Origin of the sequence: Pseudomonas brassicacearum subsp. neoaurantiaca, from assembly GCF_013608025.1 — a bacterium.
Classification (GTDB): domain Bacteria; phylum Pseudomonadota; class Gammaproteobacteria; order Pseudomonadales; family Pseudomonadaceae; genus Aquipseudomonas.
In genome coordinates this window covers 170328-226420 of the sequence record NZ_VDLV01000012.1, presented here as the reverse complement: position 1 = coordinate 226420, position 56093 = coordinate 170328, and the positions used below count along the sequence as shown (strand labels likewise).

Sequence of the window (56093 nt, the reverse complement as noted above, 5' to 3'; positions counted from 1 at the left end):
ATCCAGGCCTTGGGGTTGACCCATTGGAACGCCGCCGCGCCCCAATAACTGATCGGTTTGTTGTTGCCCGCTGCGCTGTCCGAGACAGGACCGGAATGCGCAATTTTCCATGCCAGGTACATCAGGTATGCCGCGCCGACATAACGCAACAGGGTGTAAAGCAGCGGATAAGCCTGGAACACCGCGCCCAGGCCTAGGCCCACCGCCAGCACCAGGGAAAAGAAGCCGCAAGTGATACCCAGCATATGAGGGATGGTACGGTTGAAACCGAAATTGACACCCGAGGCCAGCAACATCGTGTTGTTGGGGCCTGGCGTGATCGAGGTTACAAGGGCAAACAGGGCGAAGCCCAGCAGCAGGTCAAGCGAGAGGGTCATGGCAGGTCAATCCGTCGGGGCAGTCAGGTCATGACCCTACCCCACGTCCCGGCGCAAACCCATGGACAGTTAGGCAAAACTTCGAGCGGTACAGTCCCTCAGCTGGGTCGGCCAGGCAATTGAACGGTCCGTTCGGCATTCATTTCGCCACGCTCGTCATAGCCGACATTTTTCTGCGAAGGCCCGAGTAGTTCGGCTTTCTTGGCGTGATATTCCTCGAACGAAAGCCCCCGGCGATTCAACGCTTCGAGAGCCAGCTCACGGGTTTCCTCGGCTGTATACGGGCGCAGCTCCGGGGACGACGAGGCGCAACCGCTCAATACGGTGGCAGTCAACAGCAGCAAGACAGTAAGGATACGGTTCATGGCGGGTGTCCGATGTTCTGAAGTTGGGCGATGAACAAAGGCTACCCGCCGACGTGAAACCGCAGAAATCAACGCTTTTGATAGTGGGTATCGCCCTCTGGGATTGCCCGTTGCGCTGGGTTGGCCCACGGGCAATGCAGCGCACCGTCCAGGCTGCGCTCGATGTTGCGCAGCACCTGAAAAGAGCCGAACGTCTCGCCCAGCGCCTGGGCATTCCCTTGGCGGAGACTGGCGAAGCGCTAAAAAATCTGCCGCAGAATCGCGCCCCGACAGCGGCGGACTGGAAGACCTTGTCAGCGCAATGGAGCCGGAGTCTGGATGAGCGCATCAATCAACTGATCGCCCTGCGCGACCGGCTGAACGGCTGTATCGGCTGCGGTTGCCTGTCGATGGAACATTGCCCGTTGCGCAATCAAGGTGACGTGCTTGGCAAGCGAGGACCGGGGGCGCATTTGTTGGACGAGCCGTGAGACGTTCGTCGGGGCGTGAGCCCTCCCATGGGCGGCGTTCTATAGTGGTTGGGCGAAAATCGACGAAAGTCGTCCTCCCATAACAACAAGGAGAAACGTCATGGGCGTCAAAGCCATTCCTGATGGTTATCACAGCATTACGCCTTATCTGGGCATCCAGAAAGCCGCCGAAGCCATCGATTTCTACAAGAAAGCCTTCAACGCAACCGAGGTCATGAGCCTGAGCATGCCCGACGGCGGCATCGGCCATGCCGAACTGCGTATCGGCGATTGCCCGATCATGCTTGGTACGCCTTGCGACCAAGGCCCGCTGAGCAATCCGGATCGATCGCCGTCGGTAGGTCTGCATTTATATGTCAACGACGTGGACAGCGCATTCGCCCAGGCGATCGAGGCCGGAGGCACCGTGATTTCCGAGGTCAAGGATCAGTTTTACGGGGATCGCTCCGGCACCCTGAAAGATCCATACGGCCATCTGTGGTTCCTGGCAACGCGCAAGGAGGACCTGACTCAGGAACAGATCGAGCAGCGGGCCAGGGAAATGTTCCAACAAGGCTGATGCATTTTAGAAGACAGCGTTAACCCTGGCGAGGGGCCTTGCTCCCTCGCCGCAAAAAAAGCCCCTCATCGCAAACGCGAAACATTTTCTTTCATCTTCCCCTTCAGGATTTGAGCCGCTCGTTCGTCTTAATTAGATGCAGCAGGCCGCGTCGGCAAAAGCTACGGCCTGCTTTTCAGGGTTCTGGGTGTTACGAAGCCCGTGACACGGAACCTTTCATCGAATCAAGACGTTCAATCATGTCGAAGAAGTCTCGCTCCAAACTCTGGTTCCTGGTCCATAGCTGGCTGGCATTGCCCATTTGGTTTTTTGTACTCATCGTTTGTGTCACCGGTACCCTGGCCGTGGTCAGCCAGGAGATTGTCTGGCTAGTGAACCCTGAAATGCGCGCCAGCGAACCCTCGGACGATGCCCCGCTGCTCAGCTACGACCAGGTGATCGCCGCCATCAAGCAGGCCCAACCGCTGACCCAAGTGCAAAGCATCGTGCGTCCGGACGAATCGCATTTCGCCCTAGAGGCCAAGGTCACCTACCCCGACGGCCGCCCTGACACCGTCTACGTAAACCCCTATAGCGGCGTCATCCAGGGATCGGCCCCGGCGTTCAACTTCAGGGCGTTTACACGTGCACTGCATGGATGGTGGCTCGTGCCATTCACCAACGGTTACAGCTGGGGCTGGTACCTGGTGTCTTTCCTCGGTCTGCCGCTGCTCGCGTCCCTGGTGACCGGGCTGGTGGTCTACAAGCGTTTTTGGAAGGGTTTCCTGCGTCCGACCCTGCGCATCCGCCACGGCGCGCGTATTTTCTGGGGCGACTTTCATCGGCTCAGCGGCATCTGGTCGATCTGGTTCATTGCGGTCATTTCCATCACTGGCGTCTGGTTCCTGATCGAGGCCTCGCTCGCCGACAACGGGATTTCCATCTCCAGTGCACCGGTCGTCCCGGTAGTGGCCCGCGAAAGCGTTCCGCTCTCGACCGATGGCGTACCGCCGCCACAGCTGAGCCTGGATCGCGCCATCGAAATCGCCCAGCAGCGCATCCCAGGACTGGAGGCGAGCTTCGTCAGCCTGCCCTTCAACGCCTACAGCCATTTGGAAATCGGCGGTCGCGGCTGGTATCCGCTGATGTTCCAGACCGCGACTATCAATCCCTACAACGGTGACGTGGACGCCTCGCGCTTGTTGTCGGACCGTACGGCGCTGGAGTTCGTCACCGAATCGATGCGGCCCTTGCACACCGGGGATTTCGGCGGACTGTGGATCAAGCTCATCTGGTGCTTCTTTGGTCTGGTCCTGAGCCTGATGGTCCTCAGCGGCCTATTGATCTGGACCAAACGCACGGCCCTGGCGACCGCCAACGCCTTCAAGCGCAGCCAGAAACCCGCACGACAGGCCTTGGCCGCGCCTTTATTGCAGCCGTCCCCGTACCGTGACTCGCCGGAGGGCAACCTGTGACCCCGACCACCACGACGACATCACCCTCACGCCTGGGCCAGTTCTGGCACAAATGGCGTTTCCACCTCAACGTCTTGTTACTGTTGATTCCCCTGGGTTTCATGCCTAAGTATTTTTCAGAAGCAGCTCTGTTCCGAGGAGACGGGGGGCTTGGCGAGCGTGAAGTCGGCGAGGTCCAGGTCGGGCCGTGGAGCCTGCGCCTGGCGGAGTTTCGCAATGAAGCGCCTCGCACCCAGGGGCCCGCCGGTCCGATGAAACACTTCAACGCCGCCCTCTGCCAGCGCTGCATCAGCCAGGTCAAAGCCACCTACTTGCGAATCGGCAAGCCCCGCAGCCTGCGTGCCGCCGGGGTGATTTTCTTCGGCTCGCCGTATCGCATGGGCGCCTTTCTGCCAGTGCCGAAAAAGACCCAGCCAGACGCCGAGCTGTGGATCACCCTCGAAGGCTGGGACGGCTCGATGCATCAAGCCTCCATTCCCCTGAACCAGGCCTCCCCGGCCACCGTCGCCTGGCTGAAAACCCAAGGAGCCCAACCATGACCGTCCGCGCCTCCCTCAACCGCCTGGCGCTGCTGCTGTGTGCAGGCTTGAGCACCAGCGCTCTGGCCCACAACCCTATGTGCGAGTGCAAGGCCATCGACGCCGAACAGATCCAATGCACCGGCGGTTTTTCCGATGGCAGCGGCGCTCCCGGAGTGACGCTGGATGTAATTGGCTACGACGAAACCATCCTGGTTCCCGGCAAGCTCGGCGCCGACTCGAAGCTGACTTTCAAAAAGCCGAACGCTGAATTCTACGTACTCTTCGACGCCGGCCCCGGCCACGTGGTGGAAATCGACCAAGCCGACATCGAGGCCCCATGAGCGCTCCCATCACTCAGATCGTCCGCCCTGCCGGCGCGGGCCATGAAACCCTTTATGTCTTGCTGTTGTGTCTGATCATCGTGTTGGGGGCCGGGTCGGTGGTGGCCTGGCATGGCGAAACCCAGGAAGTCGCCCATCTGGAAAGCAACCAGTTGGACGCCCGCCGCGACCTCACCGCCGCCGAGCAAGGCATCTACGCTGACCTGCGGGTCACGCTGGACGAAATCCGCATCCTGCGCGAAAACGAGCAAGCCCTTCCCGCGCCGAAAGCGTTGGCGGATGAAGGCTTTGCCCCGTTCGCCCAGGACGCCAGTTCGGTCAGCCGCGGCGGGCACGCCTGGCAACTGCTGAGTGAACGAGCCTACTTCGGGGCGAGCGCCAACCTGCCCGTCTCGGGCTCCTTTCTGATGCGCATCAGCGAAACATCCGACGCGCCGCCGGACATTTGGCTCAACCGCAGCAATCCTCCAAGCGCCCCGACGGCATTGGACGACACCGCCTTGTCCGCCACAGGTTGGCAACAGATCGTCGCGCAGTTCGATGCCGGCGTAACCCGCCAGCATCGGCATTGACCCTACGCCCTCATCCGAGAGAAGACCGCTTGCCCATGCCTATCGCATCCCAACGCCGACCCCTGCTGCGCCTGCTGTTAATCGGCCTGCTGACCTGTCTGTTCACATCACAGGTGAGCGCCGATACAGCCAAGCGCCTGCGCATCGGCATTACCTTGCACCCCTATTACAGCTACGTAGCCAATATCGTCGGCGACAAGGCAGAAGTGGTGCCGCTGATCCCGGCCGGTTTCAACCCCCACGCCTACGAACCCAGGGCCGAAGACATCAAGCGCATCGGCGGCCTGGATGTGATCGTGCTCAACGGCGTCGGCCATGACGATTTTGCCGACCGTATGATCGCTGCCAGCGAAACGCCGAACGTGAAGGTCATCGAAGCCAACGAAAACGTGCCCTTGCTGGCCGCCACCGGCACCGCCGCCCGAGGCGCGGGCAAGGTGGTCAACCCGCACACCTTCCTGTCCATCAGCGCGTCCATTGCCCAGGTCAACAACATCGCCCGGGAGCTGGGCAAGCTCGACCCGGACAACGCCAAGACCTACACGCAAAACGCCCGGACCTACGGCAAGCGTCTGCGGCAAATGCGCGCCGACGCGCTCGCCAAGCTCACCCAGGCACCGAATGCCGAGCTGCGAGTCGCCACGGTCCACGCCGCCTATGACTATCTGTTGCGCGAATTCGGCCTGGAAGTGACCGCCGTGGTCGAGCCGGCCCATGGCATCGAGCCGAGCCCCAGCCAATTGAAGAAGACCATCGACCAACTGCGCGAACTGGACGTGAAGGTGATCTTCTCTGAGATGGATTTTCCTTCCACCTACGTCGACACCATCCAACGTGAATCGGGCGTAAAGCTGTACCCGCTTTCGCACATTTCCTACGGTGAATACAGCGCCGAGAAATACGAAAAGGAGATGACCGGCAACCTCGACACCGTGGTCCGGGCGATCCAGGAGTCCGGCGCATGACTGCTCAGGAAACTCTTATCCAGCAACAGACCGGCCCGTTGATCCATTTCGCTGACGTCAGCCTTGAGCTGGGGCGCACCACGATTCTCGACAATGTGGGCTTCCAGGTACAACCCGGCAGCATCCATGCATTGGTCGGCCCCAACGGCGGCGGCAAGAGTTCGCTGATCAAGACTTTGCTCGGGCAAATGCCGCACCAGGGACGCTTGAGCCTGCAATGGCCGGGCGAACCTGGGGTGATCGGCTACGTGCCCCAGGCATTGGAATTCGACCGGGGCCTGCCGATGACGGTCGATGATTTCATGGCGGCGATGTGTCAGCGGCGGCCCGCCTTTCTCGGCTTGAGCAAACATTACGCGGGGGCCATCGGCCAGGCCTTGGAGCGGGTCGGCATGCAGGACAAGCGCAAGCGACGCATGGGCGCGCTGTCCGGCGGCGAACGCCAGCGGGTGCTGTTGGCCCAAGGATTGATTCCTTCGCCGCAATTGCTGGTGCTGGACGAACCGATGTCAGCTCTCGACGAGGCCGGCATCCAGGTGTTCGAACGGTTGCTGCAGGACTGGCGCCAGGCCGGGATCACCGTGCTATGGATAGAACACGACCTGGAAGCCGTCGGTCGCCTGGCCGACCGTGTCACCGGCTTGAATCGCCGGGTACTGTTCGACGGCCCGCCCCGCCAGACCTTGACCCCGGAGCGACTGCTGACGCTGTTTTCCACCCATCCACGCACGAATGGGAGCGCGGCCTGATGAGTTATGAAGCTTTTCGCTTGATGGTCCAGGGCTGGGCGTCGGCCGGTTATTTGCCTGAGGCGTTGGCCTACGGCTTCGTGGTCAATGCGTTGCTGGCCGGGCTGTTGATCGGCCCGGTGCTGGGTGGCCTCGGCACGCTGGTGGTGGTCAAACGCTTTGCGTTTTTCTCCGAAGCGGTGGGCCATGCGGCGCTGACCGGCGTGGCCATCGGCATCCTGCTCGGCGAACCCTACACCGGGCCGTACGGCAGCCTGTTCGGCTATTGCCTGCTGTTCGGCATCCTGCTCAATTACCTGCGCAACCGCACCGGCCTGGCGCCGGACACCTTGATCGGCGTCTTCCTTTCGGTGTCCCTGGCCCTGGGCGCGAGCCTGCTGTTGATCCTGGCAGGCAAGATCAACGTGCACATTTTGGAGAACGTGCTGTTCGGCTCTGTGCTGACGGTGAACGGCAATGACCTGGTGGTGCTCGCTGTGGTCGGCTCGTTGGTGATGGCGCTGGCGTTGCCGCTGTACAACCGCATCATGCTCGCCAGCTTCAATCCGCAACTGGCAGCGGTGCGCGGGGTGGCAGTGAAGACGCTGGATTATTTGTTCGTGGTCCTGGTGACGTTGATCACCGTGGCGGCGGTGAAAGTCATCGGCGCCATTCTGGTGGGCGCATTGCTGGTCATCCCGGCAGCGGCGGCTCGCCTGCTCAGCCAATCGTTGAAAGGCTTTTTCTGGTGCTCGGTGCTGATCGCCACTGTCAGTACCTTGTGCGGGATCCTCGCGCCGATTGTGTTCGACCTGCCGATCCCGTCCGGTGCCGCGATCATTCTGGTAGCCGGCATCGCCTTCGCCCTGAGCGCCATCGCCCGCGGCGTCGTCCCCAGCCTCAAAGGGAATCTTGGATAAATGGTTTTTTCATTGCGACAACTGACCCTGGCCGTCGCGTTGTGCGGCGTGGCCGTCACCTCGTCATTCGCTGCTGAGAAGGTCCGTCTGCTGGCCTCGCTGCCGGTCACCTATGGATTGGGCGAGGCCTTGCTCAAGGGCACCGACGTCAGCCTGGCCCGGGCCGCTCCCGACAACCTGCCCGGCACTCGGCAGAGCGCCTATTTCAGTGGCCGAGGCGCCCCTGCCCTGAGCAAGCTCGCCGGCGAGTCCGACGCCGTGATCGGGCTGCGTTCGCTGTGGCCGGACGATCCGCTGTACCCCATGGCCCGACGCAGCAATATCCGTATCGTTGAAATCGACGCCGCGCGTCCGGTGGACGGTGCCCTGCCCGGCATCGCCATACAACCAGGCATGACCGACGGCCTGGCGAGCCAGCCGTGGATGGCCAGCCACAACCTGGGGCGGATGGCCGACGTGATCGCCGCCGACCTGGTGCGCCTGGCCCCGGCGGACAAAACGAAAATCGACGCCAACCTGGCGGCCATCAAGCAGCGCCTGCTCCAGCTCAGCGCCGACAGCGAAAAGCGTCTTGCCAGCGCCGATAACCTGAGCGTGGTCAGCCTGAGCGAGCATTTCGGTTATTTGATCAGCGGGCTCAACCTGGACGCCATCAGCACAGATACCCGGCCCGATACCGAATGGACAGCCGAAGCCCTCAAGCAGTTGAGTGCGACGTTGAGAGACAATGACGTGGCGCTGGTGCTGTACCACCGTGAACCCTCGGATTCGCTGAAGGCCGCGATTACCGAGGGCGGTAGTCGGCTGCTGGTGCTGAGCACCGATGACGCCGATCCGGTGGCGGAACTGGAAAGTAATGTGGGGCTGGTCGTCACCGCACTAACGAAAGGCTGACAGCCCCCTGTGGGCGAGCCTGCTCGCGAAGAGGCCTGCACATTCAGCATTGATGTCGACTAACACTCCGCCATCGCGAGCAAGCTCGCTCCCACATATTGATCTGTGATGGCGTGAGATTCTGGACCCACTGAAAATCCCTGTGGGAGCGAGCCTGCTCGCGAAAGCGCAGTCACATCCAACATCTATGTTGGTTGATACACCGCTTTCGCGAGCAGGCTCGCTCCCACAGTCTCTCACCTCAGTTCAAGACATCCCCCGGCACCCGCACGACCCCTTCCATCAACACCCGCGCGCTGCGGCTCATGATGGCTTTTTTCACCGTCCATTCGCCGTTGACCACGCTGGCCTCGGCGCCGACGCGCAGCGTGCCGGACGGGTGGCCGAAACGCACGGCGTTGCGCTCGACACCTCCAGCAGCCAGATTCACCAACGTGCCTGAAATCGCCGCGGCCGTGCCGATGGCGACGGCTGCCGTGCCCATCATGGCGTGATGGAGTTTGCCCATGGACAACGCCCGCACCAGCAAATCAACGTCGCCAGCCGCCACGGCTTTTCCGCTGGATGACACGTAATCCGCCGGCGGCGCGACAAACGCGACTTTGGGTGTGTGCTGGCGTTGGGCAGCTTCGTCCAGGTGCTTGATCAAGCCCATGCGCAAGGCACCGTAGGCGCGGATGGTTTCAAACATCGCCAGCGCCTTGGGATCGCCATTGATCGCGCCCTGCAACTCGGCGCCGGTGTAACCCACATCACGAGCATTGATGAAAATCGTCGGGATCCCCGCGTTGATCAGCGTCGCCTTCAAAGTGCCGACACCAGGCACCTCCAAGTCATCCACCAGATTGCCGGTAGGGAACATCGAGCCACCACCGCCCTCCTCCTCGGCCGCCGGATCCATGAACTCCAGCTGCACTTCAGCCGCCGGAAACGTCACGCCGTCGAGCTCGAAGTCGCCGGTTTCCTGCACCGCGCCATCGGTGATGGGCACATGGGCGATGATGGTCTTGCCGATGTTGGCCTGCCAGATCCGCACCACGGCCACGCCATCTTGCGGAATACGGTCGGACGCCACCAAACCACTACTGATGGCAAATGACCCCACCGCCGCCGACAGGTTGCCGCAGTTGCCGCTCCAATCCACGAACGGTTTATCGATGGACACCTGGCCGAACAGGTAATCGACGTCGTGATCGGCCCGAGTGCTCTTGGACAGAATCACGGTCTTGCTGGTGCTGGACGTTGCGCCGCCCATGCCATCGATCTGCTTCTCGTACGGGTCGGGACTGCCGATCACCCGCAGCAACAGGGCATCCCGGGCAGGGCCTGGGACGCGGGCAGCTTCGGGCAAGTCTTGCAGGCTGAAGAACACGCCTTTGCTGGTGCCGCCACGCATGTAGGTCGCGGGGATCTTGATTTGAGGCGAGTGAGCCATGCTCTAACTCCTGAAAAAATGGATGGCCAGAACACTGGCCACCCAAGCGATTTAAACGGCCACCGCCGATTCGAGGAAGTCCTGGGCAAAGCGTTGCAACACGCCCCCGGCTTCATAGATCGACACTTCTTCAGCGGTATCGAGGCGGCAGGTGACCGGCACCTCGACGCGCTCGCCATTCTTGCGAGTGATGACCAGGGTCAGCGTCGCCCGCGGGGTTCGCTCGCCGATCACGTCATAGACTTCGCTGCCGTCGATACCCAGGGTCTTGCGATCGGTGCCGGGCTTGAACTCCAGCGGCAACACGCCCATGCCCACCAGGTTGGTGCGGTGAATGCGCTCGAAGCCTTCAGCGGCGATCGCCTCGACACCCGCCAGGCGCACGCCCTTGGCCGCCCAGTCCCGCGATGAACCCTGGCCGTAATCGGCGCCGGCGATGATGATCAGTGGCTGCTTGCGCTCCATGTAGGTCTCGATGGCTTCCCACATGCGCATCACCTTGCCTTCCGGCTCGACCCGGGCCAGGGAGCCCTGCTTGACCTTGCCGTCCTCAACGACCATTTCGTTGAACAGTTTCGGGTTGGCGAAGGTGGCGCGTTGCGCGGTCAGGTGGTCGCCACGGTGGGTCGCGTAGGAGTTGAAGTCCTCTTCCGGCAGGCCCATTTTCGCCAGGTACTCGCCGGCGGCGCTGTCCAGCATGATGGCGTTGGATGGCGACAAGTGGTCGGTGGTGATGTTGTCCGGCAGTACCGCCAGCGGACGCATGCCCTTGAGCGGTCGCGCACCGGCCAATGCACCTTCCCAATACGGCGGGCGACGGATGTAGGTGCTTTGCGGGCGCCAGTCGTACAGCGGCGTGACTTTCGGGCCGGTGTCTTCCTGGATGGCGAACATCGGGATGTACACCTGGCGGAACTGCTCCGGCTTCACCGACGCCTTGACCACGGCTTCGATTTCTTCGTCGCTCGGCCAGATGTCCTTGAGGCGGATTTCCTGGCCATCCACCACACCCAGCACATCCTTCTCGATGTCGAAGCGGATGGTCCCGGCGATGGCATAAGCGACCACCAGCGGCGGCGACGCCAGGAACGCCTGCTTGGCGTACGGATGGATCCGCCCGTCGAAGTTGCGATTGCCCGACAGCACGGCGGTGGCGTACAGGTCGCGGTCGATGATTTCCTGTTGGATCACCGGGTCCAGCGCGCCGGACATGCCGTTACACGTGGTGCAGGCGAACGCGACAACGCCGAAGCCCAGCTTCTCGAGCTCGGACGTCAGGCCCGCTTCATCCAGGTACAGCGCCACGGTTTTCGAACCCGGCGCCAGGGACGACTTGACCCACGGCTTGCGGGCCAGGCCCAGGCGGTTGGCGTTGCGCGCCAGCAGGCCGGCGGCAATCACGTTGCGCGGATTGCTGGTGTTGGTGCAACTGGTGATCGCGGCGATGATCACCGCGCCGTCAGGCATTTGCCCCGGCACATCATCCCACTGGCCAGAGATGCCTTTGGCGGCCAGATCCGATACCGCGACGCGGGCGTGGGGGTTGCTCGGACCGGCCATGTTGCGCACCACCGAGGACAGGTCAAAGCTCAAGCCGCGCTCGTACTGCGCGCCCTTGAGGCTGTCGGCCCACAAGCCAGTGGTCTTGGCGTAGTTCTCGACCAACTGCACCTGCTGGTCTTCGCGGCCGGTGAGCTTCAGGTAATCGATGGTCTGCTGATCGATATGGAACATCGCCGCCGTGGCGCCGTATTCCGGGGCCATGTTGGAGATGGTGGCTCGGTCGCCCAAGGTCAGGGCACTGGCGCCTTCGCCGAAAAACTCCAGCCAGGCACCGACGACTTTCTGCTTGCGCAGGAACTCGGTCAGCGCCAGCACCATGTCGGTGGCGGTGATGCCCGGTTGCAGTTTGCCGGTCAGTTCGACGCCGACGATTTCCGGCAGGCGCATCCACGACGCGCGACCAAGCATGACGCTTTCGGCTTCCAGGCCACCGACACCGATGGCGATCACGCCCAGGGCATCGACATGCGGCGTGTGGCTGTCGGTGCCGACACAAGTGTCCGGGAAGGCCACGCCGTCCCGTTGCTGGATCACCGGCGACATCTTTTCCAGATTGATCTGGTGCATGATCCCGTTGCCCGGCGGAATCACATCGACGTTTTTGAAGGCCTTCTTGGTCCAGTTGATGAAGTGGAAACGGTCTTCGTTGCGGCGGTCTTCGATGGCGCGGTTCTTGGCAAATGCCTGGGGATCGAAACCGGCGCTTTCCACCGCCAGCGAGTGATCGACGATCAACTGGGTCGGCACCACCGGGTTGACTTGCGCCGGGTCGCCGCCCTGCAAGGCAATGGCGTCGCGCAAGCCGGCCAGGTCCACCAGGGCGGTCTGTCCGAGAATGTCATGGCACACAACGCGCGCCGGGAACCACGGGAAATCCAGGTCGCGCTTGCGCTCGATCAGTTGCAGCAGCGATTCACGCAACGTGGCCGGGTCGCAGCGGCGCACGAGGTTTTCCGCCAATACGCGAGAGGTGTACGGCAGGCCGTCATAGGCACCGGGGCGGATGGCCTCCACTGCGCCACGAACGTCGAAGTAATCCAGCGAAGTGCCAGGCAGCGGTTTGCGAAATTCTGTGTTCATCGTCAGGACTCGGGTCACGGTGGTTTCAGAGGGGGGTGGTGCCGGCCTTGAAGCCGCCCCGGCCACTGTGGGAGCGAGCTTGCTCGCGATAGCGGTGTATCCGTCGACATCGATATTGAATGTCAGTGCGCAATCGCGAGCAAGCTCGCTCCCACAGGGTTTTGGAGTTATCCAGTGCCTGCGGTTCCCCCTCAGCTCAGCGTCGTTCGATTGGCACGAACTTGCGCTGTTCGACGCCGGTGTATTCGGCGCTCGGTCGGATGATGCGGTTGTTGGCGCGTTGTTCGAACACGTGGGCGGCCCAGCCGGTCAGGCGCGAGCAGACGAAGATCGGCGTGAACAGCTTGGTCGGGATGCCCATGAAGTGGTACGCCGAGGCATGGTAGAAATCGGCGTTGGGGAACAGTTTCTTCTGCTCCCACATGGTCTTGTCGATGGCTTCGGAGACCGGGAACAGCACGGTGTCGCCCACTTCGTCGGCGAGTTTTTTCGACCAGCCCTTGATCACCTCGTTGCGCGGGTCGTTGTCCTTATAGATCGCGTGGCCGAATCCCATGATCTTGTCCTTCCGCGCCAGCATGCCAAGCGTGCCTTCGATGGCCTCTTGCGGCGAACTGAAGCGCTCGATCATTTCCATTGCTGCCTCGTTGGCGCCGCCATGCAACGGGCCGCGCAACGAGCCGATGGCGGCGGTAATGCACGAGAACAGGTCCGACAGCGTGGAGGCGCAGACGCGGGCGGTGAAGGTCGAGGCGTTGAATTCATGCTCGGCGTAGAGAATCAGCGACACGTTCATCACCTTGACGTGCAGCTCGCTCGGCTTCTTGCCGTGCAGCAGATGCAGGAAGTGGCCTCCGATGGACACTTCGTCGGTCACGCATTCGATGCGCTGGCCTTCGTGGCTGAAGCGATACCAGTAGCACATGATCGCCGGGAACGCGGCCAGCAGGCGATCGGTCTTGTCGTGCTGCTGGGAGAAATCCTGCTCGGGTTCCAGGTTGCCCAGGAACGAGCAACCGGTGCGCATCACGTCCATCGGGTGAGCGTCGGCGGGAATGCGCTCGAGCACTTCCTTCAAGGCTTGGGGCAGGTCGCGCAGTTGGCGCAGTTTATCGGTGTAGGCGTCCAGCTGGGCCTGGGTTGGCAGCTCGCCGTATAAAAGCAGGTAGGCCACTTCTTCAAACTGTGCGTCAGCCGCCAGGTCGCGAACGTCGTAGCCGCGATAGGTCAGGCCAGCGCCCGACTGGCCTACCGTGGACAATGCGGTTTGCCCGGCTACCTGGCCACGGAGCCCGGCGCCACTGAGTACTTTTGCTTCGGCCATTTGCTGTCTCCAGTTTCTTGAATTTATAGGGGAGTCGCGCCTTACTTCTTCGCCGCGAACAACGCATCGAGCTTCTGCTCGAAGGTGTGGTAGTCGATGCGATCGTAAAGCTCCATGCGGGTCTGCATGGTGTCGATGACATTCTGTTGCGTACCGTCGCGACGGATCGCGGTGTAGACGTTCTCGGCAGCTTTGTTCATGGCCCGGAACGCCGACAGCGGGTACAGCACCAGGGACACGTCGGCCCCGGCCAGTTGTTCGGTGGTGTACAGCGGGGTCGCGCCGAATTCGGTGATGTTGGCCAGGATCGGCGCTTTCACGCGGCTGGCGAACAGCTTGTACATCTCAAGCTCGGTAATGGCCTCGGGGAAAATCATGTCGGCACCGGCCTCGATGCATGCGGCGGCGCGATCCAGGGCCGACTCCAAACCTTCAACGGCCAGGGCATCGGTACGCGCCATGATCACGAAACTGTCATCGGTGCGGGCATCGACGGCGGCCTTGATGCGGTCGACCATTTCCTGCTGCGAGACGATTTCCTTGTTCGGACGGTGGCCGCAACGCTTGGCGCCGACCTGGTCCTCGATATGAATCGCCGCCGCGCCGAACTTGATCATCGACTTGACCGTGCGCGCCACATTGAAGGCCGAGGAACCGAAACCGGTGTCCACGTCCACCAGCAGCGGCAGGTCGCACACGTCGGTGATGCGGCGCACATCGGTCAGCACGTCATCCAGGCCGGTGATGCCCAGGTCCGGCACGCCGAGGGAGCCGGCCGCGACGCCGCCACCCGACAGGTAGATCGCCTTGAAACCGGCGCGTTTGGCCAGCAGCGCGTGGTTGGCATTGATGGCGCCGACCACTTGCAGCGGATGCTCGTTGGCGACCGCATCGCGAAAACGCTGGCCTGGCGTGCTCTTGCTGGAACTCATGACTCACCTCGTTCAGTGGCGGCGCTGTCCTGGAAATGACGCGCGATGTTGCGTTTGGAAGCGCCGATGTGCCGGCGCATCAATAATTCAGCCAGTTCACCGTCACGATCGGCGATGGCATCGAGAATCCGGTGATGCTCGGCAAAGGCCTGCCGCGGACGGTTGGGGGTGGTGGAAAACTGGATGCGGTACATGCGCACCAGTTGGTATAGCTCGCCGCAAAGCATCTGCGTCAGGGTGCGGTTGCCGCTGCCCTGGATGATCCGGTAATGAAAGTCGAAATCGCCTTCCTGCTGGTAATAGCCGACACCGGCCTGGAACGCCGCATCGCGTTCATGGGTTTCCAGGACATGACGCAGCTCGTCGATTTCCTCGATCGTCATGCGCTCGGCCGCCAAGCGACAAGCCATGCCCTCCAGGGACTCACGGATTTCGTAGAGCTCGAGCAACTCGGCGTGGCTGAGCGAAACCACTCGCGCGCCAACATGAGGAACGCGCACAAGCAGCCGCTGGCCTTCCAGGCGATGGATCGCCTCGCGCAGCGGCCCGCGGCTGATGCCGTAGGTCCGCGCCAGCTCGGGCTCGGAGATCTTGCTGCCTGGGGCGATTTCGCCTTTGACGATGGCGGCCTGGATACGCCGGAAGACGTTCTCGGACAGGGTCTCCGAATCGTCTTGAGCCATCAGCGGTGTTTCGAGCTGATCGAACATATTGTCGACACCTTGAATTTCAATAAGGCAAAAACTAACCAATAACCCGCCAACCGTCAAAAGAAAAATCAACATTGTCGACAATCGCCTAATAAGCGCCATCGCCATAACCGGGCGAATGGCGACGCGCAACACCCGGGCAGCGGTGGCGTCAGAAAACCACCGTGCTAGAATGCCGCGCGATTTGCCGCTCTCCTTTTATAGGGAAGGCTGCCCAGGGAGCTTGTGCAGCAATGCCAGGGCCTGAACCGATAAACGGAACGCTGCGCACCAGGATCTATGACACTCAAGCCCTTTTCTGCCGCTCTGTATTTCATGTGCCTGCCGGGGCTTGCCGTGGCGGGCGAAAAAACCGTGTACGGCCTCAACGAATACGCCGCGCTGCAGGGCATCGACCTGGAGGTTGCCGCCAAACTCGACACCGGCGCCAAGACTGCTTCCCTCAGTGCCCGCGACATCAAGCGCTTCAAGCGCAATGGTGAATCCTGGGTGCGTTTCTACCTGGCCATCGACGCTGCTCATTCGCACCCTATCGAACGCCCGCTGGCCCGTGTCAGCAAGATCAAGCGCCGCGCCGGTGACTACGACCCGGAAGAAGGCAAGAAGTACACGGCCCGGCCGGTCATCGAACTGGATATCTGCATGGGCTCGGCCCTGCGCAGCATCGAAGTGAACCTGACCGACCGCAGCGCCTTCCAATACCCGTTGCTGATCGGCTCCGAAGCGCTCAAGCGTTTCGATGCGCTGGTCGACCCCAGTCTCAAATACGCTGCCGGCAAACCCGCCTGCGCCAATGCCGCTCATACCGCAGAGTAATTCCAATGCGCTCCCTTACCCTCCATCTGAAAATGCTGATCGCCATCCTGGTGATACTGGGCCTGTCGGTGACGGCCTATCAGATTTTCGTGCTCGGCATCCCGGTCACCGAAGACGCCACCGACGACTTGTGGAACATCGACGCCAAGGTCGAATTCGTGCCCAACGCCAAGGATCCGGTGAAGATCCAGATGTTCGTGCCGCCCTTGAGCCGCGACTATGTGAGCCTCAACGAGAGTTTCATTTCCAATAACTACGGTGTGGCGGTGAACCGGGTTGACGGTAACCGCAAGGTGACGTGGTCGGCCCGTCGCGCCAAAGGCAACCAGACGCTGTATTACCGCCTGGTGCTGACCAAGCGCTACAGCGCTGAGAAAACCAAGATCAAGGGCCCGACGTTCCGCGACAGCATCGCCGTCGAAGGCCCGGAAAAACTCGCCGCCGAAGCCCTGCTAGCGCCGATCCGCCAGCATTCGGCCGACGTCGAGACGTTCATCAGCGAAGCGATCAAGCGGGTCAACAACCTCAACGACGACAACGTCAAGCTGCTGCTCGCCGGTGATCCGTCCTCAAGCAACAAGGCGCGGATCGTCGAACTGGTGCTGTCCATCGCCCACGTGCCGGTGGAAAAAGTCCACACCATCCGCCTGGTCGCCGACCAACCGCAAATGCCCGAGCTGTGGCTGCGCAGTTTTAACGGCACCGACTGGCTGTATTTCAACCCGGACACCGGCGAGCAGGGCCTGCCCACCGACCGCCTGTTGTGGTGGACCGGCGATGAAAACCTGATCACCGTCGATGGCGGCAAGAAAGCCACCGTTACCTTCAGCATGAACAACAGCGAAATGAACGCCATTCGCCTGGCCAAGCTGACGGACGAGAACACCGACGCCAACTTCCTCGAATACTCGCTCTACGGCCTGCCGCTGCAAACCCAGCAGACCTTCATGATCATGGTGATGATCCCGATCGGCGTGCTGGTGATCCTGGTGCTGCGCAACCTGATCGGCCTGCAGACCCTGGGCACCTTCACCCCGGTGCTGATCGCCCTGGCTTTCCGCGAAACCCAACTGGGCTTTGGCATCATCCTGTTCACCGTTATCACGGCGCTGGGCCTTTCGCTGCGATCCTATCTGGAACACTTGAAACTACAGATGCTGCCAAGGCTTTCGGTGGTGTTGACGTTCGTGGTGGTGCTGATTGCCGCCATCAGCCTGTTCAGCCATAAGCTGGGCCTGGAGCGCGGCTTGTCGGTGGCGCTGTTTCCGATGGTGATCCTCACCATGACCATCGAACGCCTGTCCATCACCTGGGAAGAACGCGGTGGCGGCCACGCAATGAAAGTCGCCATCGGCACCTTGTTCGCCGCGTCCCTGGCACACCTGATCATGAGCGTGCCGGAGTTGGTGTACTTCGTGTTCACTTTCCCGGCGATCCTGCTGATCCTGGTGGGCTTCATGCTGGCCATGGGTCGTTATCGCGGCTATCGCCTGACCGAGCTGGTTCGGTTCAAGGCCTTCCTCAAGGCTGACTCCTGATGTTCGGCTTCTGGAAGACCTGGAAGGCCCTGGAAGCCCGGGGCATCATGGGCATCAACCGGCGTAACGCCGACTACGTGCTCAAGTACAACAAGCGCAGCCTGTACCCCATCGTCGATGACAAGATCATCACCAAGGAACGGGCCATCGCCGCCGGCATTCATGTGCCGGAACTGTACGGGGTGATCTCCACCGAGAAGGAAATCGACAAGCTCGACGAGATCATTGGCGGACGCACCGACTTCGTGATCAAACCGGCCCAGGGTGCCGGCGGCGACGGCATCATCGTCATCGCCGACCGCTTCGAAGGTCGCTACCGCACCGTGTCCGGCAAGATCATCAGTCACGAGGAAATCGAGCACCATGTCTCCAGCATCCTCACTGGCTTGTACTCCTTGGGCGGGCACCGTGACCGGGCGCTGATCGAATACCGCGTGACGCCGGACCAGATCTTCAAGAGCATCAGCTACGAAGGCGTGCCGGACATCCGCATCATCGTGCTGATGGGTTATCCGGTGATGGCCATGCTGCGCTTGCCGACTCGTCAATCCGGCGGCAAGGCCAACCTGCACCAGGGTGCGATCGGCGTCGGCGTCGACCTTGCCACGGGCCTGACCCTGCGTGGCACCTGGCTGAACAACATCATCACCAAGCATCCCGACACCACGAACGCGGTGGACGGTGTGCAACTGCCCTATTGGGACGGTTTCATGAAGCTGGCCGCCGGTTGCTATGAATTGTGCGGACTGGGCTACATCGGCGTCGACATGGTGCTGGATCAGGAAAAAGGTCCATTGATCCTGGAACTGAACGCCCGGCCGGGGCTGAATATCCAGATCGCCAACGACTGCGGCCTGACCTTGCGTACCCACGCAGTAGAAGCCCACCTGGAAGAGCTCAAGGCCCGGGGCGTGACCGAAACCGTGGAAGAGCGCGTGGCGTTTGCCCAGGAGTTGTTTGGGCATATTCCGCCGGTTGAGGGTTGAAGCTGAGGATGAAAACCGAAGCTGAAGGTTGAACCCTGTGGCGAGGGAGCTTGCTCCCGCTGGGTTGCGCAGCAACCCCAAAGCCCAGCACCTCGGTGTATCAGAATGATCGCGCTCAACTGCCCAGGGGGCCGCTTCGCAGCCCAGCGGGAGCAAGCTCCCTCGCCACGGGCCTCATTGAAGCTTCAGACCTGTTCAATACCGACATCCCCCTAGGAGCAAATCCTACAGGGGATTACAATCGCTCCCCCGCCTGAACGGCTGACCCACCCCGCCCATGCCAACCTGCTCCGTACACCCATTGCCCTACCGCGCCAACCCCGCCGAGTATTTCGCGGCGATCCGCCATGCCCCCGGCAGCGTGCTGCTCGACAGTGGCCGACCGAGCGCCGAACGCGGACGCTACGACCTGCTCAGCGCCTGGCCATTGGAACAACTGGCGGTACGGCCTGACGAAACTGGCAGCGATTTCCTGCGACGTCTTCGGATGCATCTGACGCAACTCGGCCACGCGGAACTGCCGGCGACGGTGCAATTGCCCTTCGCCGGCGGCTTGATCGGCTACTTGAGCTACGACTTCGGCCGACACCTGGAAACGTTGCCGTCCTACGCCACGGATGACCTGCAACTGCCTGACGCACGCTTCGGCGTGTATGACTGGGCGTTGGTCACGGATCACCAGGCCACCACCAGCCAACTGGTCTTCCATCCCCATTGCGGCGAAAGTGAACGCCAACGACTGATCGAACTGTTCAGCCGGCCATCCGCAACACCCACCACCGCATTCAGTCTTGCAGGCCCGATGGCACCCGACCTCAGCGCCGACGCCTATCGACAGGCATTCGAACGCATCCAGGCGTATATCCAGGCCGGCGACTGTTACCAGGTCAACTTTGCCCAGCGCTTCCGCGCCCAATGCCATGGCGATGCCTGGACCGCCTACCAGGCGCTGCGCACGGCTTGCCCGACGCCGTTCTCAGGTTTCCAGAGCCTGCCGGAGGGTGGCGCGGTGTTGAGCCTGTCGCCGGAACGCTTCGTCAAGGTCAGCGAAGGCCACGTCGAAACCCGTCCGATCAAGGGCACCCGCCCCCGCGGAGCAACGCCCGACGGAGACGCCGCCCACGCCGCCGAGCTGCTGGCCAGCCCCAAGGACCGGGCGGAAAACCTGATGATCGTCGACCTGCTGCGCAACGACCTGGGCCGCACGTGCCGTGTCGGCTCGGTGCGAGTGCCAGAGCTGTTCAGCCTGGAAAGCTACCCGAACGTGCATCACCTGGTCAGCAGCGTGACCGGCGAGTTGGCGGAGGGTAAAGACGCCTTGGACTTGATCGCCGGCAGCTTTCCCGGCGGTTCGATCACCGGCGCGCCGAAAATCCGCGCCATGCAAATCATCGACGAACTCGAACCGACCCGACGCGGGCTGTATTGCGGCTCGTTGTTGTACCTGGACGTGCGCGGGGAAATGGACAGCTCCATCGCCATCCGCAGTCTGCTGGTCAAGGATGGGCAGGTGTGTTGCTGGGGCGGTGGCGGGATTGTCGCGGATTCGGATTGGGAGGCGGAGTATCAGGAGTCGATGACCAAGGTACGGGTGTTGCTCGATACCTTGCAGGACCTGTAAACAAATCCCAAACCAGACATAACACCTTGTGGGAGCGAGCTTGCTCGCGATTGCATTGGGTCAGCCACCCTTGAGCCGACTGATCCACCGCCATCGCGAGCAAGCTCGCTCCCACAGGGTGTGTATTTACAGGTTCAGGGGACGGTTCGAGGCCTTGATGAATTCCTGCTTCAACTCGGCAAACGTGTGCACCGCCGGGAATTGCGGGAATTCGCGGATCACGTTTTCAGGCGCATGGAACAGGATCCCGGCGTCGGCTTCGCCCAGCATCGTGGTGTCGTTGTAGGAATCCCCCGCTGCAATCACCCGGTAATACAGACTCTTGAAGGCCAGGACCGACTGGCGCTTCGGATCTTTCTGACGCAACTGGTAGCCGGTCACTCGTCCGCCGTCATCGGTGATCAAACGATGGCAAAGCAATGTCGGGAAGCCCAACTGGCGCATCAATGGCTGGGAAAATTCGTAGAACGTGTCGGACAGAATCACCACCTGGAACCGCTCACGCAGCCAGTCGACGAATTCGATGGCGCCGTCCAGCGGCTTGAGGGTGGCGATGACTTCCTGGATGTCGGTGAGCTTTAGGCCGTGTTCATCAAGGATGCGCAACCGTTGCTTCATCAGCACGTCGTAGTCGGGGATGTCCCGAGTGGTTGCCCTGAGGGATTCAATCCCGGTTTTTTCAGCGAAGGCGATCCAGATCTCCGGGACCAGCACACCTTCCAGGTCGAGACAGGCAATTTCCACAAGACACTCCCATTTTTTCTGATGTTTATCGGTTGAGCGAACAAAAGGCCTGCCGACTCTAGCCATTCGTCGAAGCCCGCGCAACGCACAGGGACGCGCCAGCCCCGGCAGCTTTTGTTACCATCAGCCCATATAGAGCGCCCAGCGCCACCGACCTGTAGGAAACCGCCCTGATGAGCCCATCGTTCGACGTCGTGGAACTCGCCACGACCTATGCCAACAAGTCCCCCCAGGACATTCTCAAGCTGGCCTTCGCCGAGTTCGGCGATGACCTGTGGATATCCTTCAGTGGCGCCGAAGACGTGGTGCTGGTGGACATGGCCTGGAAACTGAACAAAAACGTCAAAGTGTTCAGCCTCGACACCGGTCGCCTGCATCCGGAAACCTATCGTTTCATCGATCAGGTGCGCGAGCACTACAAGATCGACATCGAGCTGGTCTCGCCCGACCATACGAAGCTGGACCCTTTCGTGAAGGAAAAAGGCCTGTTCAGCTTCTACAAGGACGGTCATGGCGAGTGCTGCGGCATCCGCAAGATCGAGCCGTTGCGGCGCAAACTGACCGACGTTCGCGCCTGGGCCACCGGCCAGCGCCGCGACCAGAGCCCTGGTACCCGCAGCCAGGTGGCGGTATTGGAAATCGACACGGCGTTCTCGACGCCGGAGCGCACGCTGTACAAATTCAATCCGTTGTCGCAAATGACCAGCGAAGAAGTCTGGGGTTATATCCGCATGCTCGAGCTGCCTTATAACAGCCTGCACGAGCGCGGTTTTATCAGCATCGGCTGCGAGCCCTGTACCCGCCCGGTGTTACCGAACCAGCACGAGCGCGAAGGTCGTTGGTGGTGGGAAGAAGCTACGCAGAAAGAATGCGGGCTGCATGCCGGAAATATCATCGCCAAGTCCAAGACCGTTTAAGCGATCGACGAACTCTGTACACAAAAATGTCACCCTAGGTGGCATTTTTTGTGTGCACTTGATTCATGCCCGCCCCTAAAAGTTACACATTCGATCCCACCTAACCCGTCCTACCCTCCCGCTGGCGTCCGCCGAATAAAAAAATACCTGTTTAATCGGTCAATTTTTTATGGCCGAATTTCAGCTAGTTATTAAACAATCATAACGAAACGAAATTTCCGGCCAATCCGATAGACCCGTAAGTGGCATAAATCTGGCTTTAGTCGACAAGTGTTTTGTATACAACATTCATAAAACATACACACACTTTCGATCCGCAAGCCTGAAGCGCCCTATCCCGTACAGGCTGCAGATGCCCCATAACCAATGATGCTCGCCCCGCCGCGACGAAGATCTGCCGAGCCTCGCGCTCATGCATAGTCACCGTGGCCCGAGAATCAGGAGCCTGCCGGAATGCGTACAAGTCTTTCCAACAACATTGCGCTGGATCTGCCCTCCCCAACCGCTGCCTTCGATGAACAAACCGCAGCCCCCCTCACCTTGAGCCCAAGGCTGCACAACAAGGACCTTGCGCCGACCAAGGCCGAAGGTCGGCGCTGGGGCCGCTACAGCATCTTTGCCCTGTGGACCAACGACGTACACAACATCGCCAATTATTCATTCGCCATCGGCCTTTATGCCTTGGGCCTGGGCGGTTGGCAGATATTGCTGTCGCTGGGGATCGGCGCGGCGCTGGTGTATGGCTTCATGAACCTGTCCGGCTACATGGGACAAAAGACCGGAGTGCCTTTTCCTGTCATTAGCCGGATCAGTTTCGGCATTCACGGCGCGCAGATTCCTGCGTTGATCAGGGCGGTCATCGCCATTGCCTGGTTCGGTATCCAGACGTACTTGGCGTCCGTGGTGTTCCGCGTACTGTTGACCGCCATCCACCCAGGCTTTGCCGAATACGACCACAACTCGATTCTCGGGCTGTCGAGCCTGGGCTGGGTGTGTTTCGTGGCGATCTGGTTCGTGCAACTGATGATCCTCGCCTATGGGATGGAAACGGTTCGCCGCTACGAAGGCTTCGCCGGGCCGGTCATTCTGGTGACAGTCGCGGCCCTCGCCGGTTGGATGTACTTGCAGGCCGATGCAACCATCGCCTGGTCGATCCGCGAACCCCTGACGGGCGGCGAGATGTGGCGCAACATATTCGCCGGTGGCGCGCTGTGGCTGGCGATCTACGGCACGCTGATCCTCAACTTCTGCGACTTCGCCCGCTCTTCGCCGTGCCGCCGGACCATCGTCGTGGGAAATTTCTGGGGCCTGCCGGTGAATATCCTGGTGTTTGCCGCCATCACCATACTGCTCTGCGGCGCGCAGTTCCAGATCAACGGCCAAATCATCGAAAGCCCGACCCAGGTCATTGCCTCGATCCCCAACACCTTCTTCCTGGTGCTCGGCTGCCTGGCGTTCCTGATCGTCACCGTGGCGGTAAACATCATGGCCAACTTCGTCGCCCCGGCGTTCGTGCTCAGCAACCTGGCGCCCAAATACCTGACCTTCCGCCGCGCCGGGCTGATCAGTGCCGCCATCGCCGTATTGATCCTGCCGTGGAACCTCTATAACAGCCCGCTGGTAATCGTGTATTTCCTGTCCGGCCTCGGCGCCCTGCTCGGACCGCTGTATGGCGTGATCATGGTCGACTACTGGCTTCTGCGAAAAGGCCGCATCAACGTGCCACAACTGTACAGCGAGGACCCAAACGGTGCGTATTTCTACAGCAACGGGGTCAATTTGCGTGCGGTGACGGCGTTCATTCCGGCGGCGCTGATTGCGATTATCCTGGCGCTGGTGCCCGGTTTCGACAGTGTTTCACCGTTTTCCTGGCTGATTGGCGCTTCGATTGCAGGGCTGTTGTACCTGATCATTGCCAAGCGCGAGACCTATTACGAAGACGTCAGCGGCGAGTCCATCGCTGTGGATAACGTCAGCCATTAACCCAGGGGAAGCGGCCCGGTCGGTGCGGGTCGCCTGGTATTTCATTTAAAAGAAGGACAGCTCATGCGAATTCTAGTGGTCAACGTCAACACGACCGAGTCCATCACCCAGGCCATCGCCCGACAAGCCCAAGCGGTCGCCGCGCCGGGTACCGAGATCATCGGGCTCACGCCGCATTTCGGTGCCGACTCCATCGAAGGCAACTTTGAAAGCTACCTGGCGGCCATTGCGGTCATGGACCGGGTGATGTCCTACGACCAGCCGTTCGATGCGGTGATCCAGGCCGGATACGGCGAACATGGCCGTGAAGGCCTGCAGGAGTTGCTGAACGTGCCGGTGGTAGACATCACCGATGCGGGCGCCAGCACCGCGATGTTCCTGGGCCATGCCTACTCGGTGGTCACGACGCTGGACCGCACCGTGCCGCTGATCGAAGACCGGCTCAAGCTGTCCGGTCTGTTCGATCGCTGCGCCTCGGTGCGGGCCAGCGGCCTGGCGGTATTGGAGCTTGAGCAGGACCCGCAACGGGCGGTCGAAGCCATCGTGCAGCAAGCCGAACTGGCGGTCAGCCAGGACAAGGCCGAAGTGATCTGCCTGGGCTGCGGCGGCATGGCTGGGCTCGATGAGCAGATCCGCCAGCGCACCGGCGTGCCGGTGGTCGATGGCGTGACGGCGGCGGTTACCATTGCCGAATCGCTGGTGCGACTGGGGCTGTCGACGTCCAAGGTGCGGACTAATGCGACGCCTCGGCCGAAGAACATCGTTGGCTGGCCGGGGCGGTTTGGGCGGTAAGTGCACGGATCCAGACCGCATCGAACCCATCGCGAGCAAGCTCGCTCCCACAGTGGATTGTCGTGGTCACAAAATATGTGCTCGCTACAAACCGTGTGGGAGCGAGCTTGCTCGCGATGGGCCGCGCTTCGGTCAAGAGCCCAACTCAAACCGCACTGAACCGCTTGGCCAACCCCTGTTCGGCAAACCGCTCGATGATGAAATCCACGAACGCCCGGGTCTTGCCCGGCAGTAATTTGTGCTCGGCGTAGTAAATGGAGATGTTGCCATCATCGACATACCAGTCCGGCAGCACTCGCTGCAGCGCGCCGCTGTCCAGGTACGCCACGGCAAACGGCATGCTCACCAAGGCGATGCCCAGCCCTTGGGCTGCAGTGATGCAAGCGGCTTCGGAGTCACTCATTGTCATTTGCGCCTTGAGGGTCAACGGGCTGTGTTCCCGGTTGCGGCTGGTCAGTTGCCATGAACGGACCCGCCCAGTCTGCGGCGAGCGGATCAGAATGCCGTGATGTGGCGCCAGGTCTTGCGGCTCAAAGATGGCGGAGTGACTCTGCAGATACGCTTGGGATGCAACCAACACCCGATGAGCCACCGTCAACTTGCGCGCCACCACGCCTTGGGGCAGCTCGAAACCGCCGCCAATGGCCGCGTCGAAGCCTTGGCCGATCAGGTCAACCTGGCGATTATCGAAATGCCAGTCCGGATTGATTGCCGGGTACCGTCCCAGGAATTCCCCCAGCAACGGCACGACGAACAAGCGCCCGAACGCCGTGCCCATGCTCACCTTCAGCGTGCCGGCTGGCTGCCCCCCGGCGCTGGCGAGGTTGGCAACGGCGTTCTGGATCGTATTGAAACTGCTGCCCACTTCCCGCAGGAACAACTGCCCGGCCTCGGTCAAGGTCAGGCTGCGGGTGCTGCGCTGGAACAATCGCACGCCCAGGCGCGCCTCAAGCTTGGCCACGCTCTTGCCCACCGCCGCGGGTGTCAGGCTCAGGCGTCGCGCAGCCTCGGCGAAGCTGCCGACCTCGGCGCTGCGAACAAAACATTCGATACTGCTGAAACTCTCCATGGCGCCCACTATAAACTTTTGGTTTACACAGACTATATCAACGAAGGTCTACCCAGCCGATAGCCTAGTCTTGATACTCGCCCCATCAACCGCGGCATTTCGCCCCGGCACCTTTGGAGAAATACATGAGTACTCAAGCACTGAACGGTAAAGTCGCCTTGATCCAAGGCGGTTCCCGCGGCATCGGCGCCGCCATCGTCAAACGCCTCGCCGCAGAAGGCGCTGCTGTAGCGTTTACTTACGTCAGCTCCGGCGCAAAATCCGAAGAACTGCAGAACAGCATCACCGCAGCCGGCGGCAAAGCTTTGGCAATCAAGGCCGACAGCGCTGATGCCGACGCCGTCCGTAACGCCGTCACCGCCACCGTCGAGGCTTTTGGCCGGCTGGACATCCTGGTCAACAATGCTGGCGTGCTGGCCATGGGGCCACTGGAAGAATTCAAACTCGAAGATTTCGACCAGACCCTGGCGATCAACGTGCGCAGCGTGTTCGTTGCCACCCAGGCCGCCGCGCGGCACATGACCGAGGGCGGTCGGGTCATCAACATCGGTAGCACCAACGCCGACCGCATGCCCTTCGCCGGCGGCGCCGCGTACGCCATGAGTAAATCTGCGCTGGTGGGGCTGACCAAAGGCCTGGCCCGTGACCTCGGCCCGCGCGGCATCACCGTCAACAACGTGCAGCCCGGCCCGGTGGACACCGACATGAACCCGGCCGACAGCGACTTCGCCTCCAGCCTGATGGACCTCATGGCAGTCGGTCGTTACGGCACGGTGGAAGAAATTGCCAGCTTCGTCGCATATCTGGCAGGCCCGGAAGCGGCGTACATCACCGGGGCCAGCCTGACCATCGACGGTGGTTTTGGCGCCTGACGTCAACTCGTAAAAAAGCCGGTCAGGGCTGAACCTTGACCGGCTTTTTCCATTATGTCGAAGCAGTTGTCATGCCCATTCCAATTCCGGCAAACCGCACAGGCTCGGCTGGAACATTCTCAAGGAGCGAATGATCCCGTCGGCGTGGGCGTATTTTTCGTCCGCCATGGCCGAGTCCGGAATGGCGATGGCGGTCATGCCAGCGGCTTTCGCAGCAGTCACGCCGAATGGTGAATCTTCGAATACCAGGCAGTCGCGGGGCTCGACACCCAGGCGCCGGGCGGCGGTGAGGAAGATATCCGGCGCCGGTTTCGCCGCGCCGACTTCAGGATCATCTGCCGTCACGATGCAATCGAACAGTGCAAACCAGTCCCGGTGCAATGTAGTTTTCAACGCGAAGGTAGGACTCGACGAACTGGTTCCCACCGCAATCGGAATGTTGTGGGCCTTCAGATGCCGCACCAACTCCTCCGCGCCAGGCATCCCCATGGCGTGGGGAAAACGCTCGCGCATCAGCGGTTCGCGGATGAACAGGAATTCTTGCGGGGTGATCGGCAACTCCAGCGCCTGGACGACGTAATTGGCCAGGTCCGTGGCCCCACGCCCGATGATGTTCTGCTTGACGCTCCAATCGAACGTGCGCCCGTAGCGCTCGGCGATAATGGAGGTCACCTCGGTGTAGATGCCCTCGGTATCGAGCAACAAGCCATCCATGTCGAAAATCACAGCCTTGATCGGGCCAAACTTTTTCAGTGGTGCATTCATCGCATCTGATCCGTTATCAACACAACATTCCAGGGATGGCTCAGGTGCGGCCAGCGTAGCGTGTTCGCCTTAAAGGATTCAGCAGAATAGCGAAGGAGGCTTGGAACCGGCAATGGGAAATCCATGGAAGGGTTTTGTGGCGAGGGAGCTTGCTCCCGCTCGGTTGCGCAGTGACCGTAAGATCGTGGGGCTGCTTCGCACCCCAGCGGGAGCAAGCTCCCTCGCCACAAAAGCGGAATCGGTTTGGATGACGATGCAGCGGTTATTGACTCGAGCTGCCGGAGCCGCTCGACCCCGAGCTGCTGCCGCTGCCACTGGTACCGGTTCCACCTCCACTGGAAAAACCGCCGCCCATCGAACTGCCACCGCTGGTGGAGCCGCTTCCGGTGCCCGGGCTGGTGCTGCTGCCGCTGGCATCGCCGCCATTTCCTCCACTCACCGAACCTGGCGGCAGTGCATTGCCACTGGCATCGGTGGTGGACCCGGCGTCCATCTGGGTCGAAGGCGGCATGCCTCCCTTGTCGACCGGCGCGCTGTCCGAGGACTGTGCGAAAGCCGCCCCTGCGCTGGCCGAAAGAATCCCGGCCAGCGCCAGGGCCGTCACGTTTGTCTTCATCATGGCAAGTCTCCTTTTCAAGATAACTACCTGATGTCTGGCAATCATGGCGCGCCGATGGTGCCGCAAAATCGACGGACGGGGGTGAGGGTCAGCTTGGCTTGCCGGACGCATCGTCGCCCGCGATATCCGGGTCGTCCGGCGTCGCCTCGACGTCCTGATCGTCGCTTGGGACTTGCTCGACGCCGCTATCGTCATCGGGTGGTCGCTGATCGCGACTCAGCGAATCGGTGGGCGAAGGCAGCGGGTATTCCGGGGTTTCATCGTCGTCGGGAACAGGCGAATCAGCTGACATGATGGCCTCCTGGTGATGCCGTTTCAGGAACAAGCGCGATTACTTGTAGGACTCGTCCTCAAGCTCTACGTCTTCATCATCTTCGATCAAGGGAACCTGGGCGTCGTCCATCAGCGAGCCGGGGTCTTCATTGCCCGGGTCGTTGACACCCGGATCGTTGATGAAGGGCACGCCCGAGGGGCCTTTTTCTTCCTTGCCTTCGGTTTCCGGCGTCATGGCATACCTCGCAATCGCAAGTGGGTGTATGAATTCGAGGAGGTGGAGCGGCAAACGTTCCGGGGAAATGCCCAATAAGAACAAACCCGGCACAAGGCCGGGTTTGTTCATGCATGCATGAGTTTAGCGATGCTTTCTCTTGTGCTTATGCTTCTTGCCGCCCGAATGACCATCACCATCATTGGACAGATTGCTACCCAAGGCACCACCCGCCGCCCCGCCAATACCGGCACCGATGGTGGAGCCAGTCGAACCGCCCAAGCGGTTGCCAACGATCGAACCACCGGCCGAACCCAGCCCGCCACCAATGGCCGCTTCCGTACGGCTGCCCTTGCGAGCCCCCACCGCACTGCCGGCGGCGCCACCCACACCGGCGCCAATCGCAGCGCCGGTGCTGCCGCCCATCTGCTGGCCGACCACATTACCCAAGACACCGCCAAGACCACCGCCGACCGCAGCGGTACCGTCGCCAGCGGCCATTGCGCCCTGAGCAACCACAAGCCCAAGCACCAAGGTGGACAAAGTCAAACGCATGATAAGAACCTCAAGAATGCCGCATCGGGAAAGATAGGGTCGGTGCGCGCGGGCGCGAGTGTACGCCAAAGCGCGTCAGCCTTGACGGTTGGACCACAAACGCAACGGTTGTTTTATGACAGGCAAAAAAAAGCCCGCTGGGGAAACGGGCAGGTACTGCTTTCTAACGGATGAGCTCAGGGTACGTAGCCGAGTGTGAAAGAAACGTGAAAGCGATTGTCTGTAGGAAAAAGATTAAAAATATTTACAAAACTCGCCTGTTCCCTAGTCGTTCCAAAAAAAAAGCCCCATTCGATGACGGGGCTGCGCTTGCTTTATTTCCTGATCGGAATCCTGGGTAGAAACTTGGCTTTTTCCCCTCGCTGCACTTTGGATACCTTCGTCTTGATGGACTTGATTGGCTCGTCACCAAAGTCCGATCGATAAGCCGCCTGACCACACTGCAAACCTTCGTTGATCGGGTACGCGGCTCCGTTCTCCTCGCTGTACGGTGCTCCCATCGTCTTTCCCCTTTTTGTCGAGACCAATACCGGCAACAACCGATTGCCTGAAAATATTGGCCTTCACGATAGTGAGACTAGCTGGTCATCAACGGACCGCTCATTCACCAAACCCTTGCCCGACGAATGGAAGCCACTGTTTCAAAAAGGAAACACTCACTCTACGCCTAACATTGTCCGACTCAACGCCCGGGAAACCTGATCGGCCGAGTACGGTTTGGAAAGAAACTCGAAACCCTCGTGCCCACTGTGGGCCAGCTCCTCGCTGTACCCCGAAGTCAGCACCACCGGCAGGTCCGGGCGACGCTGGCGCAGTTCCCGAGCCAGGGCGAGACCACTGATGCCCGGCATGACCACATCGGAAAATATCGCGTCGAAGGCCATCGCATCGAGGCCGACCATTTCCAATGCCTCTTCGGCGTTCGTTGCCCAGGCTGTTTCATAGCCAAGGTCTTGAAGGATCTGGTTGGCAAAACGCCCGACTTCCAGATTGTCTTCCACGACCAGAACCCGGCGCTTGCCCTGCTCCAAGACCAGTGAGGGGATCTCTTCCTTTATCGGCTCATGCCTTGCCTCGTGCTCGACCTCCGGAAGGTACAGGGTGAAGACCGTTCCCTCGCCAAGCACGGTCGAAACGTCTACGTTGCCGCCCGATTGCTTGGCGAAGCCAAACACCTGGGACAGTCCCAAGCCTGTTCCCTTCCCCACCTCCTTGGTGGTGAAGAACGGCTCGAAGATATGCTCAAGGTTCTGCGGCGAGATACCTGTGCCGGTGTCCTCCAAGGCGATGGCTGCGAAGGGCTGTCCTGCTCCGGCATGGCCGCGGATCGGCGGCATGCCATCGCCGCACGTGAGCCGAAGCCACAGCGTGCCCTGACCATTCATCGCATCCCGGGCGTTGAGGGCCATGTTGATCAGCGCTGTTTCAAACTGGCTCAGGTCGGCACGGATGTAACAAGGCCGCTCGCCCAACTCGACGATGACCTGGATCCGCGCCCCCGTAACGGTTTGCAGCATGTCGCCCAGGCTCTGCACCTGCTTGCCGACATCGATGACTTCCGGTTTCAACGGCTGGCGCCGGGCAAACGCAAGCAACTGGCTGGTCAGCTTGGAAGCCCGTTCCACGGTTTCGGAGACAGCCGTCATGTAGCGTTGGCGACGTTCGTCAGACAGGTTGGGCAAGCGCAGGAAGTCCACCGAAGAACGGATGATGGTCAGCAGGTTGTTGAAATCGTGGGCCACCCCGCCGGTCAGCTGTCCGATGGCTTCGAGCTTCTGCGATTGGCGCAGCGCCGCTTCGGTCTGTTTGAGCCGTGTGGTGCGTTCCTCGACGCGTTGTTCCAGCGTCGAATTCAATTCAGCCAGCGCTGCCAGGCCTTCACGCACCGCGGCGTCGGCTCGGGCACGCTCGATGTGGGCCCAGCATCGCTCCCTGACTTCAATCAGCAAGGCCAGCTCGTTCGAAGTCCAGGTCCTGGGGGTTTTATCGTGGATGGCCATCAGGGCGGTCAGACGTCCGTCTTTGATCAACGGGACGCAAATGGTGGCCGCGATACCGATGGACTGGAACGCCGCCGCTTCCTCCGGCGCCAGCTCCGCCAGGTTGTCGTTGATCACCAAAGGCTTGCCGGCCCGCAGGTTGTTGACCGCCAGCCGACCGAAATCCGCCAACCGGTAATGCCCAACGATACTGGGCGACCCGGCCCTGGCCCAATCGCCGCGGATCGTGAAGCCGTCCTCGTCCTCGTCCATGTCCGCATAGGCGCAGTTGGACAGGTTGAGATGCGCCGCGAGGATCCGCGCAGTGGTCGCCATGATGGCTTGCGGATCGGTGGCATTCGCCACGGCGCTGCCGATGGCATCGAGCACGGCCAGGCGTTGGGTCATGAGCACCGTGGAAGTGGTCTCGGTAACCGTATCGAGCATGCCCACGACCTTGCCGAACTGATCCCGAATGGGGCTGTAGCAAAACGTGAAATATGCCGGCTCCGGGCCGCCGCCCCGCTCGATGATCAAGGGGAAATTCTCGATATAAGTCGCTTGCCCTTCGAAAGCCGCCTGTACGATTGGACCGATATCGCTCCAGACCTCCCGCCAGACCTCATTGAATGGCCGCCCCAACGCCTCGGGCTTGCTTCCGAGAATGGGCAGGAACGCATCGTTGTACAACGTGATCAAGTCCGGCCCCCACACGATCGCCTGGGGAAAATGCGAGGCCATGCTCAGCGCCACCGTCGTCTTCAGCACATCGGGCCATTGTTCAGGCAGCCCCAGCGGGGTGCCTTCCCAATCATGGCGTCGCACCCGTTCAGCCATTTCTCCATAGCTCTGGAGCCAATCTGTCATGCGTTCGATCCTTCAGCCGCCAAAAACAATGGAGGGGGAACGCTTGTGACCTCAAGCCAACGCGTATTATCCCGAGCTTAGATGTAATTCACGATTGAGATTAGGGAAGTGCCAGGCCGCCTATGAGCGGCAAAGGTAAAAATGGGCGGAAGGACTGCGGCGACTTTCTAAGCGGCGTTGGAAATAGCCCTGATGTAGCTGAAGGTCATACGCAGTCGTGGCGAGGGAGCTTGCTCCCGCTGGGCTGCGTAGCGGCCCCTTTTGTGAGCGCTTCGCACTCAAGCGGGAGCAAGCTCCCTCGCCACAGGGTTCAGCGTTTTTCTGATGGGAATAGCATTCCGGCAGGTCCTGCGCTGGCCTGCAGACTAACCTTCCAAAATGCCCATGCAAGGACGTTCAGAAAACCATGCCCGACCGCAAACAACTCCAGCGAGATGGCTACGCCCTGCTCCGTCGGGCGATTCCGACGGATTGGCTAGCTGACCTTCGCGCCGTGTTCGATGCAGGCGTGAGGCCGTCGGAGCAATGGCCAGTGCCGCGTGACAGGGATTGGCGCTATTCGATGCTGGACGATGACCCGAAGATCCAGGCTGTTTGTCGCCTCCCCCCGCTATTGGCCGCGGCGGGCGAGCTGATCGGCGAGCGGTTCTTCCTTTCACAAGTGGAAGGACGCGAGCCCGTTGCCGCTGGCGGTCACCAGCAACTGCACCGAGACTTGTCGGCCCAACGGCCAGGCGACATCGCAATCGCCCTGGCCTTCTTCGACGATTACGGCCCCGAGAACGGCGCGACACGGATTGTCCCTCGCAGCCATCGCGCCGAAACGGGAGAACCGCCCTTCGACTTCCACGACGAGTCACGCTCTATTCAGCTTTGCGGCCGTGCCGGTGACATCCTGGTATTCGATGTCGATCTGGTGCACGCGGGCAGCCTGAACCTGACCGGCAAACGCCGACGCTCCATTCTGATCAGCTATTTCTCAGAGGCGTTATACGTGTCACACCTGGAAACCGTGGGGCTGCGCAACATTCGGATGGACACCCGCGATCGATTCGAACCAGGCTTCAAATCAGCCGATCCACAACCCTCGCATTCCACAACGCCCGATATTGCTCCCGCCAACCCGGACTGCCCTTGTCCAGCCACTCCAATGTCGCCTCGACAGTGTCAGGGCTGATCATGAAGTGATTGATATGCTCCTCGATCCGCTCTTGCGAGAGAAACAGCGAGTCCAGGTAGCCATTGAAAGAATCGGCCAGCACCACGTACTCATCACCTTGCTGACGGCGCCCGGTCCAGGCAGGTAAGCCCGCCACCATCGCCGCCACGTCCTGGCGCCCTTCCCGCAAATCCAGCAACAAGATACTCGCGCCGCCGTCGCGACCGATCGGCAGCAATCCCGTGGCGGGGAAGCCGGGCTGAGTGCGCAGTTGCTCCAGTTCAAAGGGGTTGGACTCATACTTCTCATCCGGATCCAGCCCGTACAGCGAAAAGCTGAGCAATTCCTCATCGCCATTGGCCAACCTGGCCAGCACGTCATACTCCAGGTAGGCGCCGTTGCAGGTCTTGAGAAACTGGCGATAGTCGTCCGGCAAACGGGCGCCCAGGCTGGCTTCCAGATCAGCGATGGCCCGGTCAGTGGCGCCTTCGCGGGTGTCTTCGAGGATTAATCCACGGTAGTCAGTCATTCAATATCTCGCAGTGGTGTTGGGGCCGCGCCATCAGTCGCCTTCAACGCGGGCAGGCACTTGCGAGCAGTCTCGACGAAGGGCGTGACAATCAGGCTATATACCGTCAGGTAACGCTGATGGTCCTGTTCTCCCGTGCCGAAACGCAAGCGCTCGGGCTGCGAGCGGGTGACATAGAGCGTGCCGAACATCCAGTCCCACAGCGACAGATTGATGCCGAAATTGCGGTTGAAATGACGAGGGGCATCGCTATGGTGAATCTGGTGCTGGGCCGGGCTGTTCAGCACATGTTCCAGCACGGGTCCAAAAGACAGCCAGACATGGGTGTGACGCAGATTCGCCGCCAGGCTATTGAAGATGAACACCAGGTACGTCACGCCAAACAGCGTATAGCGGCTGATCTCACCGCCACAGACGTACAGGAAACCGCCCGCGAAGAGGCCCAGGCAGGCGACGACGCCAAGCTTCTCGACGATCTTCTCCACAAAGTGCACCCGACTCGCCGTGGCCGGCACTAGCACGGGCGCCGAATGATGCACCTTATGAAACGCCCAGAGCCAGCGCGAGTGAAACGCCCGGTGCACCCAGTAATGGGAGAAATCCTTCACGAGGAACACCCCTAGCCCATAGGCCAAGGCGAGCCCAAGATTCTCGCCCAATCGCGGACGCGCGCCCCACAGATTGCTGAAAAAAGCCGCGTAGTCCCCGGAGCGCAGGATGTACGGATCGACCAGGTGGACAATAGGCAGCACCAGGGCAATCTTGAGAATCGCCCGGACAAAGTAGTAGCGATAATCCAGCAGCGCCGAACGGTGCAGATTCACCCGGCTGCCACCGATGAATTGCCAGAACGAACGGGCATCGGTCAGGCCGCGGCGCTTTCTGTAACGGAACAGCCCATAGGCGACAGAATAGGAAGCGCAGAGAAACAGAATTCCGAATCGGCCGTTCAGATTGAAGATGCCGAGGAACTGCTGGGAGATGGGTGCGAACACCCATGCGCTCAGGTAGTGATAGACAAAGGAGAACGCGTCCACGAATGCCAGCCTGTGTCGAAGGAGCGGTATTGTAAATCAGTCGCGTTGGGGCGGGCTTGGTTTTCAAGTATTTTAATAGGGGCGCCAAACCAGATCGATTTAAAAAGGACGAATATGACATTGACGGTCGAATGTTTGGTCAGGATCGCCATGACCAATCCCATCAACGCACACATCACCGCGCGCTTGCCTTCGCTCGGTTTGAACCAATGCATGCTCACCGCAGGCTGCCTGTTCCAGGCCGTCTGGAACCACCAATCGCAGCGGCCGACGGATTGGGGCGTCAAGGACTACGATATTTTTTACTTCGACCCAGACTTGTCTTGGGAAGCCGAGAATGAAGTGATCAACGCCGCGCAGCAGCTCTTCCGTGATCTGGGTGCCAACATCGAGGTCAAGAATCAGGCTCGCGTCCACCTTTGGTACGGCCAGCGGTTTGGCAAACCTTATCCTCAGCTTCAGTCGGCCAAGGATGGCGTTGATCGCTATCTGGTTACGGGTACGTGTATCGGACTGGACGCCGAAACAGGCGAAGTTTATGCGCCTTACGGCCTGGACGACGTGGAACAGGGCATTCTTCGTATCAACCCAAAGAACCCGCAGCCAGATTTGTTCGATGAGAAGGCGAAGAGTTATCAGGCTCGCTGGCCATGGCTCAGGATTATAGAGAGCGGCTGCGAATCCCCATAATCCCGTGGCGAGGGAGCTTGCTCCCGCTGGGTGGCGAAGCCGCCCAAAGGTTCTTTCAGAAAAAACGGCATCAAGGGTCTACGACGGCTACGCCGCCGAGCGGGAGCAAGCTCCCTCGCCACGGAGCGTGTATCTATCAAGACTATGTATGTACCTTGCTGCCGCCTTCGCGAGCAGGCTAGCTCCCACAGGAGATCGGCGGCGGACAGCCGCTCCGTGGAATTCAATCTTGACTCATCGTCCCCGAAAAACTCGCCTCCACCGGCCCGATAAGAAACACCGCGCCCACGCCGTCCCATTGCACCGTCACACTTCCGCCATCACATTCGACCTCGACGGTGTTGTCCAATAAACCACGACGAATTCCGTTAACAACCGCACCACACGAGCAAGAACCCGAACCCAGCGCGATACCGGCACCACGCTCCCAAATGCGCAATCGAATGTGCTTGCGATCAATGACCTGGACGAAATGAACGTTGGTCTTGAGCGGAAATAGCGCATTGGTTTCGATGGCCGGTCCAATCATTGCGATGTCAACGCTAGCCAGGTCATCGACAAAAAACGTGCAATGCGGATTGCCCATGTTGCAAGCGGCTGGGCTGCCGGCAAGTGGCAAGGCAGCAGTGTCCAGTTCTTGTGCCAAGGGAATGTCCGACCAACCCAAAAGTGGCACGCCCATGTCGACGGAAATGTCGCCGGTCGAGGTTCGTTCGCAAGTCAGCAGGCCCCGGTTAGTCCGCAGCACCAGCGAAGTAATATTCGCTTCGCGCATGAGCAGGTCCGCCGCTCCCCGCGTCGCGCTGCCGCAAACATCCAGCGCGGAGCCATCCGCGTTCCAGAACATCACCCGCGCAGCGGCATCGTCGCAATCGAGCAGTACCGCGAGTTGGTTGAAACCAACACCGCGGTTGCGGTCGCCCATTCGCTGGGCCAGAGCACCTGTCACCGGACTGGCCGAATTTCGCGAGTCGACAATAACGAAGTCATCACCGTTGGCGTGCATTTTGTGGAAGTTCAGCGGCATGAATTGATCCTGATATGGGAACTGATAAAAAGGCACTCGGAGCAACCTGGGCTCATTCGGGTAAAACCGGGTGCACCTTTGACGCAGCTTTTTTCCCAGACCACTCCTCACGCGTCATCTCCCAAACCTCCTTGAGCAACGACCCACAAACAAAATCCCCCTGCTGCGTCCCGATCATGCGCATCCCCTCGCGCTCCGAAATTCTGCGCGAAGCCAGGTTGCCCACCGCCTTCGGCACTCGCATGACCGGACGTTCCAGCGCTTCGAACCAATAGGCATTGATCGCCTCGCAAGCCTCGCGCATGTACCCCTTTCCCTGCCATTGCGGCGCCAGCCAGAAACCTCGGTTGTTGCCAGGCTGGTCGTACAGGCTGATGCTGCCGATGCATTGCGCGGGATCTTCGGTAATACGGATCATCCAGTGCCATTCGCGTCCGGCAGCGATAGCAGGAAGCGCATGGTCACGCACGTAGGTCAGCGCGCCGTCATCCGGGTAAGGCCAGGGCACGCGACTGTCCAGGTAGCGGACCACTTCCCAATGTGGGAATAGCCGTTGAATCGCCGGTGCGTCTGCCAGTTCAAGGGGCGTGAGAATGAGGCGGCGGGTTTGGAACGTGGGGATGGGGTCCAAGGTGAATTCCTTTTCTAACGTTATGACGTCCTCTGAGCGGATGCTGCCAGCGTAGGTCCGATAAACCAAGCTGCACATCCAGCCACGGCGAACGCCAATCACATCGTTTCGCGGCCTACACTGGATACGCTCAGTATCATGAACCATATAAGGACATCGCCTTGCGACAAATTGCCCTCAGCGATAGAAAACTCCGAGGTATTCCCCGCCGTCTCCGCGCGCTGGAGCGCTGGGCCGCGAAATTTGACGGCCAGTTCTACCCTCACGTCCATAAAAACGAGCGCTACGCGCATTGGAAAATCCCAGTCATCAGTTCACTTGTTCAAGGTCCGCAAGCACAGATCGAAGTGCAGGCCTTCTGTATTCAACAGTTGCTGGAAGCAGCCGAGCATCTTTCCCGTGCGGCGGATCGCAGCCAAGGCTATTACCGCATCGCCTGCCTGCTGGTTTGGCCCTGGGTCCACCAAAGTGAAGTTACAGTGTTCTACGACCGTGATTACTACTTGAGCTTCCTGGGACAGCACAACTCCCTTGCGCCATTGCGCTTGAGCGACAGACTTGCCTTGGATGTGCCCGAATACTTCATCGAGAATGGACACGATGTAACCCAGAGCGACGATGAAGTCGACGTTCATTGGTGGTGCATCGGAGAGCCTGCCTGACAATGAAGACACGCTCAAACCTCATCGCCGGTTTGGCCCTCGCGATTGTCGCGACACTGAGCTGGGCGTTGAACTTCATCGCGCCCTACGTCACTGGCGCCTACACCATTTATGACCTGATGATCGTACGGTTCTTGATCGCCGGTGTCTTGGGCCTGGGTGTGGTGGTGCTCTATCGGGCCCAGCTTCGGCGCCTGCGCCGTAACCAGGTGCTTCTGGCCGCGAGCCTGGGCGTGTTCGGCTATCTCGGTTATAGCGCGTGCATCGCCGCCGGTGTCATTTTCGGTGGGCCGGTGCTGACCCCGGCCTTTATTGGAATGGTGCCGGTGTTGCTGGCGTTGCTGGGCAACGCCACGGCGAAAACCCTCCAGTGGCGCAAACTGGCGATCCCACTGTTTTTCTTGACGGTCGGACTTCTACTGTCGAATCTCGGCGCTCTCCATCAACCCGTTTCAGGTGATGGGACATGGCTGCTGGGTTTGTTGTTTTCAATCGGTGCAGTGGTCTTGTGGCTCGCATTCAGCTGGTTGAATCAACGCGCCTTGCTGAAACTGCCACCCCACGCGTCAGGCGCATGGACCGGCCTCATGATGGCCGGTGCGGGAGTAGGAACCTTGTGCTTGTTACCGACTGTGCAAGCGTTGGACCTGCTCAAACTGCCCAGCCTGGGTTTTAGCGTACCCGTGGCGGGACCTTTATATCTCTGGGGTTTCGTGATCGCGCTGATGTCATCGGTCATCGGTGCCTGGGCTTGGAACGCCGCGTCCCGGCGCCTGCCGATGGTGCTTTCCGGGCAATTGATCGCCTTGGAGTCGCTGTTCGCGACCCTACTGGGCTTGTGGTTTCATCATCGGCTGCCGACGCTCCTGGAGGCGTCAGGTCTTGCTGCCGTGCTTGTCGGGGTGGTCATGGCGGTGCGTATCATCCTGACGACACAGGGCTCCACAACCGTCCCTGCCCCTTGATCAGCAGGTAATTGCCCTACCCCTTGTCCGGCCCTTTGGCTGCCTTCGTGCGGCCCTTCGAGGTCACGGTTTTGTATTCACCGGCACCGGCCTCCTCCACTGAATAGGCGGGCAACGCGTTCTCGTGCAAGACGTAATAACCTGGGGTTTTATTGATAGATAAAGGGACAGTTTCGATATGAGCCGCCAGCTTTCCCGAGGTCACCGATAGAAAAGCTCCCGGCTCCATCCCAAACCGTTCTGCCAGCGCGTAAGCCATCTTGTGACTGATAGGCCGATCGCCATTGAGCACTTTGGACACCGCTGTTTTGTCACCGATTTCAGGAAGGTCTGAACCGGTGAGCCCGAGCGTCTCCATCAGGTCTTTGATCAGTTGCACAGGCGTACAGGTCGCCTCAAAAGCAGCATTCGATTCGCGAAACTGGGCGGAGTCGCGCTGGTAAGCCAGGATTTCGTCCTCAAGCTCAACGAGAATTCTCTCCTCGACCTTGCTGAGTTCGCGTCCGTCGGTGAGCTCATCTAGCAAGTCCGTCGCGCGTTCATAGTCGGCGCGGGTCTTGATGCCATGCACGAACTCACCGCGCAGGCGATCCAGTACGGCGTGCAGTTCGCCAAGCGTCGCGATCAGGGTTTGAAAATCGTTCCGGGCTGCGCTCATCGTCTTGTCCCTTTATTTCTTGCATACCAACTGTTGGCAACGTCGTAACCGGCATGCGTGTAGATGTGTTTGACGTAGAACTTCTGCCGGGCATAGTTGACGCCGCCGATCACCCTGAGATTATTGCCGCCGACGTCGATCACCACCCAGTTCATTGCGGCCCTGGGCTTGAACAGGTCGACGCCGTGGGTACCGAAAATCTTTTGCAGGTCAGCGAACGCCTTGGGGCGTGCCATCCTTAAAATGCGCAGGCAACGATCAAGACCGGCCTTGTCGTTCGGGTACAAAATCGCAGCGTCGTCAAAACGTGATGGTGTGAGTATATCCATGGGCGTCCTTGTCTTTGGGCCGATGGTACTCTGGTTGTGCTTTTTCACAACTCCGATTTATTGGCGATGGCGGACTCAATGCTGTGACAAATAGGCGATCTGGCCGGCAGCATTGGGGTCAGTGGGTTGCTGTCCACACATCCCGAGACAAATCCACGGGCCCTGCCGACCCAACCCGCCAGAAAACCTGGCAATTAGCTCCTCTGAAGGGACATCCCTTTCACCCCGTCACACACCCCTGCGGCACTCTTCCCGCAAAACTGTCCACCAGGCTCGCGACCACCATCGCCCCCATCCGCGTGCGAGTCTGCAACGTCGCACTTGCGCGATGGGGTTGCAGCACCACCTGTTCATTGCCGAACAATGCCTCAGGCGCGTGCGGTTCGTCGGCAAACACATCCAGCGCCGCACCGGCGATGTCTCCCGCAGCCAGCGCTGCCACCAGGTCGGCCTCGTCGACCAACTTCCCGCGCGCAACGTTGATCAGGTAACCGCCCTTGCCCAAGGCACGCAGCACCTCGGCGTCAATGATGGCTTCAGCCTTGTCGGCGGCTGCGGCGAGGATCATGGCGTCGCTGTCGCGGGCCAGTTGTTTCAAGTCAGCCACGAAGGTGTGGTTCACGTCACCCATGGGGCGCAGGTCGGTGTAGCTGATCGGGCAGCCGAACGCGGCGGCTCGGGTTGCCACGGCGCGACCGACCCGGCCCATGCCGACAATGCCGATGCGCATGCCGGACACCTGCCGCGCCAACGGCAGCGGGGCCAGTGGCGTCGGGCTCTGGGGCCACTGGCCGGAGCGCACGTAGCGGTCACCGGTGCACACCCCGCGACACACGGCAATCAATAAACCAATGGCCAGGTCGGCGACGTCTTCGGTCAGCGCACCAATGGTGGCCGTCACGCGGATTCCGCGATCCCGGGCGTAGGCCAGGTCCACCGCATCAGTGCCCACGCCGTTGACCGCAACGATTTCCAGGCTGGGCAGTTGCGCCATGAGCGCCTGGCTGATACCCGTATGCCCACCGGTGATCACGCCGCGAATGTTGCCACCGTGCTCGCGCAAGTAAGCTTGTTTGTCGGCCTGTTCGAAATAGCGTCGGACGGTGAACAGCTCGTTGAGCCGGGAGTTTATTTCGGGAATCAGGATCGGGCTGAGTTGCAAGACTTCTGGCTTCATATAGACCTCGTGACGGAATGGAAGGCGGGCTCAACCGCGACCGGCAAACGGCATGGCGGTGGCCATGACGGTCATGTTCAGGACGTTGGCCGACAGCGGCAGGCCGGCCATGTAGCGCACGGCATCCGCCACATGCTTGACGTCCACCATGGGCTCCACCGCGATGCTGCCGTTGGCCTGGCGTACGCCCCTGGTCATGCGCTCGGACATTTCGGTGAGGGCGTTGCCGATATCGATCTGGCTGCAGGCGATGTTGTACTCGCGCCCGTCCAAGGCCAGGGATTTGGTCAGGCCCAGCACCGCATGTTTGCTCGCGGTGTAGGCGCTGCTGAACGGTCGTGGGGTGTGCGCCGAAATCGAACCGTTGTTGATGATGCGTCCGCCCTGTGGTTGCTGTCGGCGCATCAGGCCGAAGGCGCCACGGGCACACAGGAAAACGCCGTTGAGGTTGGTATCGATCACGTTTCGCCACTGCTCGAACGTCAGTTCATCCAGCGGCACGGCGGGGGCGTTGACCCCGGCGTTATTGAAGATGACGTCCAGGCGTCCGTAGACCTCTTCGACGGTGGCGAACAGCGCATCGACGCTGGCCGGATCCCGCACGTCAGTCGGTACCGCCAGCGCTTCGCGCCCCTCGGTTGCCGCCAGGTCGACCAACGCCTGCAACGGTTCCGCGCGGCGTCCCGCCAGGACCAGGGTGTACCCGTCCTGCAACAACCCCAAGGCCACGGCGCGGCCGATCCCGCTACCGGCGCCGGTCACCAGGGCAACTTTCAAAGTGTTCGACATGTCGTGTATTCCTTTTAAAAAATCGGTACGGCGAGGCCGGGTTCAGGGGCGCGGGCCGACGCGCATTTCCAACTGCCCGACGCCATCGATGCCGGCGTTGATCACGTCGCCTGGATGCAACACATCAACACCGGACGGGCTGCCCGTCATGATCAGGTCGCCGGCCCGCAGCGCCACCGATTGGGAAATCCTGCTGATCATTTCACTGACCGACCATATCTGGTTGTCGAGGCTGTCACGCTGGCGTTCCTGGCCGTTCACGCTCAACCAGAGTTCGCCATCCGGGTGCCCTGCCTTGGAGACCGGCACGATGGCGGTCATCGGCGCAGCCCCATCGAATACCTTGGCACCTTCCCAGGGCAGGCCGTCGCGCTTGGCCGCCAACTGGACGTCGCGCCGCGTCAGGTCAAGCCCGGCCGCGTACCCCCAGACATACGCCAATGCCTGGCTCTCCGGAATATTCGCACCGCCCTCGCCAATGGCGACGACCAATTCGATTTCATGGACGAATGCCTCCGTCATCGTCGGAAAAGGCACCTCCCCGACCGCATCGATGACACAACTGGAAGGCTTCATGAAAAACACCGGAGGCAGGCGGTTCTGGCCGCCTTGGGTGTCTGGCCACGGATAATTTCGACCGACACAAAACACCCGGCCAACGGGAAAGCGCTGAGGGGTGCCGATCACCGGCAGGGATACGGGCAGGTCAGGGGTAAAGACGTATTCGGGCATGTTCATCCTGTTGAAAGTCCTGTTGGAAGCATCAGCGTACGGCGGCATTTCCCGAGAAAGTTGGACGAATGCCGCCTCGTATTGGAGAAAAACAGTTATTTCCTGTGCTCAGCGCGCCTTCAATTCGATGCGATACAAACGGCCGAGCAGCAAGGAATAAGACAAGGTGCCGACCAGCGCCACGCCACCGATGAACCAGAAGGCCAAGGCAAACGAGCCGGTCTTGTGGACGATCGCGCCGATCACGATAGGCGTGACGATCCCGCCGATGTTGGCGGCCAGGCTGGTTATCCCGCCGGTCAGCCCGATCAGTTCCTTGGGCGCGACTTCCGACACGGCCGCCCACGAGGAAGACGCGATCCCTTGGGCGAAAAAGGCGACGGTCAATACCGCAATGCAAATCACGTTCGAGTCGGTGAAATTCACCAGGACGATGGACATGCCCAGCATCGATCCGACCACCAGCGGCAACTTGCGGGCAAACGACAACGAATAGCCGCGGCGGATCAACAAGTCGGAAATGATCCCGGCCAGCAGGATGCCCACCGTCGCGCCCACGAACGGCAGCACGGCGAAGATTCCGGCCTTGATCATGGTCAATTGGCGTTCCTCGATCAGATACGTCGGGAACCAGGTCAGGAAAAAGTACAGCGCCGAAGTGCTGGCGAACTTGCCGATGCAAATCGCCCAGACCTGACGGTAGCTGAACAGCTCGACGATCTGCCGCCAGTTGAACCGGGTGCGCTCCTGGCTGCTCTTGACCAGCCCTCCCCCGGCTTCGATGTACTTGAGTTCTTCTTTGCTGACCTTTTTGCAGTTCATCGGGTCGCGGTACAGGTACAACCAGGCGATGCCAAAGACGATGCCGAGCGCACCGGTGCTGTAGAAAACGTGCCGCCAATCGTAGGTCGTCGCCAGCCAGAGCAGCGCACCGGTAAACAGCGCCGTCCCCAAGTATTGGCCACAAACATAGATGCTACTGGCCAGCCCCCTTTCCCGCGCCGGAAACCACACCGTGACCGCCCGGCTGTTTGCAGGAAATGCCGGTGCCTCCATCGCACCAACAGCCAGGCGTAAGCCGAACAGCGAAGCAAACCCCGTGGCAAAACCCTGGCATACGGTGACGGTTGACCAACTGATCAGCGACACCCCGTAGGTAAACCGGGAACCGAAGCGATCGGCGATGAAACCGGCGGGTACCAGGGCCAGCGCGTAAGTCCAGGCAAACGCGGAAAAGACCAGGCCCATCTGGATCTTGTCGAGACCCAGGTCCTTGGCCAGGAATGGCGCGGCAATCGAAATGTTTACCCGGTCGATGTAGTTGATGATCGTTGCAATCAACAGCAACGACAGCATGAACCAGCGCCGCCGCGACGGCAGTCGCTCGGACACCACGGCATCCCGGGCGCCGGCAATACCCGGCGGCGCAGTGGTCTGGGAGGTGTGTGAATTCGACATGAGGGGACCTCGTTATTGTTAGAAGGGTCGAGATATTTGCGGACAGCCGAAGCCATTGCCCTCGAAATTCGGGGCAGGACAATCACAAGTTGATGAGGGCTCGGTCAGCCGTTGTCAGGCGTTCGCAGACGTCAGGCGATAGCGTTGACCAGGAGGGTCAGGGAGCAGCGGAAGGACATTCATGATGTGCGCACCTTGGGTTGTTTTTGGATAGGTCGGGTTGCGTTGCCCCAACAGTGGTCGTACAACAATCCGAAATCAACCGCGGCTTTAGATCGTTTTTTCCTTCCAAAACAAGGTTGGACAAACCTGTCCAAAAAAATCGGCAAATACAGCGACGGCCAACGGTGTTTTATATGACGTGTAATTACTTGTTTTTTAAGTAAAAAAAAACAAATATTACGCCCGCATCGATTTTGGACAGCCTCTCCAATCGCCATCCTCTACAAAAATCACCCTTCTCTGATGTCATCGTATAACCACTTGTAAACCTGCCGCCCCGTTGGTCACAATCCCGTCATCAAGCGCTTGTCGAGGATTCCAAGGCGATGTCATTACCGAACCGAGTCCCCACCTACGTCATGCAACAACGCAGCGAATTGACGGACTTCTATATCCGCGACAAGAGAGGACGACGCGCCGAAACCAGCCCGCACCGCCACGAATATTTCCAGATTCAGATCAACCTTGGCGGCGACACCGTGCAACACATCGGCAACGTCCAACGACCGTTCCCACGCAACACCCTGGCCTTCATCCTGCCCCACCGGGTGCATGTGATTCCGCACCCGGCGGACAGCAATTTCGTGGTGATCAATTTTTCCCAGACCTTCCTGCTGCCACATTTGCAATGCGACCCGATGGACCTGGAAGAAGTCTCGATTCTGCTGGCGCCTGAACTGTCACCGTTCCGCTTCCAGGAACACCTGGACTTTGTCCTGAGCGACGAGGATTTCGCCAAGATACGTGCGTTGATCGAACAGATGCGCGCCCTGGACGAGAACCGTCAGTTCGGCACTCGTGAAATGCTCAAGGGCTTGCTGCTGCAACTGATCGGCGGCGTCTGCGCCTTGTATGCCGAGCCGCTCAAGCGCTTGGCCGAAGAGAACGCCGCCGAAGTCAGCCGACGCGATGCGCTGGGCAGGATGTCCGAATACTTGCGCAAGAACATAGCCGACCCCGACCTGAACCTGATCAAAGTGGCGGCGGCGACTTACCTGTCGCCGACGTACCTGACCCACTGGCTGCGCAAGGAAATCGGCAAGACCTTCACCGAGCTGGTACTTGAACGCCGGATGCATGCGGCGCGCAACTACTTGCTCAACGGAACGCGGCCAGTGGGCGAAGTGGCGAGGTTGTGTGGATTCGCCGACGAGGCTTACTTCTCCAGGCGTTTTCGCCAGATACACGGACAACCGCCGGGGCAGTTCAGGCGGCAGCAGTTGAATCCGGACAGTCCGCAGTTGCCGTTGAATACCTGAACCGCAGCGTCATGTTTCGGGCGGATCACTGGTGTGCGGGTTCTACGCGTCGCATGAGATCATCCAGCACGTAGGTGTCCAAGGACGCCGTTACTTCAGTGACTTGGCCATTCTTGAACGTCATGTGCCACAGATAGGTATTGTTGTAGGGTTTCTGATCCAGCGCCGTGGCTCTTCCGTGCCAAAGAACAACCACGACGTCATCCTCGGCAATAATGCTTTGCACCGTGGGGACAATCGGCGTTGCCAATCGCGCAGTGATTGACCGCACGACTTGGGTCAACTCGGCCTTGCTGGCGTACACACCGGAAACGGGGCTTGTCCCCGCCACGGTCCATCTGGCATCGGGCGCCAACAGATCGAACACCGTGCCTTTGCCCCGCTGCCAATTTGTGAATGCCTCGCGCACCAGCGTCGCATTGGTTTGCTGGGTTGAAGTTGGCGACGCTCCAGCGATCGATGTCGAAAGTGCTAGGCAGATGGCGATGGCATGAAGATGTAAGACTGAACTCATCGATAGTTTCATGATGTCTCTCGCAGCAATGCTATGGATTAAGGCTCTTTAAAAAGAACCTTAACGATATGCGCGCAGAAACCTTTGCTTAATACTGCTCGACGCTTGCCTGTTGCTATTCGAGCCTGGTCTTATCCATTCAGGACGTCTTCATAGAACGCAAGCGCAGCCACGTTCTTATCCTTCGCTTCCAACATGATGTCGAAGCGGTCCAGAAACCTGAGGCCCCCTCCGGCCCAACCCGCATGGCACCCGTTTCTGTCTGTTGCGCAGCACCGAACGGCGTTTCTCCGATACGCTGCTCAGGCAAAGAAAGTCCAAGGCCTACAGACAAATACCCAGCAACACCCAGCTCCAGCGCAGAGGCTACATCACCTTGCGCCTTTGCCTACAACTAAGCCAGAATCCGCCCGCTTGTGCGCCTTGGTCCATATCGGTAGCTTGGTTCCCGTCACTGCTCATCAGTGATCGGGTTTAGCGACCCGAATCGGTATGGATGCAACAGCACTCGTTATTTCGTTGCGGATGTAATGTCTGTAATCGCTGCAATGGCGGCTGTTCGCGGGAGACCTTCGGGTCTGCCGGGCTCCTGTACCCCCGGTTCGCTAACCTGCGTCCAGCCGCCACCCTTACTTGCTTAGCGACAAGTCATGGTGGCCCAATCAGGTCAGGAGATTCACCATGTTCAAGGTCACACCCAATCCTCCGGAATCGGACCCCTCCTCTTCCTACTCAAGCCTCGACCCGGAGAAATTCCACGAAGCCACTGAGCGGGCGCTTGATTATTATTTGAAGCCGCAACAGGCCAAGCCCAAGGAAGAACCACCAGCGGATCAGCTATTCACCGTCGTCGAGAGCATCGACGCTGAAAGTCTGCTCGCCAACCTCAGCGAAAACCTGGCCTCCGCCAATGCCATGATCAGTGACCTGGCATTCGATCTTGAAGGTTCTCGCCGACATGTTGCGATGGGCATTCAGCAAGTCATTGAAGTGAGTGAACTGCTGGCGAATCGTGCGCTGGCTATCGTCGATCCGCGGTAGCAAGGGGCCGTGACCGAAAGGGCTGGCCGGCGCTTGTAGCCTCCCCTGCCTAAAGACCGTCGGCTCGCCCAATCGGTGCAAGCGCGGCAGCCTGTGCAGTGTCATTTCAAACACTGCGCAGGCACCCCATGCCCTTTTTTAGACACCAAAAACCACAAACCCCCGACTTTCTCTAGGAAAATCAGGGGTTTGTGTTTGTAGAATGTGGCGGTGAAGGAGAGATTCGAACTCTCGATACAGTTTCCTGTATACACACTTTCCAGGCGTGCTCCTTAAGCCACTCGGACACTTCACCGTGTCTCGGCAAACTGTTCAGTCTGTCGAGGCGCGCTAATGTAGTCGAAAGCCTTTGCGATGGCAAAGGTTTTTTTTCAGAATTTTCATGCGGTTAAGGCTGGCCGGTGTTTCAAACCGGCTGAGGGATGGCAAACCGGCCAAACTCTGGCCTGGTCTGTGGGCCGCGCCACGGGAACAGGCGCGGCCCTCGGGGCGAGCCGGGGTGTTTATAGAAGGCAGGGCTGACCGGTGAGTCAGTCACGGCGCTTTACCTGGCCTGCGACGGTGGGTAACGTCTGCTCCACTCTCTTACAAGGAATAGCGTCATGAGCGACCTGATTGCCTACCATCTCGAAGACGGTATCGCGACCCTGACCTTGAACAACGGCAAGGTCAATGCCATTTCGCCTGATGTGATCGTCGCGTTCAATGCCGCGCTGGATCAGGCAGTGGCCGATCACGCGGTGGTGATCATCACCGGGCAGCCGGGGATCCTGTCGGGCGGTTACGATTTGAAAGTGATGACCGCAGGTCCCAAGGAAGCGGTGAGCCTGGTGGCGTCCGGCTCGACTCTGGCCCGCCGCCTGTTGTCGCACCCCTTCCCTGTCGTCGTCGCGTGCCCGGGGCATGCCGTGGCCAAGGGTGCGTTCCTGTTGTTGTCGGCGGATTACCGCATTGGTGTCGAGGGGCCGTTCACCATTGGCCTGAACGAAGTGCAGATCGGCATGACCATGCACCACGCCGGTATCGAGCTGGCCCGCGATCGCTTGCGCAAGTCGGCGTTCCACCGTTCGGTGATCAATGGCGAGATGTTTAACCCGCAGAGCGCCGTAGACGCGGGTTTCCTCGATAAAGTGGTCTCGACTGATGAGTTGCAAAGTGCTGCGTTGGAAGCCGCGCGTCAGTTGAAGAAAATCAACATGACTGCCCACAAGAACACCAAGCTCAAGGTTCGCAAGGCGTTGCTGGATGCATTGGATAGCGCGATTCTGCTGGATCAGGAACACATGGGCTGAGGCTTGGTTTGGGTCGCAACGCGGTTCCCTGAAGAAAAACGCTCCCGCTGGACTGCGCAACAGGCCCGGTTTTTGTGAGTGCTTCGCACTCAAGCGGGAGCAAGCTCCCTCGCCACGGGTGAAGCGGATCCTTTTCCAACCCAACGTGGCCCTGACCCAGCGACCGCTCTAACCCGCTTCCTACGCGCCGTTTCGAAACAAACGCTTAAACATCGCCTATCTCCTACCTCTATAGGGGCAATTGCCGAAAACAGTGCACATCCGTACACTGCGCCACCTTTTGTCCCGACGGGGCTTGTTGATGCTGTTTACGTTGCGTATGTGTTTGATGGGCCTGCATTTTGTCCTGGCGGGGGTGTTGGGTGTGATTCTTGGCCTGTGCCGGCCATTCAACCCTGACAACAGCCGTTTATGCGCCCGGCTGTATGCGCTGCCTGCCATGTGGTTCCTGCGTCTGCGGGTCAAGGCCGAGGTCGACACGCTGGTGAACAAATCCCAGAGCTGCGTGATCATCGCCAATCATCAATCCAACTACGATCTGTTCATGTTCGGTAACGTGGTGCCGCGCCGCACGGTGTGCATTGGCAAGAAAAGCCTGAAATGGGTGCCGCTGTTCGGTCAGTTGTTCTGGCTGGCGGGCAATGTGTTGATTGACCGCGGCAATGCGATCAAGGCGCGCAAATCGATGCTCACCACCACCCACACGCTGCAGCATGAAGACACTTCTATTTGGGTGTTCCCGGAAGGCACCCGCAACCTGGGCGAAGCGTTGCTGCCGTTCAAGAAAGGCGCGTTTCAGATGGCGATTGCCGCTGGGGTGCCGATTATCCCTGTGTGTGTCAGCACTTATATCAAGCACATGCGCCTCAATCGCTGGCGCAGTGGTGACATTCTCATACGCTCGCTGCCGGCGATTCCTACAACGGGCCTGAGCATGGATGACATGCCCCGCCTCATCGCCCAATGCCGCGAGCAGATGCAAGCGTGTATCGAGACGATGGACAGGCAGTTGCAGGCTGCATGAAAAGAAAACCCGCCCCTACGGCGGGTTTTCTTTTTGCCGCGAACTCAGCGAATTTCACTGACTCTCAAGCACCACGGCGCGCTAAGCTGGACGCTGCCTGTCACTGCCAATTTCCAAGAAGAAGTGAACCATCATCATGGGTAGAGTCGTTGCTGCTGCGGTTTACAGCGCCGGTAAAAAAATCACCAATATTACCCTCGACGAAGGCAGCGCCTGGGCTGCGAAACCAGGACATTTCGTGTGGATCGGCCTCGAAGAGCCAAGTACCCAGGAACTGACCAACCTGCAACGCCAGTTCAACCTGCACGAACTGGCGATCGAAGACGCCATGGAGAAGCACAGCCGCCCGAAGCTGGAGACCTTTGGCGATGCGCTGTTCATTGTCACGTACTCGCCGGTGCGCAAGGACGGTAAGCTGCAGTTCATCGAAACCCATATCTTCGCCGGCAAGGGCTACATCATCACCGCCCGCAACGGTCACTCGGCGTCCTACGCCCATGTCCGGCAGCGCTGTGAGGCACGTCCAATTCTGCTGGAGCATGGCGAGGATTTCGTGCTCTACGCCATCCTTGATTTCGTCATCGAAAACTACCTGCCGGTGGGCGAAGCCATTCATGCCGAGATCGATGAACTGGAGCGCAACGTGCTCTGCAGCGCCCTGAACGAGCGCGACATCCAGAACCTCCACAGCCTGCGCCGCGACGTGCTGCGCCTGCGTCGCTACGCGGCGCCGATGGTGGAGATCAGCGAAGAGCTGCAGCGTCTGGACTTTCCGTTCATCGACAAGAACATGGGCCCGTATTTCCGCGACGTGCAGATCCACGTCACGCGGCAGATGGAAGACTTGGCGACCCTGGCGGACATCGCCAGCCAGACCATCGAAGTCGGCGTGTTGCTCGAAGCCTCGCGCCAGAGCGTGGTACAGCGCAAGTTTGCGGCATGGGCGGCTATCCTGGCGTTTCCCACCGCAGTGGCCGGGATCTATGGGATGAACTTCCAGAACATGCCGGAACTGGGCTGGCATTACGGGTATTTCGCCGTGCTCGGGTTTATTGCAGTGGGATGTACGGCGTTGTGGGGGAGTTTCAAGCGGTCGGGGTGGTTGTAGGCGTTTTCCAGTGGGATTTGCGTGACCTTCATCGCGAGCAAGCTCGCTCCCACACTTGGTCAATCATCAAGTGTGGGAGCGACCTGACGATCAGCCCTGAGCGGCTTCGGCCTGCGGTTTGTGAGCAACAAAACGCATCATCCATTCAGCGACCGTCGTGCCGTGGTGTTCCTGGTCGAGGCTTGCCACGCCCTGGCTGTAGATCTTCTCGCCGAGGTGCTGCTGGCGGATCTCCAGCAAGGCCCGGGAATAATCATGGATGAATTCCGGGTGGCCCTGGAAGCACAGGACCTGATCGTTGATGTGATAGGCCGCGAACGGGCAGAAATCGCTCGAGGCGATGACCGTGGCATTTTCCGGCAGCTCGGTGACTTGGTCCTGATGGCTGATCAACAGGGTCAACTCTTCCATCACCGGGCTCATCCAAGGCGCCTTGGCCGCGAGCTTGTAGCGATGTGTGCCCACACCCCAACCCTGACTGGCCCGTTCGGTCTTGCCACCCAGCAACAGCGCCAACAGTTGATGACCAAAGCAGACGCCCAACAGCTTGTCGCCACGCTGGTAACGGTCCATGAGATAGGTCTTGAGGGTCTGGATCCACGGATCGGCGCCGAAGGAATCGGCCTTGCTGCCAGTCACCAGGTACGCGTCGAACTGTTCGTCATCGCTGGGGTATTGCCCCTCCATCACGTTGTAGACGATGAAGTCAGCTGCGATGGGCTGTTGCGAGAACAGGCGCTGGAACATCTGCCCGTAACCCTGATATTGATCGACCAGTTCCGGACGCAGGATATCGGTTTCCAGTATGCAGATGCGTAGCGACATAAAAAATACCTGACACGATGATGGGAATATTGCACACCCCAGAGCCTGCCTTGAAACACCGTCCCAAGGCAAGCCCCTCGCCGTCAGAACCGCACGTGCCTGGCGGCTTTTTCCAGCAACAAGGCCGGCGGTGAGAAACGTTCGCCGTATTGTTCGGCCAAGTATTGGCTGCGGGCGACAAACGCCGACAAGCCGTACTGGTTGATGAACTGCAACGCGCCTCCCGTCCAGGACGCGAATCCGATGCCAAAGACCGAGCCGATATTGGCCTCTGCCGTCGAAGTGACGACGCCTTCCTCCACGCAACGCACGGTTTCCAGGGCCTGGATGAACAACAGCCGATCACGGATATCCTGAGCCGGAATCTGCCCTGCGGAGTTCTCGAAACGCGCCTTGAGCCCCGGCCAGAGGTGCTTTTGCCCTTGGGCTGGATATTCATAGAAACCGGCCCCGCCCGCCTTGCCCGGTCGCTTATATTCGAGCAGCAGGTCAATCACGGCGAATGCAGGATGCTCCGTCGGCGCTTTCCCTTCCGCTTGTAAGTCGTGAGCGGTTTGCTTGCGGATATGGCTCATCAGGCTGAGGGAAACTTCGTCTGATACCGCCAAAGGACCGACCGGCATACCAGCCTTGCGCGCCTCGGTTTCGATCATCGGCGCACTCACGCCTTCGCCGAGCATGGCGATGCCTTCATTGATGAAGGTGCCGAAAACCCGCGACGTGAAAAAGCCACGACTGTCGTTGACGACAATGGGCGTCTTGTCGATTTGCCGGACAAAATCGAAACCTCGGGCAAGGGTTTCATCGCTGGTATGAACCCCCCGGATGATTTCCACCAGGGGCATCTTTTCAACCGGGCTGAAGAAATGCAGGCCGATGAACTTGCTTTCGTCTGATACGGCCTTGGCCAGGCCGGTGATGGGCAGCGTTGACGTATTCGACGCGATCACTGCATCAGGCCCCGCCACCGCTTGGGCTGCGGCAGTGACCTTGGCCTTCAGGGCACGGTCCTCGAAGACCGCCTCGATGATCAGATCGCAACCGGCCAGGTCGGCATCGTCGTCGGTAGGGTGAATTCGTGCCAACGTGGCGTCACGCTGATCAGCCGTGAGTTGCCCGCGAGCGAATTTCTTGTCCAGCAGCGCCGCGCAACGAGCCTTGGCTTTTTGCGCTGTGGCCAGGTCGATGTCCTTGAGCACCACGTCGATGCCCGCCGCCGCACTGACATGGGCGATACCCGCGCCCATCATTCCGGCGCCGAGCACCGCGACTTTTCTTGTCAGAAAAGGCGCAAGACCGTGTGGGCGCGAACCGCCGGCCTTGATCTCGTTGAGTTGAAACCAGAAGGTGCCTATCAGGTTCTTCGCCACCTGACCGGTCACCAACTCGGTGAAATAACGGGTTTCGATCAGATGGGCCGCGTCAAACGTCACCTGCGCCCCTTCCACTGCGGCGCAGAGAATTTTCTCCGGGGCCGGCAGGCAACCCTGGGTCTTGCTGCGCAGGATCGAAGGCGCGATGGCCAGCGTCTGGGTGACGGCAGGATCGGACGGTGTCCCGCCCGGAATCCGATAGCCCTTGGTATCCCAAGGTTGCGCCACGCTCGGATTGGCCAGGATCCAGGCCCGGGCCTTGGCGAGCAGGTCGTCGCGATCCGCCGCCAGTTCATCGATCAAGCCGGCCTGCAGTGCTTGTTGCGGTCGAATCCGCTTGCCTTCGAGCAGATACGGCAGTGCCTTTTCCAAACCGAGCAAGCGCACCATCCGCACCACACCGCCGCCGCCCGGCAACAGGCCAAGGGTCACTTCCGGCAGGCCGATCAGCACCGACGGGTGATCCAGCGCCACGCGGTGGTGACAGGCGAGGCAGATTTCCCAACCACCGCCCAGGGCTGCACCGTTGATGGCAGCCACCACCGGCTTGCCGAGGGTTTCCAGCGCGCGCAGTTGCGCCTTGAGGCCCAGCACCGTCTCGTAGAAGGCCTTGGCCTGCGACTGTTCGACTTGAATCAGCTCGTTCAGGTCGCCACCGGCAAAAAAGGTCTGCTTGGCCGACGTAATGATTACGCCTGCGATCAAATCTTTCTCGACGGTGAGGCGCGCAACGCAGGCCGCCATTGCCTCGCGGTACAGCGCGTTCATGGTGTTGGCGCTCTGGCCCGGCATGTCCAGGGTCAGGACGACGATCCGGTCCGGACCGGTTTCGTAACGAATGGCATCGGTCATGAAAAAATGCTCCTTGAAGTCCAGGCTCAGAGGCGCTCGATGATGGTGGCGATGCCCATGCCGCCGCCGACGCACAGCGTCGCCAGGCCATAGCGCAGGCGACGCGCCTCCAGCTCATCCAGCAGCGTGCCGAGGATGGCGCACCCGGTGGCGCCCAGCGGATGGCCCATGGCGATGGAGCCGCCGTTGACGTTGACCTTGGCGGGGTCGATGGCCATGTCCGTGATGAATTTGAGCACCACCGAGGCGAAGGCTTCGTTGACCTCGAACAGGTCAATGTCCTCAACCCGCAGCCCGGCTTTCGCCAAGGCCTTGCGGGTGGCCGGGGCCGGACCGGTGAGCATGATGGTCGGCTCGGTGCTGATGACCGCGGTGGCGACAATCCGCGCCCGGGGTTGCAGGCCCAGTTCGCGTCCCTTGGCCTGGGAACCGATGAGCATCAGCGCCGCGCCGTCGACGATGCCCGAGCTGTTGCCTGGCGTGTGCACATGATGAATCCGCTCGACGTGGCTGTAGACGCGCAACGCTGTCGCGTCGAAGCCCATCAGGCCCATCGCCTCGAAACTCGGCCGGAGTTTGCCCAAGCCTTCCAGCGTCGAGTCGGCGCGGATGAACTCGTCATGGTCCAGCAGCACGATGCCGTTCTGGTCCCGCACCGCCACCAGGGATTTATCGAACGAACCGTTATCCCGCGCCCGCGCGGCTTTTTGCTGGGACTGCAACGCAAAGGCGTCGATGTCCTCGCGACTGAAACCTTCGAGGGTAGCGATCAGGTCGGCGCCGATGCCCTGGGGAACGAAATGGCCGTGCAGGTTGGACTGCGGGTCCAACGCCCAGGCGCCGCCGTCACTGCCCATCGGCACTCGCGACATGGACTCGACGCCGCCAGCCACCACCAGGTCTTCGAAACCGGAGCGCACTTTCATCGCGGCCAGGTTCACCGCTTCCAGGCCCGAGGCGCAAAAGCGGTTGAGCTGCACGCCGGGCACGCTGACATCCCAATCGGCCACTAGCGCGGCGGTCTTGGCGATGTCGGCGCCTTGCTCACCTGTCGGCGTCACGCAGCCGAGCACGATGTCGTCCACATGGCCTGTGTCCAGGCTCATGCGCTGGCGCAACGCGGTCAACAGGCCACTGACCAGATTTACCGGCTTGACGGTGTACAGAGCGCCGTCGGGTTTTCCCTTGCCACGAGGCGTGCGTAATGCGTCAAAAATCAAAGCTTCGGTCATGACATCCTCGAACCGCCATTTGGGACAAAACAACACCTGCAACCATAAGCCCAGCGGCGCTGGATTCAATGACCCCAGCGCTCAACGACGTTGACAGCCACGCTCAGACGAACGGTAGCGTGCTATCGGGTTAACCGATTCAGGTAAGCAAGCTGTCTAGCAAGAGGGCCGGCAGGAAGGTGGCAATAAGCCTCATGCCTTTTTTATAGCTAGCAATAAGAAACTCATACGAATTAGATCTAAGCCAAGTCGGCTGCGGCCCCTAATGTAAAGCTTGTACAAGAAAAGTCGTCGGGTTTTGCCGGGGCGCTTGTCAGACAGGAAGTGCAACGCCAGCCGTCATGGAGTTATGCAGGCTGGCCTCAGGAAATAACAAAAAAGGCGGGTCAGCCATGTTCAAACATTCGAAAGTTCGCCAAGCCGGACTCATTCTCTTCGCCACCACACTGCTGTTGATCTTGCCGAACATTACCAAGGTCATCGGCTGACAGGCGCATGGTGTCCACACCATTCATGAGTTGCATCATCCACGCCGGTAAGCGAACGCTGTTCCAGCGACGGTGGTTGTGCCACCCTTTGCGCTTCTCTCTCGACATGGAAGGCGACTCATTTGAAAGTCCTCATCGTGATGGGGGCGCTGCTGCTCAGCTCGCCCCTTTATGCCGCACAGCTGGTGTTGGAGCTGGGCGCGAATACGCGTACGTGGCAAACCGAAGCGCTGCTCAAGCATCCTGAAGCCCGTACGGTACAAATTGCCGAAGATGTCTCCTACAAGAAGCCGATGAGTTATCGCGCCGTGCCGCTGGCCGCGCTGTTGACCGGTGTCCAAGCGAACGATCATCTGCAGGCCGTGGCGCTGGATGGCTTTGCCGCCGAACTGCCCGCCGCACCGTTGCTCAACAAGAGCGGCGCCAGGGCGTGGCTGGCAATCGAAGACCCGGCCAAGCCATGGCCGCCGCTCGGGGACGGGAAGAAAAGCGCCGGACCGTTCTATCTGGTCTGGACTGATCCCCAATCCGGCCATATCAGCCCTGAACAATGGCCGTACGCGGTGGCAAGCATCAAGCGCTTGTCGGCGGTGGCCGATCGCTTCCCTGCCCTGCTGCCGTCGCCGGCCCTGGCCAAGGATGATCCGGTGAACAAAGGGTTCGAACTGTTTCAGAAAAACTGCCTGGCCTGCCACCGCCTCAACGGTGCGGGGGATGCGCAGTTCGGTCCGGACCTGAACATCCCTTTCAACCCCACGGAATATTTCTCGGGGGATTTCCTCAAGCGCTACATCCGTGACCCGCAGGGCATGCGTCATTGGCCCCAGGGAAAAATGCCCGGGTTCTCGGCGACGGTGTTGCCGGATTCGGAACTGGACCTGCTGGTGGGGTATTTGAAGCATATGGCGGGGCGTAAGCAGCCGTTGAACAAATAGGTCTGCTTTTCTGGCTGAGGCAATCCCGCTGACCCTTGTACGAGCTGCCGAGCGAAGCGAGGCTGCGATCTTTTGATCCTTGGCGTGGGCAGAAGATCGCAGCCTCGCTTCGCTCGGCAGCTCCTACACAACGGGGGCAAGCTCCCTCGTCACAAAAAACTGGATCAATTACTGCTGGTGCACCGTAATCACCGGGGCCGGCGTCACCAATACCTTGGCGTGCATCTGTTCAAACCCGCCGCCACGGCGCATGCCACGCACCGGG

Annotated in this window: 58 protein-coding genes and 1 tRNA gene (2 of these 59 cut by a window edge); 28 read left to right on the top strand and 31 right to left on the bottom strand. The window is 60.3% G+C overall.

What is annotated here, in order from left to right; all coding sequences use genetic code 11:
• Together FHK92_RS10800 and FHK92_RS10795 are read right to left on the bottom strand one after the other, a co-directional pair.
• Nucleotides 1–377, bottom strand: partial view of a LysE family translocator gene (locus FHK92_RS10800; protein WP_181288035.1) — the 5' portion only. The gene continues 238 nt to the left of window position 1, outside the view; only the first 377 of its 615 coding nucleotides appear in the window; its start codon is at nucleotides 375–377; its stop codon lies beyond the left edge, outside the window.
• Nucleotides 378–475: 98 nt separating this feature from the next.
• Nucleotides 476–742 carry a hypothetical protein gene (locus FHK92_RS10795; protein WP_181288034.1) on the bottom strand — a complete coding sequence of 89 codons (267 nt, stop codon included), beginning with the start codon at nucleotides 740–742 and terminating at the stop codon, nucleotides 476–478.
• Nucleotides 743–747: 5 nt separating this feature from the next.
• Here FHK92_RS10795 and soxR point away from each other — a divergent pair, with 5 nt between their 5' ends.
• From soxR to FHK92_RS10745, 10 genes are all read left to right on the top strand, one after another.
• On the top strand, nucleotides 748–1212 hold the full coding sequence (gene soxR, locus FHK92_RS10790; protein WP_309109602.1) for a redox-sensitive transcriptional activator SoxR: 465 nt from the start codon (nucleotides 748–750) through the stop codon (nucleotides 1210–1212).
• Between the two features lie 100 nt (nucleotides 1213–1312).
• Complete coding sequence (locus FHK92_RS10785) at nucleotides 1313–1771, top strand: VOC family protein (RefSeq protein ID WP_181288033.1); 459 nt, start codon at nucleotides 1313–1315, stop codon at nucleotides 1769–1771.
• Between the two features lie 239 nt (nucleotides 1772–2010).
• Complete coding sequence (locus FHK92_RS10780; RefSeq protein WP_181288032.1) at nucleotides 2011–3225, top strand: PepSY-associated TM helix domain-containing protein; 1215 nt, start codon at nucleotides 2011–2013, stop codon at nucleotides 3223–3225.
• Entirely contained in the window at nucleotides 3222–3764 is a 543-nt protein-coding gene (locus tag FHK92_RS10775) for a thiamine pyrophosphate-binding protein (protein ID WP_181288031.1), read from the top strand. The genes FHK92_RS10780 and FHK92_RS10775 overlap by 4 nt, the downstream gene beginning before the upstream one ends.
• Nucleotides 3761–4087, top strand: a complete 327-nt coding sequence (locus FHK92_RS10770; protein WP_181288030.1) for a hypothetical protein — start codon at nucleotides 3761–3763, stop codon at nucleotides 4085–4087. Before FHK92_RS10775 ends, FHK92_RS10770 begins: the two co-directional genes overlap by 4 nt.
• The gene (locus FHK92_RS10765; protein WP_181288029.1) at nucleotides 4084–4659 is read left to right on the top strand and encodes a DUF6162 family protein; all 576 of its coding nucleotides are present in this window, start codon (nucleotides 4084–4086) and stop codon (nucleotides 4657–4659) included. Before FHK92_RS10770 ends, FHK92_RS10765 begins: the two co-directional genes overlap by 4 nt.
• A 35-nt stretch (nucleotides 4660–4694) precedes the next feature.
• A complete protein-coding gene (locus FHK92_RS10760) occupies nucleotides 4695–5624 on the top strand; it encodes a metal ABC transporter substrate-binding protein (protein WP_181288028.1) in 930 nt (309 codons plus the stop codon).
• On the top strand, nucleotides 5621–6373 hold the full coding sequence (locus FHK92_RS10755; protein ID WP_181288027.1) for a metal ABC transporter ATP-binding protein: 753 nt from the start codon (nucleotides 5621–5623) through the stop codon (nucleotides 6371–6373). Before FHK92_RS10760 ends, FHK92_RS10755 begins: the two co-directional genes overlap by 4 nt.
• Entirely contained in the window at nucleotides 6373–7272 is a 900-nt protein-coding gene (locus FHK92_RS10750; protein WP_122568704.1) for a metal ABC transporter permease, read from the top strand. Before FHK92_RS10755 ends, FHK92_RS10750 begins: the two co-directional genes overlap by 1 nt.
• Nucleotides 7273–8166, top strand: coding sequence for a metal ABC transporter solute-binding protein, Zn/Mn family (locus tag FHK92_RS10745; RefSeq protein ID WP_181288026.1), 894 nt, complete (start codon nucleotides 7273–7275; stop codon nucleotides 8164–8166).
• A gap of 241 nt (nucleotides 8167–8407) precedes the next feature.
• Here the strand turns inward: FHK92_RS10745 and prpF are convergent, their stop codons facing one another.
• The 5 genes from prpF to FHK92_RS10720 form a co-directional block, all read right to left on the bottom strand.
• Entirely contained in the window at nucleotides 8408–9601 is a 1194-nt protein-coding gene (prpF, locus tag FHK92_RS10740) for a 2-methylaconitate cis-trans isomerase PrpF (RefSeq protein WP_181288025.1), read from the bottom strand.
• Between the two features lie 51 nt (nucleotides 9602–9652).
• Nucleotides 9653–12244: a Fe/S-dependent 2-methylisocitrate dehydratase AcnD gene (gene acnD, locus FHK92_RS10735; RefSeq protein ID WP_181288024.1), complete on the bottom strand. Its 2592-nt coding sequence runs from the start codon at nucleotides 12242–12244 to the stop codon at nucleotides 9653–9655.
• Nucleotides 12245–12440: 196 nt separating this feature from the next.
• Nucleotides 12441–13568: a bifunctional 2-methylcitrate synthase/citrate synthase gene (gene prpC / locus FHK92_RS10730; protein ID WP_181288023.1), complete on the bottom strand. Its 1128-nt coding sequence runs from the start codon at nucleotides 13566–13568 to the stop codon at nucleotides 12441–12443.
• A 41-nt stretch (nucleotides 13569–13609) separates the two neighbouring features.
• A complete protein-coding gene (gene prpB, locus FHK92_RS10725; protein WP_181288022.1) occupies nucleotides 13610–14500 on the bottom strand; it encodes a methylisocitrate lyase in 891 nt (296 codons plus the stop codon).
• Nucleotides 14497–15210 carry a GntR family transcriptional regulator gene (locus FHK92_RS10720; protein WP_181288021.1) on the bottom strand — a complete coding sequence of 238 codons (714 nt, stop codon included), beginning with the start codon at nucleotides 15208–15210 and terminating at the stop codon, nucleotides 14497–14499. Before FHK92_RS10720 ends, prpB begins: the two co-directional genes overlap by 4 nt.
• A 279-nt stretch (nucleotides 15211–15489) precedes the next feature.
• On the opposite strand from FHK92_RS10720, the gene rloA reads away from it, so the two are divergent.
• From rloA to pabB, 4 genes are all read left to right on the top strand, one after another.
• Nucleotides 15490–16026, top strand: a complete 537-nt coding sequence (rloA, locus tag FHK92_RS10715) for a retropepsin-like aspartic peptidase RloA (RefSeq protein WP_030137799.1) — start codon at nucleotides 15490–15492, stop codon at nucleotides 16024–16026.
• Between the two features lie 5 nt (nucleotides 16027–16031).
• Complete coding sequence (gene rloB, locus FHK92_RS10710; RefSeq protein ID WP_181288020.1) at nucleotides 16032–17564, top strand: osmotic stress tolerance membrane protein RloB; 1533 nt, start codon at nucleotides 16032–16034, stop codon at nucleotides 17562–17564.
• A complete protein-coding gene (locus FHK92_RS10705) occupies nucleotides 17564–18550 on the top strand; it encodes an alpha-L-glutamate ligase-like protein (protein ID WP_030137797.1) in 987 nt (328 codons plus the stop codon). The genes rloB and FHK92_RS10705 overlap by 1 nt, the downstream gene beginning before the upstream one ends.
• A gap of 277 nt (nucleotides 18551–18827) precedes the next feature.
• Entirely contained in the window at nucleotides 18828–20171 is a 1344-nt protein-coding gene (gene pabB / locus FHK92_RS10700; protein ID WP_181288019.1) for an aminodeoxychorismate synthase component I, read from the top strand.
• 126 nt (nucleotides 20172–20297) lie between these two features.
• Here pabB and thrH read toward each other — a convergent pair whose 3' ends face one another.
• On the bottom strand, nucleotides 20298–20915 hold the full coding sequence (gene thrH, locus FHK92_RS10695; RefSeq protein ID WP_181288018.1) for a bifunctional phosphoserine phosphatase/homoserine phosphotransferase ThrH: 618 nt from the start codon (nucleotides 20913–20915) through the stop codon (nucleotides 20298–20300).
• A 173-nt stretch (nucleotides 20916–21088) separates the two neighbouring features.
• Between thrH and FHK92_RS10690 the strand changes: the two genes are divergently transcribed.
• The 3 genes from FHK92_RS10690 (at nucleotide 21089) to FHK92_RS10680 (ending at nucleotide 24607) form a co-directional block, all read left to right on the top strand.
• The gene (locus FHK92_RS10690) at nucleotides 21089–21832 is read left to right on the top strand and encodes a phosphoadenylyl-sulfate reductase (RefSeq protein WP_181288017.1); all 744 of its coding nucleotides are present in this window, start codon (nucleotides 21089–21091) and stop codon (nucleotides 21830–21832) included.
• A gap of 453 nt (nucleotides 21833–22285) precedes the next feature.
• Complete coding sequence (locus FHK92_RS10685) at nucleotides 22286–23815, top strand: NCS1 family nucleobase:cation symporter-1 (RefSeq protein WP_181288016.1); 1530 nt, start codon at nucleotides 22286–22288, stop codon at nucleotides 23813–23815.
• Nucleotides 23816–23878: 63 nt separating this feature from the next.
• Nucleotides 23879–24607, top strand: a complete 729-nt coding sequence (locus FHK92_RS10680; RefSeq protein WP_181288015.1) for an aspartate/glutamate racemase family protein — start codon at nucleotides 23879–23881, stop codon at nucleotides 24605–24607.
• Nucleotides 24608–24752: 145 nt separating this feature from the next.
• Here FHK92_RS10680 and FHK92_RS10675 read toward each other — a convergent pair whose 3' ends face one another.
• Nucleotides 24753–25676, bottom strand: coding sequence for a LysR family transcriptional regulator (locus FHK92_RS10675; protein ID WP_181288014.1), 924 nt, complete (start codon nucleotides 25674–25676; stop codon nucleotides 24753–24755).
• Between the two features lie 125 nt (nucleotides 25677–25801).
• Between FHK92_RS10675 and FHK92_RS10670 the strand changes: the two genes are divergently transcribed.
• A complete protein-coding gene (locus tag FHK92_RS10670; protein WP_181288013.1) occupies nucleotides 25802–26548 on the top strand; it encodes a 3-oxoacyl-ACP reductase family protein in 747 nt (248 codons plus the stop codon).
• Nucleotides 26549–26617: 69 nt separating this feature from the next.
• Here the strand turns inward: FHK92_RS10670 and FHK92_RS10665 are convergent, their stop codons facing one another.
• The 6 genes from FHK92_RS10665 to FHK92_RS10640 all read right to left on the bottom strand — a co-directional run bounded on the left by FHK92_RS10665 (nucleotide 26618) and on the right by FHK92_RS10640 (nucleotide 31820).
• Entirely contained in the window at nucleotides 26618–27313 is a 696-nt protein-coding gene (locus FHK92_RS10665; RefSeq protein WP_181288012.1) for an HAD-IA family hydrolase, read from the bottom strand.
• A 262-nt stretch (nucleotides 27314–27575) separates the two neighbouring features.
• Nucleotides 27576–27932 (bottom strand): hypothetical protein, encoded by a 357-nt coding sequence (locus FHK92_RS10660; RefSeq protein WP_181288011.1) that lies wholly within the window; start codon nucleotides 27930–27932, stop codon nucleotides 27576–27578.
• A gap of 88 nt (nucleotides 27933–28020) precedes the next feature.
• Nucleotides 28021–28224: a hypothetical protein gene (locus FHK92_RS10655; RefSeq protein WP_030137787.1), complete on the bottom strand. Its 204-nt coding sequence runs from the start codon at nucleotides 28222–28224 to the stop codon at nucleotides 28021–28023.
• A 39-nt stretch (nucleotides 28225–28263) separates the two neighbouring features.
• Complete coding sequence (locus FHK92_RS10650; protein WP_181288010.1) at nucleotides 28264–28440, bottom strand: hypothetical protein; 177 nt, start codon at nucleotides 28438–28440, stop codon at nucleotides 28264–28266.
• A gap of 123 nt (nucleotides 28441–28563) precedes the next feature.
• Complete coding sequence (locus FHK92_RS10645) at nucleotides 28564–28974, bottom strand: hypothetical protein (protein WP_030137786.1); 411 nt, start codon at nucleotides 28972–28974, stop codon at nucleotides 28564–28566.
• A gap of 656 nt (nucleotides 28975–29630) precedes the next feature.
• Nucleotides 29631–31820, bottom strand: a complete 2190-nt coding sequence (locus FHK92_RS10640; RefSeq protein WP_181288009.1) for a GAF domain-containing hybrid sensor histidine kinase/response regulator — start codon at nucleotides 31818–31820, stop codon at nucleotides 29631–29633.
• 406 nt (nucleotides 31821–32226) lie between these two features.
• Between FHK92_RS10640 and FHK92_RS10635 the strand changes: the two genes are divergently transcribed.
• Nucleotides 32227–32997 (top strand): phytanoyl-CoA dioxygenase family protein, encoded by a 771-nt coding sequence (locus FHK92_RS10635; protein WP_181288008.1) that lies wholly within the window; start codon nucleotides 32227–32229, stop codon nucleotides 32995–32997.
• On the opposite strand, the gene FHK92_RS10630 is transcribed toward FHK92_RS10635, so the two are convergent.
• Nucleotides 32885–33508: an SMI1/KNR4 family protein gene (locus FHK92_RS10630; protein WP_181288007.1), complete on the bottom strand. Its 624-nt coding sequence runs from the start codon at nucleotides 33506–33508 to the stop codon at nucleotides 32885–32887. The two genes, FHK92_RS10635 and FHK92_RS10630, sit on opposite strands and share 113 nt — an antisense overlap.
• Nucleotides 33505–34545 (bottom strand): sterol desaturase family protein, encoded by a 1041-nt coding sequence (locus FHK92_RS10625; protein ID WP_181288006.1) that lies wholly within the window; start codon nucleotides 34543–34545, stop codon nucleotides 33505–33507. The genes FHK92_RS10630 and FHK92_RS10625 overlap by 4 nt, the downstream gene beginning before the upstream one ends.
• A gap of 114 nt (nucleotides 34546–34659) precedes the next feature.
• Here FHK92_RS10625 and FHK92_RS10620 point away from each other — a divergent pair, with 114 nt between their 5' ends.
• Entirely contained in the window at nucleotides 34660–35235 is a 576-nt protein-coding gene (locus FHK92_RS10620; RefSeq protein ID WP_181288005.1) for a nucleotidyltransferase family protein, read from the top strand.
• 223 nt (nucleotides 35236–35458) lie between these two features.
• Here FHK92_RS10620 and dapF read toward each other — a convergent pair whose 3' ends face one another.
• Nucleotides 35459–36262, bottom strand: coding sequence for a diaminopimelate epimerase (gene dapF, locus FHK92_RS10615; protein WP_181288004.1), 804 nt, complete (start codon nucleotides 36260–36262; stop codon nucleotides 35459–35461).
• 52 nt (nucleotides 36263–36314) lie between these two features.
• Complete coding sequence (locus FHK92_RS10610) at nucleotides 36315–36893, bottom strand: GNAT family N-acetyltransferase (protein WP_181288003.1); 579 nt, start codon at nucleotides 36891–36893, stop codon at nucleotides 36315–36317.
• 161 nt (nucleotides 36894–37054) lie between these two features.
• Here FHK92_RS10610 and FHK92_RS10605 point away from each other — a divergent pair, with 161 nt between their 5' ends.
• A complete protein-coding gene (locus tag FHK92_RS10605; RefSeq protein WP_181288002.1) occupies nucleotides 37055–37555 on the top strand; it encodes a DUF3916 domain-containing protein in 501 nt (166 codons plus the stop codon).
• 2 nt (nucleotides 37556–37557) lie between these two features.
• Complete coding sequence (locus FHK92_RS10600; RefSeq protein ID WP_181288001.1) at nucleotides 37558–38520, top strand: DMT family transporter; 963 nt, start codon at nucleotides 37558–37560, stop codon at nucleotides 38518–38520.
• A gap of 16 nt (nucleotides 38521–38536) precedes the next feature.
• Here FHK92_RS10600 and FHK92_RS10595 read toward each other — a convergent pair whose 3' ends face one another.
• From FHK92_RS10595 to FHK92_RS10570, 6 genes are all read right to left on the bottom strand, one after another.
• Nucleotides 38537–39178, bottom strand: a complete 642-nt coding sequence (locus FHK92_RS10595; RefSeq protein ID WP_181288000.1) for a helix-turn-helix domain-containing protein — start codon at nucleotides 39176–39178, stop codon at nucleotides 38537–38539.
• Complete coding sequence (locus tag FHK92_RS10590) at nucleotides 39175–39507, bottom strand: type II toxin-antitoxin system HigB family toxin (RefSeq protein ID WP_181287999.1); 333 nt, start codon at nucleotides 39505–39507, stop codon at nucleotides 39175–39177. The genes FHK92_RS10595 and FHK92_RS10590 overlap by 4 nt, the downstream gene beginning before the upstream one ends.
• A gap of 220 nt (nucleotides 39508–39727) precedes the next feature.
• Complete coding sequence (locus tag FHK92_RS10585) at nucleotides 39728–40684, bottom strand: 2-hydroxyacid dehydrogenase (protein ID WP_181287998.1); 957 nt, start codon at nucleotides 40682–40684, stop codon at nucleotides 39728–39730.
• A 30-nt stretch (nucleotides 40685–40714) separates the two neighbouring features.
• Nucleotides 40715–41473 carry an SDR family oxidoreductase gene (locus FHK92_RS10580; RefSeq protein ID WP_181287997.1) on the bottom strand — a complete coding sequence of 253 codons (759 nt, stop codon included), beginning with the start codon at nucleotides 41471–41473 and terminating at the stop codon, nucleotides 40715–40717.
• A 42-nt stretch (nucleotides 41474–41515) separates the two neighbouring features.
• A complete protein-coding gene (locus FHK92_RS10575; protein WP_181287996.1) occupies nucleotides 41516–42211 on the bottom strand; it encodes a fumarylacetoacetate hydrolase family protein in 696 nt (231 codons plus the stop codon).
• A 102-nt stretch (nucleotides 42212–42313) separates the two neighbouring features.
• Nucleotides 42314–43663 carry an MFS transporter gene (locus FHK92_RS10570; protein ID WP_181287995.1) on the bottom strand — a complete coding sequence of 450 codons (1350 nt, stop codon included), beginning with the start codon at nucleotides 43661–43663 and terminating at the stop codon, nucleotides 42314–42316.
• 548 nt (nucleotides 43664–44211) lie between these two features.
• On the opposite strand from FHK92_RS10570, the gene FHK92_RS10565 reads away from it, so the two are divergent.
• Complete coding sequence (locus tag FHK92_RS10565; RefSeq protein WP_181287994.1) at nucleotides 44212–45144, top strand: helix-turn-helix transcriptional regulator; 933 nt, start codon at nucleotides 44212–44214, stop codon at nucleotides 45142–45144.
• 25 nt (nucleotides 45145–45169) lie between these two features.
• Here FHK92_RS10565 and FHK92_RS10560 read toward each other — a convergent pair whose 3' ends face one another.
• Complete coding sequence (locus tag FHK92_RS10560) at nucleotides 45170–45670, bottom strand: nuclear transport factor 2 family protein (protein ID WP_258232631.1); 501 nt, start codon at nucleotides 45668–45670, stop codon at nucleotides 45170–45172.
• Between the two features lie 669 nt (nucleotides 45671–46339).
• Here FHK92_RS10560 and FHK92_RS10555 point away from each other — a divergent pair.
• Nucleotides 46340–46699: a DUF6124 family protein gene (locus FHK92_RS10555; RefSeq protein ID WP_181287993.1), complete on the top strand. Its 360-nt coding sequence runs from the start codon at nucleotides 46340–46342 to the stop codon at nucleotides 46697–46699.
• 205 nt (nucleotides 46700–46904) lie between these two features.
• Here FHK92_RS10555 and FHK92_RS10550 read toward each other — a convergent pair.
• Nucleotides 46905–46994: transfer RNA gene (locus tag FHK92_RS10550), tRNA-Ser, on the bottom strand.
• A 307-nt stretch (nucleotides 46995–47301) separates the two neighbouring features.
• On the opposite strand from FHK92_RS10550, the gene FHK92_RS10545 reads away from it, so the two are divergent.
• From FHK92_RS10545 to FHK92_RS10535, 3 genes are all read left to right on the top strand, one after another.
• Nucleotides 47302–47991 (top strand): crotonase/enoyl-CoA hydratase family protein, encoded by a 690-nt coding sequence (locus FHK92_RS10545; protein ID WP_181287992.1) that lies wholly within the window; start codon nucleotides 47302–47304, stop codon nucleotides 47989–47991.
• Nucleotides 47992–48292: 301 nt separating this feature from the next.
• Nucleotides 48293–49015 (top strand): 1-acylglycerol-3-phosphate O-acyltransferase, encoded by a 723-nt coding sequence (locus FHK92_RS10540; protein ID WP_181287991.1) that lies wholly within the window; start codon nucleotides 48293–48295, stop codon nucleotides 49013–49015.
• A gap of 136 nt (nucleotides 49016–49151) precedes the next feature.
• Nucleotides 49152–50123: a magnesium and cobalt transport protein CorA gene (locus FHK92_RS10535; RefSeq protein WP_181287990.1), complete on the top strand. Its 972-nt coding sequence runs from the start codon at nucleotides 49152–49154 to the stop codon at nucleotides 50121–50123.
• A gap of 90 nt (nucleotides 50124–50213) precedes the next feature.
• On the opposite strand, the gene FHK92_RS10530 is transcribed toward FHK92_RS10535, so the two are convergent.
• The 3 genes from FHK92_RS10530 to FHK92_RS10520 form a co-directional block, all read right to left on the bottom strand.
• On the bottom strand, nucleotides 50214–50948 hold the full coding sequence (locus FHK92_RS10530) for an amidotransferase (protein ID WP_181287989.1): 735 nt from the start codon (nucleotides 50946–50948) through the stop codon (nucleotides 50214–50216).
• Nucleotides 50949–51031: 83 nt separating this feature from the next.
• Complete coding sequence (locus FHK92_RS10525) at nucleotides 51032–53173, bottom strand: 3-hydroxyacyl-CoA dehydrogenase NAD-binding domain-containing protein (protein ID WP_181287988.1); 2142 nt, start codon at nucleotides 53171–53173, stop codon at nucleotides 51032–51034.
• 26 nt (nucleotides 53174–53199) lie between these two features.
• On the bottom strand, nucleotides 53200–54405 hold the full coding sequence (locus FHK92_RS10520; RefSeq protein WP_181287987.1) for an acetyl-CoA C-acetyltransferase: 1206 nt from the start codon (nucleotides 54403–54405) through the stop codon (nucleotides 53200–53202).
• Nucleotides 54406–55015: 610 nt separating this feature from the next.
• On the opposite strand from FHK92_RS10520, the gene FHK92_RS10515 reads away from it, so the two are divergent.
• The gene (locus tag FHK92_RS10515; protein ID WP_181287986.1) at nucleotides 55016–55828 is read left to right on the top strand and encodes a cytochrome c; all 813 of its coding nucleotides are present in this window, start codon (nucleotides 55016–55018) and stop codon (nucleotides 55826–55828) included.
• 168 nt (nucleotides 55829–55996) lie between these two features.
• Here FHK92_RS10515 and FHK92_RS10510 read toward each other — a convergent pair whose 3' ends face one another.
• On the bottom strand, nucleotides 55997–56093 hold the end of the coding sequence (locus FHK92_RS10510) for a transglutaminase family protein (RefSeq protein WP_181287985.1). Its footprint extends 707 nt past the window's final position; 97 of the gene's 804 nt are visible here — the last part of the coding sequence; its start codon lies off the right edge, out of view; its stop codon occupies nucleotides 55997–55999.

Coding starts and splice junctions, on each gene's coding strand:
- FHK92_RS10795 (WP_181288034.1), bottom strand. CDS start 742: ATGAACCGTATCCTTACTGTCTTGCTGCTGTTGACTGCCACCGTATTG.
- FHK92_RS10785 (WP_181288033.1), top strand. CDS start 1,313: ATGGGCGTCAAAGCCATTCCTGATGGTTATCACAGCATTACGCCTTAT.
- FHK92_RS10780 (WP_181288032.1), top strand. CDS start 2,011: ATGTCGAAGAAGTCTCGCTCCAAACTCTGGTTCCTGGTCCATAGCTGG.
- FHK92_RS10770 (WP_181288030.1), top strand. CDS start 3,761: ATGACCGTCCGCGCCTCCCTCAACCGCCTGGCGCTGCTGCTGTGTGCA.
- FHK92_RS10765 (WP_181288029.1), top strand. CDS start 4,084: ATGAGCGCTCCCATCACTCAGATCGTCCGCCCTGCCGGCGCGGGCCAT.
- FHK92_RS10760 (WP_181288028.1), top strand. CDS start 4,695: ATGCCTATCGCATCCCAACGCCGACCCCTGCTGCGCCTGCTGTTAATC.
- FHK92_RS10755 (WP_181288027.1), top strand. CDS start 5,621: ATGACTGCTCAGGAAACTCTTATCCAGCAACAGACCGGCCCGTTGATC.
- FHK92_RS10750 (WP_122568704.1), top strand. CDS start 6,373: ATGAGTTATGAAGCTTTTCGCTTGATGGTCCAGGGCTGGGCGTCGGCC.
- FHK92_RS10745 (WP_181288026.1), top strand. CDS start 7,273: ATGGTTTTTTCATTGCGACAACTGACCCTGGCCGTCGCGTTGTGCGGC.
- prpF (WP_181288025.1), bottom strand. CDS start 9,601: ATGGCTCACTCGCCTCAAATCAAGATCCCCGCGACCTACATGCGTGGC.
- acnD (WP_181288024.1), bottom strand. CDS start 12,244: ATGAACACAGAATTTCGCAAACCGCTGCCTGGCACTTCGCTGGATTAC.
- prpC (WP_181288023.1), bottom strand. CDS start 13,568: ATGGCCGAAGCAAAAGTACTCAGTGGCGCCGGGCTCCGTGGCCAGGTA.
- prpB (WP_181288022.1), bottom strand. CDS start 14,500: ATGAGTTCCAGCAAGAGCACGCCAGGCCAGCGTTTTCGCGATGCGGTC.
- FHK92_RS10720 (WP_181288021.1), bottom strand. CDS start 15,210: ATGTTCGATCAGCTCGAAACACCGCTGATGGCTCAAGACGATTCGGAG.
- rloA (WP_030137799.1), top strand. CDS start 15,490: ATGACACTCAAGCCCTTTTCTGCCGCTCTGTATTTCATGTGCCTGCCG.
- rloB (WP_181288020.1), top strand. CDS start 16,032: ATGCGCTCCCTTACCCTCCATCTGAAAATGCTGATCGCCATCCTGGTG.
- FHK92_RS10705 (WP_030137797.1), top strand. CDS start 17,564: ATGTTCGGCTTCTGGAAGACCTGGAAGGCCCTGGAAGCCCGGGGCATC.
- pabB (WP_181288019.1), top strand. CDS start 18,828: ATGCCAACCTGCTCCGTACACCCATTGCCCTACCGCGCCAACCCCGCC.
- FHK92_RS10690 (WP_181288017.1), top strand. CDS start 21,089: ATGAGCCCATCGTTCGACGTCGTGGAACTCGCCACGACCTATGCCAAC.
- FHK92_RS10685 (WP_181288016.1), top strand. CDS start 22,286: ATGCGTACAAGTCTTTCCAACAACATTGCGCTGGATCTGCCCTCCCCA.
- FHK92_RS10680 (WP_181288015.1), top strand. CDS start 23,879: ATGCGAATTCTAGTGGTCAACGTCAACACGACCGAGTCCATCACCCAG.
- FHK92_RS10675 (WP_181288014.1), bottom strand. CDS start 25,676: ATGGAGAGTTTCAGCAGTATCGAATGTTTTGTTCGCAGCGCCGAGGTC.
- FHK92_RS10670 (WP_181288013.1), top strand. CDS start 25,802: ATGAGTACTCAAGCACTGAACGGTAAAGTCGCCTTGATCCAAGGCGGT.
- FHK92_RS10665 (WP_181288012.1), bottom strand. CDS start 27,313: ATGAATGCACCACTGAAAAAGTTTGGCCCGATCAAGGCTGTGATTTTC.
- FHK92_RS10660 (WP_181288011.1), bottom strand. CDS start 27,932: ATGATGAAGACAAACGTGACGGCCCTGGCGCTGGCCGGGATTCTTTCG.
- FHK92_RS10655 (WP_030137787.1), bottom strand. CDS start 28,224: ATGTCAGCTGATTCGCCTGTTCCCGACGACGATGAAACCCCGGAATAC.
- FHK92_RS10650 (WP_181288010.1), bottom strand. CDS start 28,440: ATGACGCCGGAAACCGAAGGCAAGGAAGAAAAAGGCCCCTCGGGCGTG.
- FHK92_RS10645 (WP_030137786.1), bottom strand. CDS start 28,974: ATGCGTTTGACTTTGTCCACCTTGGTGCTTGGGCTTGTGGTTGCTCAG.
- FHK92_RS10640 (WP_181288009.1), bottom strand. CDS start 31,820: ATGACAGATTGGCTCCAGAGCTATGGAGAAATGGCTGAACGGGTGCGA.
- FHK92_RS10635 (WP_181288008.1), top strand. CDS start 32,227: ATGCCCGACCGCAAACAACTCCAGCGAGATGGCTACGCCCTGCTCCGT.
- FHK92_RS10630 (WP_181288007.1), bottom strand. CDS start 33,508: ATGACTGACTACCGTGGATTAATCCTCGAAGACACCCGCGAAGGCGCC.
- FHK92_RS10620 (WP_181288005.1), top strand. CDS start 34,660: ATGACATTGACGGTCGAATGTTTGGTCAGGATCGCCATGACCAATCCC.
- dapF (WP_181288004.1), bottom strand. CDS start 36,262: ATGCCGCTGAACTTCCACAAAATGCACGCCAACGGTGATGACTTCGTT.
- FHK92_RS10600 (WP_181288001.1), top strand. CDS start 37,558: ATGAAGACACGCTCAAACCTCATCGCCGGTTTGGCCCTCGCGATTGTC.
- FHK92_RS10595 (WP_181288000.1), bottom strand. CDS start 39,178: ATGAGCGCAGCCCGGAACGATTTTCAAACCCTGATCGCGACGCTTGGC.
- FHK92_RS10590 (WP_181287999.1), bottom strand. CDS start 39,507: ATGGATATACTCACACCATCACGTTTTGACGACGCTGCGATTTTGTAC.
- FHK92_RS10585 (WP_181287998.1), bottom strand. CDS start 40,684: ATGAAGCCAGAAGTCTTGCAACTCAGCCCGATCCTGATTCCCGAAATA.
- FHK92_RS10580 (WP_181287997.1), bottom strand. CDS start 41,473: ATGTCGAACACTTTGAAAGTTGCCCTGGTGACCGGCGCCGGTAGCGGG.
- FHK92_RS10575 (WP_181287996.1), bottom strand. CDS start 42,211: ATGAACATGCCCGAATACGTCTTTACCCCTGACCTGCCCGTATCCCTG.
- FHK92_RS10570 (WP_181287995.1), bottom strand. CDS start 43,663: ATGTCGAATTCACACACCTCCCAGACCACTGCGCCGCCGGGTATTGCC.
- FHK92_RS10565 (WP_181287994.1), top strand. CDS start 44,212: ATGTCATTACCGAACCGAGTCCCCACCTACGTCATGCAACAACGCAGC.
- FHK92_RS10560 (WP_258232631.1), bottom strand. CDS start 45,670: ATGAAACTATCGATGAGTTCAGTCTTACATCTTCATGCCATCGCCATC.
- FHK92_RS10555 (WP_181287993.1), top strand. CDS start 46,340: ATGTTCAAGGTCACACCCAATCCTCCGGAATCGGACCCCTCCTCTTCC.
- FHK92_RS10545 (WP_181287992.1), top strand. CDS start 47,302: ATGAGCGACCTGATTGCCTACCATCTCGAAGACGGTATCGCGACCCTG.
- FHK92_RS10540 (WP_181287991.1), top strand. CDS start 48,293: ATGCTGTTTACGTTGCGTATGTGTTTGATGGGCCTGCATTTTGTCCTG.
- FHK92_RS10535 (WP_181287990.1), top strand. CDS start 49,152: ATGGGTAGAGTCGTTGCTGCTGCGGTTTACAGCGCCGGTAAAAAAATC.
- FHK92_RS10530 (WP_181287989.1), bottom strand. CDS start 50,948: ATGTCGCTACGCATCTGCATACTGGAAACCGATATCCTGCGTCCGGAA.
- FHK92_RS10525 (WP_181287988.1), bottom strand. CDS start 53,173: ATGACCGATGCCATTCGTTACGAAACCGGTCCGGACCGGATCGTCGTC.
- FHK92_RS10520 (WP_181287987.1), bottom strand. CDS start 54,405: ATGACCGAAGCTTTGATTTTTGACGCATTACGCACGCCTCGTGGCAAG.